At 59.6% G+C, this 55762-nt stretch carries 54 protein-coding genes and 1 pseudogene (2 of these 55 running past the window's edge); 29 read left to right on the plus strand and 26 right to left on the minus strand.

Features of this window, described 5'->3' with window-relative positions; genetic code table 11:
- The 3 genes in view from FFS64_RS01345 to FFS64_RS01355 are tightly spaced (at most 16 nt apart) and all read left to right on the plus strand, a layout consistent with a single transcriptional unit that may run on beyond the window.
- Positions 1 to 154: the final stretch of an ABC transporter permease gene (locus FFS64_RS01345; RefSeq protein WP_137803914.1), read on the plus strand. 755 nt of this gene lie to the left of the window's left edge; 154 of the gene's 909 nt are visible here — the last part of the coding sequence; its start codon lies beyond the left edge, outside the window; it ends in the stop codon at positions 152 to 154.
- Positions 151 to 999, plus strand: a complete 849-nt coding sequence (locus FFS64_RS01350; RefSeq protein ID WP_137803915.1) for an ABC transporter permease — start codon at positions 151 to 153, stop codon at positions 997 to 999. Before FFS64_RS01345 ends, FFS64_RS01350 begins: the two co-directional genes overlap by 4 nt.
- Positions 1000 to 1015: 16 nt before the next feature.
- Positions 1016 to 2071: an ABC transporter ATP-binding protein gene (locus FFS64_RS01355; RefSeq protein WP_137803916.1), complete on the plus strand. Its 1056-nt coding sequence runs from the start codon at positions 1016 to 1018 to the stop codon at positions 2069 to 2071.
- A 125-nt stretch (positions 2072 to 2196) separates the two neighbouring features.
- Here FFS64_RS01355 and FFS64_RS01360 read toward each other — a convergent pair whose 3' ends face one another.
- Positions 2197 to 3129, minus strand: a complete 933-nt coding sequence (locus FFS64_RS01360) for an AraC family transcriptional regulator (RefSeq protein ID WP_137803917.1) — start codon at positions 3127 to 3129, stop codon at positions 2197 to 2199.
- A 336-nt stretch (positions 3130 to 3465) separates the two neighbouring features.
- Between FFS64_RS01360 and FFS64_RS01365 the strand changes: the two genes are divergently transcribed.
- Both FFS64_RS01365 and FFS64_RS01370 read left to right on the plus strand, forming a co-directional pair.
- Complete coding sequence (locus FFS64_RS01365) at positions 3466 to 3819, plus strand: putative quinol monooxygenase (RefSeq protein WP_095193128.1); 354 nt, start codon at positions 3466 to 3468, stop codon at positions 3817 to 3819.
- Between the two features lie 41 nt (positions 3820 to 3860).
- On the plus strand, positions 3861 to 4091 hold the full coding sequence (locus FFS64_RS01370) for a hypothetical protein (protein WP_095193129.1): 231 nt from the start codon (positions 3861 to 3863) through the stop codon (positions 4089 to 4091).
- Here the strand turns inward: FFS64_RS01370 and FFS64_RS01375 are convergent, their stop codons facing one another.
- The 6 genes from FFS64_RS01375 to FFS64_RS01400 form a co-directional block, all read right to left on the minus strand.
- Complete coding sequence (locus FFS64_RS01375) at positions 4092 to 4721, minus strand: flavin reductase family protein (protein ID WP_137803918.1); 630 nt, start codon at positions 4719 to 4721, stop codon at positions 4092 to 4094. It lies immediately after the preceding gene.
- Positions 4722 to 4879: 158 nt separating this feature from the next.
- The gene (locus FFS64_RS01380) at positions 4880 to 5134 is read right to left on the minus strand and encodes a hypothetical protein (protein WP_137803919.1); all 255 of its coding nucleotides are present in this window, start codon (positions 5132 to 5134) and stop codon (positions 4880 to 4882) included.
- Between the two features lie 310 nt (positions 5135 to 5444).
- Positions 5445 to 6764, minus strand: a complete 1320-nt coding sequence (locus FFS64_RS01385) for an MFS transporter (RefSeq protein WP_137803920.1) — start codon at positions 6762 to 6764, stop codon at positions 5445 to 5447.
- A gap of 307 nt (positions 6765 to 7071) precedes the next feature.
- Complete coding sequence (locus FFS64_RS01390; protein ID WP_137803921.1) at positions 7072 to 8397, minus strand: sigma-54 dependent transcriptional regulator; 1326 nt, start codon at positions 8395 to 8397, stop codon at positions 7072 to 7074.
- Positions 8382 to 10157 carry an ATP-binding protein gene (locus FFS64_RS01395; protein WP_137803922.1) on the minus strand — a complete coding sequence of 592 codons (1776 nt, stop codon included), beginning with the start codon at positions 10155 to 10157 and terminating at the stop codon, positions 8382 to 8384. The genes FFS64_RS01390 and FFS64_RS01395 overlap by 16 nt, the downstream gene beginning before the upstream one ends.
- Before the next feature lie 155 nt (positions 10158 to 10312).
- Entirely contained in the window at positions 10313 to 11836 is a 1524-nt protein-coding gene (locus tag FFS64_RS01400) for a fumarate hydratase (RefSeq protein WP_095193134.1), read from the minus strand.
- A 315-nt stretch (positions 11837 to 12151) separates the two neighbouring features.
- On the opposite strand from FFS64_RS01400, the gene FFS64_RS01410 reads away from it, so the two are divergent.
- From FFS64_RS01410 to FFS64_RS01420, 3 genes are read left to right on the plus strand one after another with little or no spacing between them, the layout of a single operon-like run.
- The gene (locus tag FFS64_RS01410) at positions 12152 to 13258 is read left to right on the plus strand and encodes a diguanylate cyclase (RefSeq protein ID WP_137803923.1); all 1107 of its coding nucleotides are present in this window, start codon (positions 12152 to 12154) and stop codon (positions 13256 to 13258) included.
- A complete protein-coding gene (locus tag FFS64_RS01415; RefSeq protein WP_137803924.1) occupies positions 13251 to 14186 on the plus strand; it encodes an iron-sulfur-binding ferredoxin reductase in 936 nt (311 codons plus the stop codon). Before FFS64_RS01410 ends, FFS64_RS01415 begins: the two co-directional genes overlap by 8 nt.
- A gap of 28 nt (positions 14187 to 14214) precedes the next feature.
- Entirely contained in the window at positions 14215 to 14964 is a 750-nt protein-coding gene (locus FFS64_RS01420; RefSeq protein ID WP_137803925.1) for an enoyl-CoA hydratase, read from the plus strand.
- Positions 14965 to 15129: 165 nt separating this feature from the next.
- Here FFS64_RS01420 and pyk read toward each other — a convergent pair whose 3' ends face one another.
- Positions 15130 to 16581 (minus strand): pyruvate kinase, encoded by a 1452-nt coding sequence (gene pyk, locus FFS64_RS01425; protein WP_095193138.1) that lies wholly within the window; start codon positions 16579 to 16581, stop codon positions 15130 to 15132.
- A gap of 189 nt (positions 16582 to 16770) precedes the next feature.
- Between pyk and FFS64_RS01430 the strand changes: the two genes are divergently transcribed.
- Positions 16771 to 17148 (plus strand): tol-pal system YbgF family protein, encoded by a 378-nt coding sequence (locus tag FFS64_RS01430; RefSeq protein WP_137803926.1) that lies wholly within the window; start codon positions 16771 to 16773, stop codon positions 17146 to 17148.
- A gap of 242 nt (positions 17149 to 17390) precedes the next feature.
- Complete coding sequence (locus tag FFS64_RS01435; protein WP_137803927.1) at positions 17391 to 17750, plus strand: PilZ domain-containing protein; 360 nt, start codon at positions 17391 to 17393, stop codon at positions 17748 to 17750.
- A 138-nt stretch (positions 17751 to 17888) separates the two neighbouring features.
- Here the strand turns inward: FFS64_RS01435 and FFS64_RS01440 are convergent, their stop codons facing one another.
- From FFS64_RS01440 to FFS64_RS01465, 6 genes are read right to left on the minus strand one after another with little or no spacing between them, the layout of a single operon-like run.
- Entirely contained in the window at positions 17889 to 19220 is a 1332-nt protein-coding gene (locus tag FFS64_RS01440) for a DUF58 domain-containing protein (RefSeq protein WP_137803928.1), read from the minus strand.
- A complete protein-coding gene (locus tag FFS64_RS01445) occupies positions 19217 to 20218 on the minus strand; it encodes a MoxR family ATPase (RefSeq protein WP_137803929.1) in 1002 nt (333 codons plus the stop codon). Before FFS64_RS01445 ends, FFS64_RS01440 begins: the two co-directional genes overlap by 4 nt.
- Positions 20215 to 21369: a DUF4350 domain-containing protein gene (locus FFS64_RS01450; RefSeq protein ID WP_372242156.1), complete on the minus strand. Its 1155-nt coding sequence runs from the start codon at positions 21367 to 21369 to the stop codon at positions 20215 to 20217. The genes FFS64_RS01445 and FFS64_RS01450 overlap by 4 nt, the downstream gene beginning before the upstream one ends.
- A gap of 20 nt (positions 21370 to 21389) precedes the next feature.
- Entirely contained in the window at positions 21390 to 22934 is a 1545-nt protein-coding gene (locus tag FFS64_RS01455) for a DUF4129 domain-containing protein (RefSeq protein WP_137803931.1), read from the minus strand.
- Positions 22921 to 23898: a stage II sporulation protein M gene (locus tag FFS64_RS01460; protein ID WP_137803932.1), complete on the minus strand. Its 978-nt coding sequence runs from the start codon at positions 23896 to 23898 to the stop codon at positions 22921 to 22923. The genes FFS64_RS01455 and FFS64_RS01460 overlap by 14 nt, the downstream gene beginning before the upstream one ends.
- Positions 23895 to 24620: an RDD family protein gene (locus tag FFS64_RS01465; RefSeq protein WP_137803933.1), complete on the minus strand. Its 726-nt coding sequence runs from the start codon at positions 24618 to 24620 to the stop codon at positions 23895 to 23897. The genes FFS64_RS01460 and FFS64_RS01465 overlap by 4 nt, the downstream gene beginning before the upstream one ends.
- 185 nt (positions 24621 to 24805) lie before the next feature.
- Between FFS64_RS01465 and sbcB the strand changes: the two genes are divergently transcribed.
- The gene (gene sbcB, locus FFS64_RS01470; protein ID WP_137803934.1) at positions 24806 to 26236 is read left to right on the plus strand and encodes an exodeoxyribonuclease I; all 1431 of its coding nucleotides are present in this window, start codon (positions 24806 to 24808) and stop codon (positions 26234 to 26236) included.
- A 100-nt stretch (positions 26237 to 26336) separates the two neighbouring features.
- Here sbcB and mvaT read toward each other — a convergent pair whose 3' ends face one another.
- Complete coding sequence (gene mvaT / locus FFS64_RS01475; RefSeq protein WP_007945872.1) at positions 26337 to 26714, minus strand: histone-like nucleoid-structuring protein MvaT; 378 nt, start codon at positions 26712 to 26714, stop codon at positions 26337 to 26339.
- 338 nt (positions 26715 to 27052) lie between these two features.
- Here mvaT and purU point away from each other — a divergent pair, with 338 nt between their 5' ends.
- Positions 27053 to 27901 (plus strand): formyltetrahydrofolate deformylase, encoded by an 849-nt coding sequence (purU, locus tag FFS64_RS01480; RefSeq protein WP_095193148.1) that lies wholly within the window; start codon positions 27053 to 27055, stop codon positions 27899 to 27901.
- Between the two features lie 100 nt (positions 27902 to 28001).
- Positions 28002 to 28178: a hypothetical protein gene (locus FFS64_RS31220; protein WP_171017039.1), complete on the plus strand. Its 177-nt coding sequence runs from the start codon at positions 28002 to 28004 to the stop codon at positions 28176 to 28178.
- Here the strand turns inward: FFS64_RS31220 and FFS64_RS01485 are convergent.
- The 5 genes and pseudogenes from FFS64_RS01485 to FFS64_RS32080 all read right to left on the minus strand — a co-directional run.
- Positions 28165 to 29160 carry a lysylphosphatidylglycerol synthase transmembrane domain-containing protein gene (locus tag FFS64_RS01485; protein ID WP_137803935.1) on the minus strand — a complete coding sequence of 332 codons (996 nt, stop codon included), beginning with the start codon at positions 29158 to 29160 and terminating at the stop codon, positions 28165 to 28167. The genes FFS64_RS31220 and FFS64_RS01485 overlap by 14 nt on opposite strands.
- The gene (locus FFS64_RS01490; RefSeq protein ID WP_137803936.1) at positions 29157 to 29933 is read right to left on the minus strand and encodes a DUF2334 domain-containing protein; all 777 of its coding nucleotides are present in this window, start codon (positions 29931 to 29933) and stop codon (positions 29157 to 29159) included. The genes FFS64_RS01485 and FFS64_RS01490 overlap by 4 nt, the downstream gene beginning before the upstream one ends.
- Positions 29926 to 31047: a glycosyltransferase family 1 protein gene (locus tag FFS64_RS01495; RefSeq protein ID WP_171017040.1), complete on the minus strand. Its 1122-nt coding sequence runs from the start codon at positions 31045 to 31047 to the stop codon at positions 29926 to 29928. Before FFS64_RS01495 ends, FFS64_RS01490 begins: the two co-directional genes overlap by 8 nt.
- Positions 31048 to 31192: 145 nt before the next feature.
- The gene (locus tag FFS64_RS32075; protein WP_371917510.1) at positions 31193 to 31957 is read right to left on the minus strand and encodes a methyl-accepting chemotaxis protein; all 765 of its coding nucleotides are present in this window, start codon (positions 31955 to 31957) and stop codon (positions 31193 to 31195) included.
- Positions 31958 to 32050: 93 nt separating this feature from the next.
- Positions 32051 to 33115, minus strand: a pseudogene (locus FFS64_RS32080) (cache domain-containing protein); the annotation flags it as partial.
- Between the two features lie 156 nt (positions 33116 to 33271).
- On the opposite strand from FFS64_RS32080, the gene FFS64_RS01505 reads away from it, so the two are divergent.
- A complete protein-coding gene (locus FFS64_RS01505) occupies positions 33272 to 34759 on the plus strand; it encodes a helicase HerA-like domain-containing protein (RefSeq protein WP_137803938.1) in 1488 nt (495 codons plus the stop codon).
- Positions 34760 to 34816: 57 nt separating this feature from the next.
- On the opposite strand, the gene FFS64_RS01510 is transcribed toward FFS64_RS01505, so the two are convergent.
- Positions 34817 to 35272 (minus strand): DUF721 domain-containing protein, encoded by a 456-nt coding sequence (locus FFS64_RS01510; protein ID WP_095193154.1) that lies wholly within the window; start codon positions 35270 to 35272, stop codon positions 34817 to 34819.
- A gap of 307 nt (positions 35273 to 35579) precedes the next feature.
- On the opposite strand from FFS64_RS01510, the gene secA reads away from it, so the two are divergent.
- The 4 genes from secA to FFS64_RS01530 all read left to right on the plus strand — a co-directional run bounded on the left by secA (position 35580) and on the right by FFS64_RS01530 (position 41374).
- Positions 35580 to 38315 carry a preprotein translocase subunit SecA gene (gene secA / locus FFS64_RS01515; protein WP_137803939.1) on the plus strand — a complete coding sequence of 912 codons (2736 nt, stop codon included), beginning with the start codon at positions 35580 to 35582 and terminating at the stop codon, positions 38313 to 38315.
- A 130-nt stretch (positions 38316 to 38445) separates the two neighbouring features.
- Positions 38446 to 39663, plus strand: a complete 1218-nt coding sequence (argJ, locus tag FFS64_RS01520; protein WP_137803940.1) for a bifunctional glutamate N-acetyltransferase/amino-acid acetyltransferase ArgJ — start codon at positions 38446 to 38448, stop codon at positions 39661 to 39663.
- A gap of 137 nt (positions 39664 to 39800) precedes the next feature.
- Positions 39801 to 40433: a glutathione S-transferase family protein gene (locus FFS64_RS01525; protein ID WP_137803941.1), complete on the plus strand. Its 633-nt coding sequence runs from the start codon at positions 39801 to 39803 to the stop codon at positions 40431 to 40433.
- A complete protein-coding gene (locus FFS64_RS01530; protein WP_137803942.1) occupies positions 40430 to 41374 on the plus strand; it encodes a Nudix family hydrolase in 945 nt (314 codons plus the stop codon). The genes FFS64_RS01525 and FFS64_RS01530 overlap by 4 nt, the downstream gene beginning before the upstream one ends.
- A gap of 134 nt (positions 41375 to 41508) precedes the next feature.
- Here the strand turns inward: FFS64_RS01530 and FFS64_RS01535 are convergent, their stop codons facing one another.
- The 3 genes from FFS64_RS01535 to FFS64_RS01545 are packed head-to-tail and all read right to left on the minus strand — an operon-like array spanning position 41509 to position 45093.
- Positions 41509 to 42090: a cob(I)yrinic acid a,c-diamide adenosyltransferase gene (locus FFS64_RS01535; protein WP_137803943.1), complete on the minus strand. Its 582-nt coding sequence runs from the start codon at positions 42088 to 42090 to the stop codon at positions 41509 to 41511.
- 3 nt (positions 42091 to 42093) lie between these two features.
- Positions 42094 to 44130 carry a PAS domain-containing sensor histidine kinase gene (locus FFS64_RS01540; protein ID WP_095193159.1) on the minus strand — a complete coding sequence of 679 codons (2037 nt, stop codon included), beginning with the start codon at positions 44128 to 44130 and terminating at the stop codon, positions 42094 to 42096.
- A 45-nt stretch (positions 44131 to 44175) separates the two neighbouring features.
- Positions 44176 to 45093 (minus strand): putative 2-dehydropantoate 2-reductase, encoded by a 918-nt coding sequence (locus FFS64_RS01545; RefSeq protein ID WP_137803944.1) that lies wholly within the window; start codon positions 45091 to 45093, stop codon positions 44176 to 44178.
- A 133-nt stretch (positions 45094 to 45226) separates the two neighbouring features.
- On the opposite strand from FFS64_RS01545, the gene FFS64_RS01550 reads away from it, so the two are divergent.
- A complete protein-coding gene (locus tag FFS64_RS01550; RefSeq protein ID WP_095193161.1) occupies positions 45227 to 45712 on the plus strand; it encodes a YajQ family cyclic di-GMP-binding protein in 486 nt (161 codons plus the stop codon).
- Positions 45713 to 45850: 138 nt separating this feature from the next.
- On the plus strand, positions 45851 to 46693 hold the full coding sequence (locus FFS64_RS01555) for a mechanosensitive ion channel family protein (RefSeq protein ID WP_137803945.1): 843 nt from the start codon (positions 45851 to 45853) through the stop codon (positions 46691 to 46693).
- 209 nt (positions 46694 to 46902) lie between these two features.
- On the opposite strand, the gene FFS64_RS01560 is transcribed toward FFS64_RS01555, so the two are convergent.
- Positions 46903 to 48225, minus strand: coding sequence for an OprD family porin (locus FFS64_RS01560; RefSeq protein ID WP_137803946.1), 1323 nt, complete (start codon positions 48223 to 48225; stop codon positions 46903 to 46905).
- A gap of 918 nt (positions 48226 to 49143) precedes the next feature.
- On the opposite strand from FFS64_RS01560, the gene FFS64_RS01565 reads away from it, so the two are divergent.
- Together FFS64_RS01565 and FFS64_RS01570 are read left to right on the plus strand one after the other, a co-directional pair.
- A complete protein-coding gene (locus tag FFS64_RS01565; RefSeq protein WP_137803947.1) occupies positions 49144 to 49569 on the plus strand; it encodes an HIT domain-containing protein in 426 nt (141 codons plus the stop codon).
- A gap of 3 nt (positions 49570 to 49572) precedes the next feature.
- Positions 49573 to 49779, plus strand: coding sequence for a SlyX family protein (locus FFS64_RS01570; RefSeq protein ID WP_137803948.1), 207 nt, complete (start codon positions 49573 to 49575; stop codon positions 49777 to 49779).
- Between the two features lie 61 nt (positions 49780 to 49840).
- Here FFS64_RS01570 and FFS64_RS31985 read toward each other — a convergent pair whose 3' ends face one another.
- Positions 49841 to 50443, minus strand: coding sequence for a cold-shock protein (locus FFS64_RS31985; protein WP_095193166.1), 603 nt, complete (start codon positions 50441 to 50443; stop codon positions 49841 to 49843).
- 310 nt (positions 50444 to 50753) lie between these two features.
- On the opposite strand from FFS64_RS31985, the gene FFS64_RS01580 reads away from it, so the two are divergent.
- The 7 genes from FFS64_RS01580 to ruvA all read left to right on the plus strand — a co-directional run.
- The gene (locus FFS64_RS01580) at positions 50754 to 51224 is read left to right on the plus strand and encodes a Dps family protein (RefSeq protein ID WP_095193167.1); all 471 of its coding nucleotides are present in this window, start codon (positions 50754 to 50756) and stop codon (positions 51222 to 51224) included.
- A gap of 263 nt (positions 51225 to 51487) precedes the next feature.
- The gene (locus FFS64_RS01585) at positions 51488 to 51838 is read left to right on the plus strand and encodes a ribbon-helix-helix domain-containing protein (protein WP_137803949.1); all 351 of its coding nucleotides are present in this window, start codon (positions 51488 to 51490) and stop codon (positions 51836 to 51838) included.
- A gap of 122 nt (positions 51839 to 51960) precedes the next feature.
- Positions 51961 to 52182 carry an FmdB family zinc ribbon protein gene (locus FFS64_RS01590; protein ID WP_007977333.1) on the plus strand — a complete coding sequence of 74 codons (222 nt, stop codon included), beginning with the start codon at positions 51961 to 51963 and terminating at the stop codon, positions 52180 to 52182.
- A gap of 120 nt (positions 52183 to 52302) precedes the next feature.
- Positions 52303 to 54078: an aspartate--tRNA ligase gene (aspS, locus tag FFS64_RS01595; protein ID WP_095193169.1), complete on the plus strand. Its 1776-nt coding sequence runs from the start codon at positions 52303 to 52305 to the stop codon at positions 54076 to 54078.
- Between the two features lie 124 nt (positions 54079 to 54202).
- Positions 54203 to 54949, plus strand: a complete 747-nt coding sequence (locus FFS64_RS01600; protein ID WP_095193170.1) for a YebC/PmpR family DNA-binding transcriptional regulator — start codon at positions 54203 to 54205, stop codon at positions 54947 to 54949.
- A gap of 124 nt (positions 54950 to 55073) precedes the next feature.
- Positions 55074 to 55598, plus strand: coding sequence for a crossover junction endodeoxyribonuclease RuvC (gene ruvC / locus FFS64_RS01605; protein WP_095193171.1), 525 nt, complete (start codon positions 55074 to 55076; stop codon positions 55596 to 55598).
- Positions 55599 to 55712: 114 nt separating this feature from the next.
- Positions 55713 to 55762: the beginning of a Holliday junction branch migration protein RuvA gene (gene ruvA / locus FFS64_RS01610; RefSeq protein ID WP_137803950.1), read on the plus strand. 559 nt of this gene lie beyond the right edge of the window; 50 of the gene's 609 nt are visible here — the first part of the coding sequence; its start codon is at positions 55713 to 55715; its stop codon lies off the right edge, out of view.

Raw genomic sequence — 55762 nt, forward strand, 5'->3', positions numbered from 1 at the left:
GGCGGTGATGGTGCATGACCAGATCGCCCCGCTGATGAACTGGCCCGCCGCCTCCGCAGCCGGTGTGGTGTTGATCGTGACCACGCTGGCCATCATGACTTTGTCCGAATACATCACAGGCCGTCGTCGGCGCATGCTGGAGGCTTCGCAATGAGTTCCCTGACCAAGAAGCGCCACTCGCTGTTGCCGGGTGACACCGGCAAGTTCGCCGGGATCCTCTCTGGTTTTATCCTGCTGCTGGCGGTGTTGCCGATCCTGACCATGATCGTCATGTCTTTCAGCGGCGCGTCGAACCTCGACTTCCCGCCAAGCAGCTACAGCCTGCAATGGTACAAGGCCGCCTGGCACACCTTTGTCTCGCCCGATTCCAGTGACGTGCTGAGTCTCGGCCAGGCCATGACCACCAGCCTGATGGTGGCGTGCCTGACCATGATCTTCGCCACGCTGATCGCGGTGCCGGCGGCCTATGCGCTGACCCGTTGCGAGTTCCGCGGCAAGGCCGTGGCACTGCAATTGATGTCATTGCCCCTGGTGTTTCCGATGGTGGTGTTGGGCCTGGCATTGCTGCTGGTGTTCGACAGCCTGCCGTTCCACATGACCACCTCGCGGCTGGTGATTGCCCACGTGATCCTTGCCCTGCCATTCGTGGTGAAGAACTGCACCGCGGCCATGCTTTCCATCGGCAGCGAAGTCGAAGAAGCCGCGCAAATGCTCGGTGCCTCGCCATTGCGGGCGATTGTCGACGTGGTGGTGCCGTTGATGAAGTCGGGGATTCTGGCGGGCATGCTGCTGGCGTTCATCGTCTCGTTCAACGAATTCACCGTGACCTATTTCCTCTACACCATCGACGTGATGACCGTGCCGATCTGGATGTACAGCCGCACTGTGTCTTCGCTCGACCCCACCGTATTTTCGTTTGCCGTGCTGATCGTGCTGATCGACTTCGTCCTGATCTGGGCGCTGGAAAAACTGGTTGGCGAAGGCGGCGTTTCGTTCTGATTTCTTGAGGTGATTTATGTCTGGTCTGATTCTGGAAAACGTCGAGAAACATTACGGCTCGGCCTGTGCGGTAAAGGATGTGAACCTGCATTTGCCCGAGGGCAAACTGGTGTGTTTCCTCGGCCCTTCGGGGTGCGGCAAAACCACCTTGCTGCGGATGATCGCGGGGCTGGAAACGCTGACCGGCGGCGAGATTCGCCTGGACGGCGAGGACATTGGCCATACCCCGGCGCACCAGCGTAATTTCGGCATGGTGTTTCAATCCCTGGCACTGTTCCCGCACATGACGGTAGGAGAGAACATCGCCTATCCGCTGAAACTGCGCGGGGTCAGCAAGGCTGACCAGCAGGCGCGGGTGGTGGAGTTGCTGGAACTGATCCAGCTGCAACCGATGATCAATCGCCCGGTGGCCAAACTGTCCGGGGGCCAGCGCCAGCGCGTGGCGATCGCCCGGGCGATTGCCAACCACCCGAAAATCCTTCTGCTGGACGAACCGCTGTCGGCGCTGGACGCCAAGCTGCGCGAGTCGATGCAGGTGGAAATCCGCCAGTTGCAACAGCGCCTGAACATCACCACCATCATGGTCACCCACGACCAGCGTGAGGCCATGACCATGGCCGATATCGTCGTCGTATTGGGTGAACATCGGGTGCAGCAGGTGGGTACGCCGATCGAGATCTACCGCCATCCGGCCAACGAATTCGTCGCGGACTTCATCGGTTCCGGCAACATCTTCCCGGCCACCGCACTGGGCAACGGCAAGGTCAGCCTGCCAGGCGGCGATGCGCTGGAAGTGCCGATCTGCAGCAGCATTGTGGTGGGGGAGAAGGTGAAGATGCTGATTCGCCCTGAAGACCTGCAGCTGTCGGCACCGCAGGCGACGGCGGGCAACCGCTTGCTGGGCAAGGTGACGTTTGTGCGGGACATTGGCGCGACCATCGAGACGACGGTGGAGTGTTCCGGGGTGTCGTTTACGGCGCTGAGTACGCCGTGTCAGGGGATCGGCTTGAGCATCGGGCATCCGGTGTCGGTGACGTTGCCGGCGCAGGCGTGTCGCGTCTTGGGTGCCTGATCCGGAATTGATGCTGGCCTTGCTGGCCTCATCGCTGGCAAGCCAGCTCCCACAACGGTGTACACCAAACCCTGTGGGAGCTGGCTTGTCAGCGATGAGGCCAGTACAAACAACACAAAATTCAGTCAGACCGACAACCGCAACCGCGCCAAATCCCTCAACGGCGGCGCCCCGAACAACCGGCTGTACTCCCGGCTGAATTGCGAAGGGCTTTCATAGCCGACCCGATACCCCGCCGCCGAAGCCTCCAGCCCCTCGGCCAACATCAAGCGCCGCGCCTCCTGCAGGCGCAGTTGCTTCTGATACTGCAATGGGCTCATCGCCGTCATCGCCTTGAAGCGGTGATGCAGCGTCGACACGCTCAGGTTCACTTCCTTCGCCAAGTCATCGATACGCAACGGTTGCTCAAAGTTGCCGTTGAGCCATTTGATCGCCTGGCTGATGCGATGGCTCTGGCTATTGGCAATGGCGATTTCATAAAGACGATGGCCCTGCTGGCTGCGCAGCAACCGATAGAGAATTTCCCGCCGAATCAGCGGTGCGAGCATCGCAATATCTTTCGGTGTGTCGAGCAATCGCGCCAGGCGCAGCACCGCATCGAGCATCGCCGTGTCCAGGCGTTCCACATACAGCCCGCGCCCGGTCGGTCGGGTCGGTACGCCGATGGGGCCGGCGTCGGCGATCAGCGCGGTGATTTCCGCCGGGTCGATGTCCAGCCGCACGGCCAGGATCGGCTCTTCAGCCGAGACGTTCACCACTCGACCGCTCAGTGGCATCGAAACCGAGACCACCAGGTAATTCAGCGGGTCGTAATTGAAGTACTCGTCGGCCAGGCGAACTTCCTTGCGACCCTGCGCCATGATGCACAACGCCGGTTGCGCGAGTACCGGAGCGAACTCGTGGTTCTGGCTGTGGCGCGACATGAACAGTGATTCGACGGCGGTGGCATAACTGCCATCTTCGGCGGTGTTGCGCCGAATGATCGCCGCCAGTTCCGCGCGCTGCTTTTCCATCTCGGCATCCAGCGGGGCTTGTGAAAAGTGATCGAGCGACGACATGCAAGGCATCCTCGTAAAAGCATGAGCAATGGACCGAGCTTAAGTTTGTGCAAGCAACAGTGGTAGACACATCCTGCCTGATGCTTGCCTGATTCTGCACGGGCTTGTTTTTTCACCCTGACAAGACAGAGCGCAGGCGGGAAAACTTGCTTGAAACTCGTGCGGCAGAACCGTGACAGCGTTTTACACATTGTTACAGGCTACCCGCACAGTCTCGCAGGATCGTGCAACGCAGCGGCAGGAATCGACTAACGACCCATGCACATCGACCCTTAACCTTTGATCCTGTCGCAGCCCGTCCCCTGGCTGCCACGCGACTCCCCGGGAGGGTTGAACATGTCAAAGCAGATCCCCGTCAGTCATATGGCCTTTGTCCGGGCGCGCGCCGGACGTTCGCAAGAGCTGGGTGTGCGCCTCAGCGCACTGATCGAACCATCCCGCGCAGCGCCAGGTTGCCTGAACTTTGCCTTGCAGCATTCGCAATGCGACCCCGAGTTGTGGCTGGTGTCCGGTTTCTGGGTCAATCAACAGGCGATGACCGCCTACTTCAGCACCCCGGCCATGGAGGTTTTTGCCGAGCTGGTGCAGGAACTGGTGGTCAACAGCCTGGATTTTCACACCTTCAAGGATGTGTCGGCGGCGCAAGCCCTGGGTCAGTCCGGGGCGGCGGTACACAAACTGGCCGGTTGAGGGTTTAATGGCAGCATTCTCAACTAGCCAGGATGCGCGACATGGCACGCAAAGCCTTTGAAACCTTCGAAGCAGTATCGGCCGTAGTCCCCCGTGAAGGCGGGTATTACGCGGCAATCGCCACCAAAGCCATCGGTGGTGCGGGAGCGCCTCGCTTCAACAAGCTGCTGGAAGAGCAGACCTTCAAGACCGCTAAAGAAGCGGATGAAGCCGCCGCCTTGCAATTGACCCACCTCAAAGGTGTCGGCGAAGACGGCGAGCTGATCTGGTAACTATTTCACCGCCCCCGGGCGGTACATCTTGAACAACGCCTCAGGCCCCAGCTGGAAATAATCCGCCGGCCCGCCGCCGCGCAGAATCGGTTCTGCCGCGGCGGTGTCGTACACCCCATCCTTCAACAGCCACTTGGCGATATGCACGGCGACCACTTCGCCGAGAATCAGCCAGCTTGGCACCACATTCCCGTCCGCTCGCTGCAACTGAATGATCTGCGTGACCTTGCACTCGAAGGACACCGGGCTTTCGGCGACCCGTGGTACCGCAATGACTTTCGAGGCGACAGTACTCAGCCCGGCCAATTCGAATTCATTGACCTGCGGGCCTACGTTGGCGCAGCTCTGGTTCATTTGTTCGGCCAGTGGGCGGGTGGCAAGGTTCCAGGCGAACTCGCCGGTCTGTTCGATGTTGTTCAGGCTATTTTTGCGCCCGATGCTGCAAAATCCAATGATTGGCGGAATGTAGTTGAAGGCGTTGAAGAAGCTGTAGGGCGCCAGGTTTAAATGGCCGTTGGCATCCTGTGAAGAAATCCAGCCAATAGGGCGCGGGCCGACGATCGCGTTGAACGGATCGTGGGGAAGGCCGTGGCCGTTGGCGGGTTCGTAGTAGTGGATGTCGTCGGGCATGGACCAGTGTTCCTGAAGGCTTCAATCGGAGGAGAGCCATAGTGCAAGGGAGCGCCGCTGATTTCCAGCCACAGGGTTCCATGTGGGCTCTAAAATTTTTCGTACTCCAGAAATGACTAAGCCCGGCCGAAGCCGGGCTGTGGTGTCGAGGTTGTGGATCAGCTGATGGAAGCCGACCCCGTGCGATCGTAGCCGTCAGCCGCGATAGTGGCCGAGCCGGTACGGTCGTAGCCATCAGCTGCGACAGTGGCGGAGCCAGTGCGGTCATAGCCATCTGCTGCGACAGTGGCGGAGCCAGTGCGGTCATAGCCATCTGCTGCGACAGAGGAGCCTGTGCGGTCGTAACCGTCGGCGGCGAAGGTGTTGGCAGCCAGTACGGACAGGGCCAGGGCGAGGAACAGTTTGGTTTTCATCTTCATTTCTCCAGGTTCTTTGGCGGTTTGTGTCTTGGGCATGGGTTTCATGCTACGCCAATTAAACTGATTAAAAAGCGCAAAATAATGCTTAAAACAATCGATTAAATAGATGTTAACAGCGTCGGCCATTTTGGCGTTCAGCGCTCAGTGATCGCATCGCAGTTAATTGTTTTGGCAGGGTCAGAATGGGGGACGCGCATTAACTCGTGATTAATCCACCTATCACGGGGATGAAGGATTTTTCATACGCAAACGAAAAAGGGGCAGACCCCGACGGACTGCCCCTTTTGGTGTAACTCGGTCGGATTTAGTCGGTGACGATCCGCGAGTGCTTACGGGTGTCTTTCATGGTGATGTACACCAGCAACGACACAGCGATACACGCGGTGACATACCAGTAGTAACCGGTTTCCATGCCGATGCTCTTGAACCACAGCGCGATGTATTCAGCGGTGCCGCCAAAGATCGACACGGTCAGCGCGTACGGTAGGCCAACGCCCAGGGCGCGGATCTCGGTCGGGAACAATTCGGCTTTGACCACCGCGTTGATCGAGGTGTAGCCGCTGACGATGATCAGCGCCGCCATGATCAGGAAGAACGCGCCCCACCAGGTCGTGATGGTGTGCAGGGTGGTGAGGATCGGCACGGTGAAAATCGTGCCCAGTACGCCGAAGGCGATCAGGATCGGTCGGCGACCGATCTTGTCCGACAGGCCGCCGATGATCGGTTGCAGGCACATGAACAGGAACAGCGTGGCGGCGGAAATGGTGGTGGAGTCGGAGATGCTCATGCCGACGGTGTTCACCAGGTATTTCTGCATGTAGGTGGTGTAGGTATAGAACGCCAGCGTACCGCCCATGGTCAGGCCGACCACGGTCAGCAGTTCCTTGGGATGACGCATCAAGGTGCGCATGGCGCTTTCCTTGGCCTTTTCCTTCTTGGTGAACGACTCGGTTTCTTCCATGCCACGACGCAGGTACAGCGCGACCACGGCACACAGTGCACCGATGGCGAACGGGATGCGCCAGCCCCAGGCATACAGCTCTTCGGTGGTCAGCACTTGTTGCAGCACGATCAGGACACCCAGCGCGATGAGCTGGCCGGAGATCAGGGTCACGTACTGGAAGCTGGAGAAGAAGCCGCGACGTTCCTTGGTCGCCATCTCACTGAGGTATGTGGCGGAGGTGCCGTATTCGCCACCCACCGACAGGCCCTGCAGCAGACGGGCGAACACCAGCAGGATCGGCGCACCGATGCCGATGGTTTCGTAGCTCGGGCTGAGGGCGATCAGCAGCGAGCCGAAGCACATCAGGTACACCGAGGCCATCAGGGCCTTTTTGCGCCCGACCTTGTCGGCGTACAGGCCCATCAGCCAGCCGCCGATCGGGCGCATCAGGAAGCCCACGGCGAAGATCGCTGCAGTGTTCAGCAGTTGGGCGGTTGTGTCGCCCTTGGGGAAGAAGGTCTTGGCGAAGTACAGGGAGAAGGCGGCATAGACGTACCAGTCATACCATTCGACCATGTTGCCTACGGAGCCGCTGAAGATCGATTTGATGCGGCTGGAGGTAGTTCTTGGTTTGGCTGTCGCGGCAGCCGACCCAAGGGGCAGGGTATTTGAGTTATCCATTGAAGGATCCTTCGTTTAATTGTTTTTGTGGAGCGCGATTAAACGCGGCCTGCGGGGGCTATAGCAGGAGCTGTGCCAAGAGGGAGAGGGCCGGTCTAGAGGGGTTTTCAGATTGTGATGAGCGGAAATCCGCTTATATAGAAGTATGCGTGGGCGGAAAAGCGCTCATTTTCTGCGAGGGTTGATGTGTCAGTACCGGCCTCTTCGCGGGCAAGCCCGCTCCCACAAAGGGCTTTGTGTACACAGCATTTGCGTTCGACAAATAACCTGTGGGAGTGGGCTTGCCCGCGATGGGGCCCGACAAACACTACAAAAACATCTCTCTTGTGAGCCCATGCCGCTGCATCTTTTCATTGAAGGTGCGACGCGGCAGTTGCAGTTCTTCCAGCACGGCTTTCACATCACCCTTGTGCCGGGTCAGCGCCGCACGCAGGCACTGTGCTTCAAAGGCTTCCTGCTGCGCAGCCAGAGATTGTCCGGGTTCGATGCCCGCCGGCACAGGCTCGCCAAGCCCCAGCACCTGACGCTCGGCCACGTTTGCCAGTTCGCGCACGTTGCCCGGCCAGTCGTGGCTCAGCAGATGGCTCAACTGCGGCCCGCTCAATGGCGAAAAGGAACGACCCAGGCGCTCGGCGGCATGGCGGGCGAAGGATTCGTACAACAATGGAATGTCTTCGCGGCGGTCGCGCAGCGGTGGCAGACGCAACTCGGCGACGTTCAAGCGGTAAGCCAGATCCTCGCGAAAACGTCCGGCCCGCGCTTCATCGAGCAGGTCCGGTTTGGTCGCGGCGATGATGCGCAAATCCACGCGAATGCTCTGATTCGAACCCAGGCGTTCCAGCTTCTGCTCCTGCAGCACCCGTAGCAATTTCACCTGTTGTGCCAAGGGCATGCTTTCGATTTCATCGAGAAACAACGTGCCGCCATCGGCGTATTCCAGCTTGCCGATGCGCTTGCCTTGGGCGCCGGTGAAGGCGCCGCTTTCGTGGCCGAACAGCTCGGCTTCGAACAGTTGCTCGGGGATGGCTGCGCAGTTCAATGCAACAAAAGGTTTGTCGGCACGCGGTCCGAAGTCGTGCAGGCAACGGGCAACCAGCTCCTTGCCGCTGCCGGTTTCGCCACGGATCAGCACATTGACCGGCAGCGCCGCCAGGTCCAGCACTTGCCCGCGCAAAACCTGCAAGCCTCGGGATACACCGAGCAGCGTGGCATCGAGCTTGGCGCGGTTGTCTGCCTGTTCGTGCAGGGCGCGGTTTTCAAGGACCAGTCGGCGCTTGTCCAAAGCACGGCGCAGGCTGCCGAGCAGGGTTTCGGGGCTGAAGGGTTTTTCCAGAAAATCGTAGGCGCCATCGCGCATCGCATCGACGGCCATGGGGACGTCACCGTGGCCTGTCAGCAGGATCACCGGCAGGTCGGCATCACGGCGCTGGACCTCGGCCAACAGTTCCAGGCCGGTCATGCCGGGCATTCGCACATCGCTGAGAATCACCCCGGCAAAATGCTTCGGCAACTGCGCCAGGCACTCGTCGGCACGGCTGAACAACTGCACTTCGAAACCCGACAGGCTCAGCCATTGTTCGACGGCGCTGCGGATGCTGCTTTCGTCGTCCACTACCATCACTGAGTTGAGCATGAGCCATGGGCCTCCAGATCGATGGGTAGGGTCAGGGTGAAGACCGCGCCATTGGCATGATTGTCGGCCGTGAGGGAGCCGCCCGATTCGTGAACGATAGCGAAAGAAACCGCCAGGCCGATACCCAGGCCATCGCCCACCGGTTTGGTGGTGAAAAACGGATCAAACACCTTGGGCAGATTTTCTTGTGCGATGCCGCTGCCGTTGTCGATAACGCTCAAGTGCCACACTTGTTCTTCGGCTTCGAGGCGGATTTCCAGGCGCTTGCAGGGTTTGTCCTGCATCGCATCCAGCGCATTGCGCAGCAGGTTGATCAGCACCTGCTCCAGGCGTATCGCGTCGCCTCGGACCCAGGCCGGGCGTGTCAGGTGCAGCACCGTGCTGACTTGCTCGTCGCGTAATCGGGTGTCGAGCAGCTGCAACGACTGGTCGACCACCGCCGCCAGGTCCAGGCGTTCGCGCAAGCCGCTGGGGCTTTTGCGGGCGAAGGTTTTCAGGTGACCGGTGAGGGCTGCCATGCGCGTCAGCATCTCGTCTACCGGCTTGAGTGCCTTGTACGCTTCGTCGACCCGTCCGTGATCAAGCAGCAGCCTCAGTGTCGCAAGCTGCATGCGCTGGGCCGTCAGCGGCTGATTGATCTCATGGGCCAAGGCGGCCGACATCTGCCCGAGAGCGGCGAGCTTGGCCGATTGCACCAGGCCGTCCTGGGCGGTGCGCAGGTCGCGGGTACGTTCTTCGACCAGTTGTTCGAGCTCTTCGCGACTGCGCTGACGCAGTTTGGCCAAACGCCAGCGCTGGTTGAGAAATAGCAGCAGGAACACCAGGGTCAGCCACAATCCGGCCGCAGCGAGTGCGGCGTTGCGGCTGTCTTCGAAGGCAACCTGGGGACGGCGCAACAAGTGCAGGGTCCAGCCCTCGGCGGCGAGCGGCAAGGATTCCCACAGGTAGTCGGCATCACCGTTCGGACCCTTCACCCGTACCAGTTCACTGTTGTCGTCGAAGCGGCGCATTGATTGGTATTCAAGCGGCGTCAATGGTTGCTTGTTGTATTGGCGGGTGGCCTTGAGTTCGGCGTGATCGCTGTCGCTCAGCGGTTTCAAGTGACGGTAGCGCCAGCCTGGCTGATTGGCGATGAAGATGATCCCGCGAGCGTCGCTGACCAGCAGCGTGTCGTTGCCCTGGCGCCATTCGCGCTCCAGCTCGGGAAACTCGAGTTTGACCACCATGGCGCCGAGAAACTGCCCGTCGTCGTTGGTCACGGCGCTGGACAGGAAGTACCCCGGAATACCGCTGGTTACCCCCACCGCATAAAAGCGTCCGGTGCCCTGGGTACGGGTCTGGTTGAAGTAGGGACGAAACCCGTAGTTGTGGCCGACGTAACTGCTGGGCAAGCGCCAGTTGCTCGCCGCCACGGCCAGGCCGGTGCGGTCGAGCAATTCCAGGGTCGAGGAATCGGCGGCACCGTTGATTTTTTCCAGTTTGCGGTTCAGCACGTCCTGTTGCTCGGGGCTGACCGGTCCTTTGAGCGCGTCGCGCAATTGCGGGTCCAGCGCCAGTACCGAGGGCAGGGCGCGGTAGCGTTCGATCAAGGTATGCAGCGAGGTGGCGTAAAGCGCCAGTTGCTGATTGGCACGGGCCGCGTCTTCGACCAGGGATTGGCGCACGGTGTGGCGCATGGCCAGGGTGGCAACAATGGCGGCACCGGCGATGATCACCAAGGTATAGAGCGTCAGGCGCAAAGGGCGAGATAACTCGAACATGCTGGGCATTACACACGGGTACGGAGGGGGCGCACCATAACATGAGCGGCCTCACCTTGTGGGAGCGAGCAGGCTCGCTCCCACAAAAGCGGGTGCTGGCAATAAAAAAGGCGACAGGGATAGCCCTGTCGCCTTTTTCGGGTCAGTCCAAGTGCTTACTGCACTTCAACCGCCAGGCTTTCACTGATCTTTTGCTGCCAGATGGCAGGACCGGTGATGTGTACCGACTCGCCTTTGCTGTCGACCGCAACGGTCACCGGCATGTCTTTGACGTCGAACTCGTAGATCGCTTCCATCCCCAGTTCGGCGAACGCCACAACGCGGGATTTCTTGATCGCTTGCGCCACCAGGTAAGCCGCGCCGCCCACTGCCATCAGGTAAACGGCTTTGTGGTCCTTGATCGCGTCGATGGCGGTCGGACCGCGCTCGGATTTGCCGATCATGCCCAGCAGGCCGGTTTGCTCGAGGATCTGACGGGTGAACTTGTCCATCCGCGTCGCGGTGGTCGGACCAGCAGGGCCCACCACTTCTTCGCGCACCGGATCGACCGGGCCGACGTAATAGATGAAGCGACCTTTGAGGTCCACCGGCAGGGTTTCGCCCTTGTTCAGCATCTCGACCATGCGCTTGTGCGCGGCGTCGCGACCGGTGAGCATTTTGCCGTTGAGCAGGACGGTTTCGCCCGGCTTCCAGCTCTGCACTTCTTCCGGGGTCAGGGTGTCGAGGTTGACGCGACGGGCCGACGGGCCGGCTTCCCAGACGATTTCCGGGTAGGCGTCCAAAGGTGGCGCTTCCAGCGAGGCCGGACCGGAACCGTCGAGCACGAAGTGCGCGTGACGGGTAGCGGCGCAGTTCGGGATCATGCACACCGGCAACGAAGCGGCGTGGGTCGGGTAGTCCATGATCTTCACGTCGAGCACGGTGGTCAGGCCACCCAGGCCCTGGGCGCCGATGCCCAGCTGGTTGACCTTCTCGAACAGCTCCAGACGCATTTCTTCGATACGGTTTTGCGGGCCGCGGGCCTTCAGTTCGTGGATGTCGATGGATTCCATCAACACTTCCTTGGCCATCACCGCGGCTTTCTCGGCGGTGCCGCCGATGCCGATGCCGAGCATGCCCGGTGGGCACCAGCCGGCGCCCATGGTCGGAACGGTCTTCAGAACCCAGTCAACGATCGAGTCGGACGGGTTGAGCATGGCCATTTTCGACTTGTTCTCGGAACCGCCGCCCTTGGCTGCCACGTCCACTTCCACGGTGTTACCCGGAACGATGGAGTAGTGGATAACGGCCGGGGTGTTGTCCTTGGTGTTCTTGCGAGCGCCCGCCGGGTCGGCGAGGATCGAAGCGCGCAGGACGTTTTCCGGCAGGTTGTAGGCGCGACGAACGCCTTCGTTGATCATGTCGTCCAGGCTCATGGTCGCGCCATCCCAGCGCACGTCCATGCCCACGCGGACAAACACGGTCACGATGCCGGTGTCCTGGCAGATCGGACGGTGGCCGGTGGCGCACATGCGCGAGTTGATCAGGATCTGCGCCATGGAATCACGGGCTGCCGGCGATTCTTCGCGCAGGTAGGCCTCGTGCATCGCCTGGATGAAATCCACGGGGTGGTAGTAGGAAATGAACTGCAGGGCGTCGGCAACGCTCTGTATCAGGTCGTCTTGCTTGATCACGGTCATGAGTCGCGCTCCTCTAAAAGACGGGAACATTCAATAAGGTGCTTGCAGCTTGGGTGCATCGGTCGGTTGCAAGCACCTTTCAAGGCACGCCGGGCATGCTGGCGCGACGCTAAAAAGGCGCGGCAGTATAGCGCGCCTCGCTCAAGGGCACACCCGCCGGTAGTCAATCGTTGGTCGCATATCGGACAGTGGACTTGACGGCGGGTGTTCGCCCCTGAAAATTGAATAGTCATTTATCGGTCACGCCACTAAAGTGACATCCAGTCTGTAGAGTAGGACGCTCTATCAGTCTTCTTTCATTCGGTGAGTCAACGATTGACCCATAACGCCATCCAGCGATTGCTAATAAAACGTTTTGCCCTCGCGGCCGGCACCTACGCCCTGGCATTGCTGTTGGTGTGGCTGGCGTTTTTTTCCGGTCACTACCAGGACTCGCTGGCGGGTATGGCCATGGGCAGCGCGCTGGTGGTGATCAGCCAGGCGGCCTTGTTCGCGTTGTTCTACTCTGGCTGCAATCTGCGTTTCACCGACCCAAGCCTGACTGAAGCTCAAGTATTGCTGGGGCTGGGTTGGCAGACCTGGCTGATTGCCCATCTGGACGATGCGCGCGGGGCGTTCCTGGTTTTTTACGTATTGATCCTGCTGTTCGGCCTGTTCCATTTGTCCCGTCGTTCATTCCTGCGCTGCGCCTTGCTGGTGTTCTTCAGTTTCAGCGCGATCACGCTATGGGAAGGCTACCACTTTCAGCTGCCCAACCCGGCCCTGGCGGCATTGCAGGTGTGTGTGCTGCTGATCGTACTGGTCTGGCTGGTGCTCTATGCCGGTTATGTCCAGGCCTCGCGCCACCGCATGCGTCAGCGGCGTTTTGCCTTGCAGGCGCACCAGGACACGTTGCGCGGAATGATGCGCCAGCTCGAAGACCTGGTTGCCACCGACGAACTGACCGGCTTGTTCAATCGCCGGCATTTCCTGCGTCTGGCCTCCCGTGAACTCAATGCCATGGAAACCGGCGTCGTGCATGGCCTGGCGCTTATCGACCTTGACCATTTCAAACGCATCAATGATCTGCACGGTCATGCCGCTGGCGATCAGGTGCTGCAAGCCTTTGCGGGCGTGGCCACTGCTTGCCTGCGCGAAGGTGACGTCCTGGCCCGCTACGGCGGCGAAGAGTTCGTGGTGTTGCTACCCGATTGCGATGCCGACAGTTTGACGTTGTGTTGCGAACGGCTGCGCATCGCGTTCACCGATGTCGAATTGATCGGGCTCAACGTGCGCAATCTCAGCCTGTCCGCCGGCATGACCCTGCTCGAGCAAGGGGATGATCTCGACGATGCCTTGCAGCAGGCCGATCAGGCGCTGTATCGCGCCAAGCGTGACGGGCGCAACCGTTGCGCGGCGGCGTGGGAAAACGTCGATGCCTGAGTTGCGCGTCGGCGACCGCCAGTGGTCGGTGGCGGCGGGCAGCAATCTGCTCGATGCCCTGAATCAGAACGGCGTGGCGGTGCCTTACAGCTGTCGCGCCGGCAGTTGCCATGCGTGCCTGGTGCAGTGTGTGCAAGGACTGCCGAGCGACAGCCGCCCCGACGCCTTGAGCGCGCAGCAGCGTCAGCAAGGCTGGCGCCTGGCCTGTCAGTGCCAGGTGATCGAGGACTTGCAGGTGCACACCTTCGACCCGCAACAGGACGGCCGCCCGGCCGAGGTGGCGGCCGTCGATTGGTTGAGCGACAGCGTGCTGCGCTTGCGCCTGACCCCGCAGCGGCCGTTGCGATACAGCGCCGGCCAGCATCTGGTGTTGTGGGCGGGCAACGTTGCGCGGCCGTATTCCCTCGCCAGCCTGCCGGAAGACGACCGCTTCCTGGAGTTTCACCTCGATTGTCGCCTGCCAGGGGAATTCAGTGACGCGGCGCGTCAGCTAAAGATCGGCGATCCGATCCGCCTGGGCGAGTTGCGCGGCGGGGCCTTGCACTACGACCCTGACTGGCACGACCGACCCCTGTGGCTGATGGCTGCCGGCACCGGTCTGGGGCCGTTGTTCGGCGTGCTGCGTGAAGCGATGCGCCAGGATCACCAAGGCGCGATCCGTGTCATTCACCTGGCTCATGATGCCAGTGAGCATTATCTGGCCAAGCCACTGCAAGCCATGGCGGCCAGCCGTCCGAACCTGAGTATTGAACTGTGGACTGCGGCCGAGTTGCCAGCGGCTTTGGCGCAACTGCGGCTTGTTTCCCGGCAAACCCTGGCCTTACTCTGCGGAGCCCCCGACAGCGTCGACGCCTTTGCCCGGCGCCTGTATCTGGCGGGACTGCCGCGCAATCAACTGCTGGCCGATGTGTTCCTGCCCCGTGGTTGAGCGCTGATTTCCAGACGCGAGACCGACCATGACCGATGCCATCCAGATCGAACGCGAACACGGCCTGCTGACGCTGCGCCTCAATCGCCCCGAGAAGAAAAACGCCCTGACCCGCGCCATGTACAGTCATTTGGCCGAAGCGCTGAAACAGGCCGATAGCGACCCTGAAATCAACGCGGTACTGATCACCGGCTCCAGCGAGTGCTTCACCGCCGGTAACGACATCGCCGACTTCATCCAGCAACCACCTGGCAATCTCGACAGCCCGGTATTCCAGTTCATGCTCAACCTGCTCGAATGCCGCAAACCGGTGATCGCCGCCGTGGCGGGCACTGCCGTGGGCATTGGCACGACGCTGTTGCTGCACTGTGATCTGGTATACGTCAGCCGCGACGCACGCTTGCGCATGCCGTTCGTCAACCTTGGCCTGTGCCCCGAGTTCGGCTCAAGCCTGATCCTGCCGCGACTGCTCGGGCAGGCCAAAGCGGCAGAACTGTTACTGCTCGGCGAAGGATTCAACGGTGAGCAAGCGGCCGCATGGGGCATTGCGTCCGAAGCCTTGGGCAGTGGCGAAGAAGCTCTGGCCAGGGCGCGGGAAATGGCGTTGCGCTTTGAGTCGCTGCCACCGGAGGCGGTTCGTATCAGCAAGCAATTGATGAAAGCCCCGGATCGAGAGTTGTTGCGCAAGGTAATTGAAGAGGAGGGTGCGTTGTTCACCCAGCGGTTGCGCTCACCGGAGGCGATGGCGGCGTTGGTGGGGTTTATCAACCGGCATTAAGCATTGTGGTGACTGGGCTCCCACAATGGTACGGCGTACACCGATCCAATGTGGGAGCGATCCTGCTCGCGAAGGCGTCAGACCAGGCAACACATCTTCAGGATCAGAAACCAAAAAGCCCCGCCATTCGCATGGCAGGGCTTTTGTCTTTCAGCAACCGGTCACTCAGACCATTGGGTCGCCAACGTGCAGGATTTTCATGCCGTTGGTGCCGCCGGTGGTGTGGTAGCTGTCGCCCTTGGTCAGGATGACCCAGTCGCCTTTCTCCACCACGCCGCGCTTGACCAGCTCGTCGATGGCTTTCTGGCTGACTTCGTTAGGCGCCAGGGAGGCCGGGTCGAACGGAACGGTGTACACGCCACGGAACATCGCCGCGCGGGCCTGGGCTTCGCGGTGTGGAGTGAACGCGTAGATCGGCACCGAGGAGCGAATACGCGACATGATCAGCGGGGTGTAGCCGCTTTCGGTCAGGGCGATGATTGCCTTTACACCGGGGAAGTGGTTGGCCGTGTACATGGTGGCCAACGCGATACTTTCGTCGCAGCGCTGGAATTCCTTGCCGATACGGTGGCTGGAGGTCTTGCTGGTCGGGTGCTTTTCAGCGCCGACGCAGATACGCGCCATTGCTTGCACGGCTTCCAGCGGGTACAGACCGGCAGCACTTTCGGCCGAAAGCATCACGGCGTCGGTGTAGTCGAGAACGGCGTTGGCTACGTCGGACACTTCGGCGCGGGTCGGCATCGGGTTCTGGATCATCGACTCCATCATCTGGGTCGCCACGATCACAGCCTTGTTGTGGCGGCGTGCATGCAGAATGATTTTCTTCTGGATGCCCACCAGTTCGGCGTCGCCGATTTCTACGCCCAGGTCACCACGGGCCACCATCACTGCGTCGGACGCGTTGATCAGGCCATCGAGTGTTTCGTCGTCGGCCACGGCTTCGGCGCGTTCGATCTTTGCCACCAGCCAGGCAGTACCGCCGGCTTCGTCGCGCAGTTTACGGGCGTATTCCATGTCGGCGGCGTCACGCGGGAAGGACACGGCGAGGTAGTCGACCTGCATTTCCGCGGCGAGCTTGATGTCGGCCTTGTCTTTCTCGGTCAGGGCCGGTGCGGTCAGGCCACCACCGCGACGGTTGATGCCTTTGTGGTCCGACAGTGGGCCGCCGATGGTCACGGTGCAGTTCAGTTCGGTGGCGGTAGCGGTGTCGACGCGCATCACCACGCGACCGTCGTCGAGCAGCAGCTCGTCGCCCACGCCGCAGTCCTTGACCAGATCCGGGTAGTCGATGCCGACCACTTGCTGGTTGCCTTCGGTCAGCGGATGGCTGGTGGAGAAGGTGAATTGATCACCGATCTTCAGCTCGATGCGCTTGTTGGCGAATTTGGCGATACGGATTTTCGGGCCTTGCAGGTCACCCAGCAGGGCGACGAAGCGACCGTGCTTGGCGGCCAGGTCACGCACCAGCTGCGCGCGAGCCTTGTGCTCGTCGGGGGTGCCGTGGGAGAAGTTCAGGCGGGCGACGTCCAGGCCAGCCAGAATCAGCTGTTCGAGAACTTCCGGCGAGTTACTGGCCGGGCCAAGGGTAGCGACGATTTTGGTACGACGGACGGACATGCAAAGACTCCTGAGTTCAAGCGCTGAGTGAGGCTACTATGGTCCGGATGTGTAGTCATTGTTCGTTTGCACTACTTTTTCTGAAGAACTTAGTTAATGCCTTCTTTATTGAACGCGGCAACTTTGCGTCGGACAGCCTGAAGATTTCCGCCCACGGGTCGATACAGCCTTCAAGACAGGAGATCCCTCATGCGATTCATGCTCATTGCCGCCCTTGCCCTCATCAGTGTCACGGGCTGTACCCGTTTTTCCATGAACCATCATTTGAACCTCGCCTACAGTGCCTATGAGCGGGGCAACTGCGAGCAGGTGATGCTCGAGTTATCCAAGGTCGAGCGCGCCAGCCGGGCGCGGCCTTATGTCTGGCCGGAAGTATCGATGATGCGCGGCCAGTGCCTGGAACGGCAGAAAATGTTCATTGATGCCGCCCAGACTTATCAGTTCATCATTGCCTCGTATCCGCAGAGCGAATACGCCTACCGCGCCCGTGCCCGACTGGAGACCCTGCAGAGCCTGGGTCACTATCCGACCCGCAGTGCCGCAGCGGTGCGCCCGACGCAGTTCTGATGCAGGTTGTTATTCAACAGCTGGCCGACCGGCGGCAGTGAGCTATAGTCGAATAGTCGGTTTAGAGCCTTGACTCTGAACCGAGGCAACACCTGTGATCGGCAGGAGTAAGCGGCAGCGATTGACGGACTGTCGCACCAGGATCGGGGAGAGCGGGCCGCTTATGCCTGGGTAGCTACCGGCAGGCCTGTTCCGAAGCATTAGTGCGGCCCTGCTTAAGGGCCTTGCGTAGCGAATTCAGCATGTTCACTGACCGCCGGATCGAGCGGCATCAACTGCCGTATTTTCTGAAAGTGTTCAACAGCATCACCGACAAACCCATCGGCTATCTGGGCAATGTCTCCGCAGACGGGCTGATGCTTATCAGTCAGTTGCCGATGATGATCGGCGCGGACTTCGACTTGCGCCTGAAGATTCCCGCCAGTGATGGCTGCCAACAGGTCATCGACCTCCAGGCATGCTGTTTGTGGTGCCACGAAGACGCAACCCCTCACCACTATGACGCCGGGTTCAGCCTGCAACGGGCACCGCCGGAGTATGGGCAACTGGTGGAGGCGTTGAAGCAATACTTCAGTTTTCAAACGTTGCCGGCATCGGCATGAAGCTTTAGAAGCTTCGTCGGAACGCCGCCCGGAGCCGGCTCGCCCCCACAATTGATCTGCGTGATTCACAAGATCCCCTGTGGGAGCGAGCCTGCTCGCGAAGGCGTCATTGCAGACGATGAGAATCCGAAAGGCAAATCAAACACTGCCGCTACGCTTCCAGCTCAAGTACCGCGTCACCAGTTGCGTACCAAGTTCCCCGGGTCGCGTATCCAGCACCGGAACCCCATGCGCACTTAACCGCTCATGAAGTTCTGCCCGTGCATTCAAGTAACCCACCGTACCGCAATAGGCCAGAGCCTCGGACAAAGTCTGCACCGGCGTTTCACGCAGGTGGTCGAGTACGTCTTCACGCAAACTGGCGACCAGCACCACATGCTGCGTACTCAAGCGTTTGACCGCCGTGAGCAGTTCTTCATCGTCCTCATCCCGCAGGTTGGTCATCAGTATGATCAGCGCCCGGCGTTTCTGTCGGGTGAGCAGTTCAGTGACAGCGGCTTGATAGTCGGCGCTGCGTTGACTGCTGTTCAGGTCGTAGACCGCATTAAGCAGGACATTGAGTTGCCCGCTGCCCTTCACCGGGGTGAGGTGGCGTGGTTGTTCGCTGGCGAACGTACTCAGCCCCACCGCATCGCCCTGGCGCAACGCGACGTAACTCAACAACAGGCAGGCATTGAGCGCATGATCGAAATGCGCCAGCTCACCGTCCTGGCTGCGCATGCGGCGACCGCAGTCGAGCAGGAAAATGATCTGCTGGTCGCGCTCGTCCTGATATTCCCGGGCAATCGGTGTGCGTTGGCGGGCGGTGGCTTTCCAGTCGATCTGCCGCAGGCTGTCGCCCTCGCGAAACTCGCGCAGCTGATGAAACTCCAGCCCCTGGCCGCGGCGTTGGCGCTGGCGTACGCCGAGCTGGCTGAGCCAGTTATCCACAGCCAGCAGTTGGCCGCCATAGAGGTGGGCGAAGTCGGGATACACACGGGTGTGATCGGTCACGTTCAGCAAGCGTTTGTCGGACCACAGGCCTAACGGACCGGGCAGGTTGACCTCGCAGTGTGTGAAGCTGAAGTGACCGCGCTTGAGCGGGCGCAGGCGATAACCCATCCGGCAGCGCTGGCCGGGCAGCACTGGCACCGACAGCGGCAGGTTGTCGAAACTCAGGCTGTCGGGCACATGGTCGAAGAGTTCCAGGTCCAGAGGTTGAGTAAAATCATGTTCAACCTCCAGCGCTATTTCACTCCAGCGACCCAAGGCCAGACTGCCGGGCAGGTGCCGTTGCACACGGGGAGAGGGCAGGCGTTTGAGGCGGATAGCATCGAGAAACGCCAGGGCCAGTAGCGCCAACAGCAGACTCCAGTTGATTCGCAACAGGTACGCAGGCAACACGAAACCCAACGCCTGCAAGGCGCCCAGCATGATGCTGATGACCAGCAGCACCGCGAGCCAGAGCAGGAGCAGGCGAGTGGGTTTCACAGGCGCGGCGCCGGCACTTGATCGAGCAGTTGCCGCAGCACCTGATCGACCTCAAGTCCCTCGATGTCCAGCTCCGGCGCAATGCGCACCCGATGACGCAGCACGGCCAGTGCGCAGCCTTTTATGTCATCCGGAATCACGAACTCGCCACCACGCAACAAGGCCCGCGCCCTTGCGCAACGTACCAACGCAATCGAGGCCCGAGGGCCGGCACCCAGGGTCAGCCCTGGCCAGCTGCGGGTGGTGCGGGCCAGGCGCACGGCGTAATCGAGTACCTGATCATCCAGTGGCAGGTCACTGGCAATGCGCTGCAGGGCCAGCACATCCTTGGCCTGCAGCACCGTGCGCAGCGGCTGCACGTCGAGCATGTCGGCGCGGGTCGAGCGACTGACCTGGCGCACCATGCTCAACTCCTGCTCTGCGTCGGGGTAATCCATGCGCACCTTGAGCATGAAGCGATCCAGCTCGGCTTCCGGCAGCGGGTAAGTGCCTTCCTGTTCGATGGGGTTTTGCGTGGCCAGCACCATGAACGGTTGCGGGATGGGCAGGGCGCGGCCTTCAAGGGTGACCTGGCGTTCCTGCATGGCTTCGAGCAGTGCAGCCTGGGTTTTTGCCGGAGCGCGGTTGATCTCGTCGGCCAGCAACAGGTGGGTGAACAGCGGACCTTTGCGCAGTTTGAATTGCTCGGTCTGCAAGTCGTACACCGCGTGGCCGGTGACATCGCTGGGCATCAAATCCGGAGTGAACTGAATGCGCGCGAATTCACCACCGAAGCATCGCGCCAGCGCCCGCACCAGCAAGGTCTTGCCCAGCCCTGGCACACCTTCGAGCAGCACGTGGCCGCCGGCAATCAAAGCCGTGAGTACGTCATCGATCACGCTGTTCTGGCCGATCACGGCCTTTTGCAGTTCGCCACGTATGGCTTGTGCCAACTGACTGGCGCGTTGTCGTTGTTGAGCGGCATGACTGCGGGCGTCGGGCTCGATCGATTCACTCATAAGGCGTTCCTTAAGGTTTGCAGATGGGCGACCTGACGGCTGAATTCAGCGCTGGACAGTCGCTGCTTCGGCCTTGGGCCCATGGCCTGACTGATAGCGAGTATGGGTTGGCCGGTCAGGTGTGCAAGCACCAGCCATTGTTCGGCGACACCGAGTTGGTCATAACCAGGGTGACGACGGCGGACACGGCGCAGAATGTCTTGTTGCAACCCTTGCAGCAGGTTGTACTGACCGTTGCGACGCCACATGAAGTCTGCACTGGCGCGCAGGTGCTCCTGCAGTTGCCGACGCGCTTTCGAAGCGGGTGCCTGTATCGGTCCGTGACGCACACCGACATGCCGGAAACCCAGGCCGATCAGGGCGATCAAGGCGACCAGCGCCTGGGGGAAATAGCGCAGCAGCAACGTCCACAGACTGTCGTGTTCGGTGTCGTACAACAAAGTCACGCGGGTGTCCGCCGTCAGATACCAGAGCAACCAGGCGTTGTCGTACTGCTCGATGGCCGGGGCTTTCCACAGGTCGGCGTCGGTCACCACGATGATTGAACCGAGCCCATGGCTGAGCTGCATCATGTGCGTGGCCTTGCCGCTGTTGGCCCAGGCCTGGGCGATATTTTTCGGGTCTTCGAGATGGAACGCGGTGTCAAAGGTCGCGTAGGCTGGTGCGTCCTCGTTTTCCAGATATAGCTTGGTCAGTTTCGGGTAGGGGTCATCGCCGTTGCCGTTTTGATTGTCGGGTGGCGGGTCCTTGAGGTCTTTGCTCAAGGATTGGTGCAGTTGCACCCGGTCGAGCAACCGGTCATTACTCTGCCCGGTCTTTTCATCCCACAACGACTGGGCGACGAACAACAGTCGTCCACCGGCCCTGGCCCAATTCATCACTTGATCTATTTGCCGGGGCGTCATGTTGTAGCGGTCCCCCAGCAACAACAGGCTGTGCTGATGCGGTTCCAGGCTGGGCAGGATGTCGAGACTGTTGGCGTGGCTGACGGTCAGGCCCTGTTTGCGCAGGAAGTGTTCAGCGGCCAGGTAGGGATTGGCCTGGGCTTCCGGCGATGGACCGTGATCGATTTCCACCGGGTAGGGCGTGGCCTTGAGATATAGCCAGGCGCACAGCGTCGTCAGCAGCACGGCGATCAAGGCGCCAAGCATCGAAGGCCAGGCGCGCCGGTTCAACGGTTTGCTCCCGGGCCGAACAAGGCACGCCAGCCGTCACACAGTTCCCGTTGTGAATGCGTGGGGGGCAGGCGATGCCCATAGGCCATGTTCTGCCAGTGTCGGGTCAGGTTTTGGCTGAACGCCAGCAAGGCCGGTTGTTGCAATTGCTCGACGCGCTCCAGCACCTGGCCTTCGGTGTCGGCGGCTTTCAGCGCGATGCCGAAGTCGTGCAGCAAATGGCTGAGCAGGGCGCGATAGAGCAATCCGAGCGCTTCCCGAGGGTGGCTCTGCCAGAGACTTTCGACGCAGGCAGCGATGTCGGCGGGCATGGTCTCACGGTCAAGGTCCAGGCCGAACACCTGCTTCGGTATCGGTCGTGCGGCTTTTTTGCCAGGGTTTGGGCGACGACTGACGAAAGCTTGTAACCAGTCGCGGTAATGCCAGATCAACAGGCCGACGGCGGCGATCACGGTACCCCACAGCAAGGCCTCGATCAGCGCGGCCACGGCGCCGAAGCGCTGACTGTCGAACAGCTCAAACAGCGTCTTGAGCCATTGCGGGGTTTTGCTGTCGTCCGGGTTTTCGGTGGTGGTTTTGTCATCGCCGAATCGATAGCGGGTGATCGTTTCCTTGTTCTTGAACGGGGGCTGATCGAGGATCGCCTTGATGCTGTCCCGGGACGCCTGGCTGGTCAGTGGCTGTTCCAGCAGGCGCGGACTGTCGGGTGTCACGGTTGGTTCTGCGGCCCAGACACTTTGCCCGGTGGGCATCAGCAAAATCACCGCCAGCAGCAATGCGACAGCAGAGTGGCTCAAGCGTTGGCGCAGCCGCCGAAACACCAGTTCGATGTCCCAGGCTTCCAGCACGGTGCGCCGGTTCAGATAAAAGCTGAAGCCGCAGGCTACGTAGATCGGCTCCCATACCACCAGCACCAGGGCGTAAAACGCGTTGGTCAAGTGCTCCAGCCAGCGCCAGTCCTGGGTGGCGGCGGTCATTAGCGTTTGCCAGCTCCAGTCGAGTGCCACGTGTTGCGGCAGGAGCAGATAGAACAGCACCATCAGACCGATCCACAGCGCGGTTTCCAGGTGTACGCCTATCAACGTCAGCCATCGCGCCGCGCTGGCGTCGCGCTGCAACAACACCTGCAAACGCTGCTGTCTTGCCTCACCCGCCAGGCCTTCGAGCTGAATTACCGGCAGCAGAAAGCTGCGACTCAGGCTCAGTCGCCGCCAGGTCAGACTGGCCAGCAGTTGTGGCTTGAGCAGTCGTGGCCATTGATAAAGGGCCTGTTTCAGCGTGGGCGTTTCATCGAACAGGGACTTGGACAGGATGTACAGTGGCAGGCGTTCGAAGGCCGGCTTCAGCCACCAGAAGATGAATACGGCCAGGGAGGGCGACGCCCACAGCAGCCAGGTCAGCAGCGCAAAAACCGGCAAGGTCACCATGGCCCAGCTGGTCATCAGCAGGCGCCGGTGGCGCTGGCTCAACAGCACGCCGAGGTCCATGGCTTCCCAGGTGGGGCGTGGGCGGATCACTACACTGGCATCACTCAGGCGCATGGCGGGTCCGTCCGGCAAACAGCAGATATGCCGCGACCAGCAGCCAGAGTGCCGCCCCGACCAGGTACTTGGTCAGGGTCGTCGGTGCCGTCATCGACGACCAATAGGCTTCGATAAATGCCGCAATCAGCAGAAACAGCATGACCCCACAGATCAGCAGCACACTCTTGCGTGCCGCCAGACGCAAGGCCTCGGCACGGGCCAGGCGGCCCGGTGCAATCAAGGCCCAGCCCAATTGCAGGCCGGCGGCTCCGGCCAGGGCAATGGCGCTCAGTTCGAAGGCGCCATGGCCGATCACGAAAGACCAGAAGGTCTGTCCGTAGCCGATCTGCGTCAGATGCCCGGCAACCGCGCCGATCATCAAGCCGTTGAAGAAAAGGAAAAACGCGCTGCCCAGGCCAAACAGCAAACCGCTGGCGAAGGTCTGAAAGGCGATCCCGATGTTGTGCATGACGTAGTAGCCGAACATCACCCAGTCTTCGCTGGCCGCCCGCTCCGCCGAGCGTCCCAGGTGACCGGCCTCGGGGTCGTACATGCTCTGTATTTCGCTGACCTGCTCGGCCGGAATCAGGTTGTAGACCAGGTCCGGAAACAGATAAACCAGCAATGCGATGCCGATCAGGCTGCCGAAAAACATCAGGCTGGCGGCGAGTACGAAACGCCACTGATCGCGTACCAGACGGGGGAAGTCCCCAAGAATGAACGCCAGCACATTGGCGCCCATTCGGCTGCGATGGCGATACAGTTGCTGATGCCCGCGCAGGACCTGTTGCTGCAACGAATCGATGAGAAAACTGCTGTAACCGCGTTCCCGAGCCAGCGCAAGGTGTTGGCAGATGCGCCGATAATCGCCGGGAAAACTGTCGCCCCCGGTGGCGTTCCTGTCCCGCTCCAGCCGTTCCAGCAAGCCGTCGAATTGCTCCCATTCGGCCATGTGCCGATGTTCGAAAAGACTTTGCTTCATGTCGGACCCAACAGGCCACGGGCGATGCCGTTCAGTTCGGCAACGGCTTGTGGCGCTGGTACCTGCAACGGCTTCGCCAGGATCAATGCCAGTTCATTGACCCTGGCATCGGACAGTTCCGCCTGACGCTCGGCGAAACCGAGGATGGCCCGTTGCTCGATCAATGTCAGGGTAAAAACCGGGCGACGTGGCTGGGCGGGCGGAAGTTGCGGTCGGGTGAGCGGTTGTTCACGGTAGATCACCAGCGTACCGGCGGCGATATCGCCCAGACGCTTGAAGCTGGGATGTTGCAGGCAACTGATCGCCCCAAGGAAGTAACCGAATGGCAGCAGGTCAACAAAGCGCAGCAGGTTGCGCAGCAGTGACGCGGACCAGCCAATGGGGGTGCCATCGTCCTGCACGACTCGCAGGCCCATCCACTGCTTGCCCGGTGAACGGCCCTGATTGAGGACTTCAAACAGCACCATGTACCACCAGTTCACGCCGAAGATCAGCAGCGAGCCGAGTCCCGCACCGAGTTTCCCCAGCATTGCCAGGGCAATGAACAGCGCGCCGAGGATCAAGCCGCGCAATGCCAGATCAATGGAGAACGCCAGCGCACGAACCATCAGTCCGGCCGGGCGCAGTGGCAGATCGATGCCTTCCGGCGTCTCGACCTGGTACCGCGTATCCAGTGGCGGGAACAGCGTCGCTTTCCTTGGCAGTGCCGCGGTCTCGAGCATGGGCAACCTGATGATGTGGTCTGATCGGGATTGTCTCGTCACCCGATGCTAGCAGCCTCGCCGGGAGAAACGACATAACTATGTATTGCACGGTAATAAGGCAGAGGTGATTGAATGACAAGATTGCTGGCCGGAGCGGGACGTGAACGCCTAGACTTCGCCGATCTACAGTTCAGGATTAGCCCGTGACCTCCATCTTCTGGTACGACTATGAAACGACGGGCATCAACCCCCGTTGCGATCGCCCCTTGCAAATGGCGGGGCTGCGTACGGACTTCGATCTCAATGAAATAGACGAACCGGTCAACCTCTATTGCCAGCCCAGTGACGACATCCTGCCGCACCCGGCGGCTTGTGCGATCACCGGTATTGCGCCCGACCGATTGTCCGGACAAGGTCTGAGTGAAGCCGATTTCATGACCCGGGTGCATGCCCAACTGGCCGCTCCTGGTACTTGCGGAGCGGGGTACAACACCCTGCGTTTCGACGACGAGATGACCCGCTACAGCCTGTACCGCAACTTTTTCGACCCTTACGCGCGGGAATGGCAGGGCGGCAACAGTCGCTGGGATTTGATCGATGTGGTGCGTGCCGCGTATGCGTTGCGTCCTGACGGGATTGTTTGGCCGACGGACGACGAGGGGCGGGTGACGCTCAAGCTGGAGCGCCTGACTGCCGCCAACGGGATCGATCACGGTAATGCCCACGAAGCTCTGTCGGATGTTCGCGCCACCATCGCCCTGGCGCGTTTGATTCGGGATAAGCAGCCGAAACTGTATGACTGGCTGTTTCAGTTGCGCAGCAAACAAAAGGTGCTGGATCAGATCCGCCTGCTGCAACCGATGGTGCATGTGTCCGGGCGGTTTTCCGCGGCGCGAAACTACATCGGCGTAGTGCTGCCTTTGGCATGGCACCCGCGCAACAAGAACGCATTGATTGTCTGCGACCTGCACCTCGATCCGCAGGGCTTGCTGGATCTGGATGCCGAAAACCTGCGCCAGCGCTTGTACACCCGCCGTGATGATCTGGCCGAAGGTGAGTTGCCGGTACCGCTCAAGCTCATTCACATCAATAAATGCCCGGTGGTGGCGCCGTTGGCGGTGCTTCGCCCGGAAGATCAGCAGCGTCTGGGGCTGGACATGGCGCTGTATCGGCAGCGCGCGCTGCGGCTAAATGACGCGGTAAAAGTTTGGCAGGATAAAGTTTCAGGGATTTATGCCCGTGAGGAGTTTTCCTCCAGCCAGGATCCAGAACAACAGTTGTACGACGGTTTTATCGGTGACCGCGATCGGCGGCTATGCGAACAAGTCCGTACGGCCGATCCGGCGCAATTAGCGCAGCCCCTGTGGCCTTTCGATGATGAACGTTTGCCTGAGTTATTGTTTCGATATCGCGCACGTAACTTTCCCGATACGTTGAGTTTCGAAGAGCAAGAGCGCTGGCGAATATTCTGTCAGAAACGTTTGTCAGACCCTGAGTGGGGGGCGCCCAATACCTTGGAAAGTTTCATAGAGGCTGCAGCCCAATTGGCCCTTACAGCGACACCGTTTCAGCAAATGGTACTCGATCAATGGCACGAGTATGTTCAGGACTTGCGCAAACGTTTGAATCTTTGAAAACGAAAACGAGCGGGGTGGAACTCCGGGCATAAAAAAACGCCAGCGTTATGCTGGCGTTATTTTTTGTCGCATATCTATCTGCGACAGGCTCTGCGGCTTAGCCCAGCAGGGTAGCCCAGCCTTCAACCACGTCACCGCCCCACTTGGCTTTCCACTCTTTCAGAGTCTTGTGGTTGCCACCTTTGGTTTCGATGACTTCGCCGTTGTGCGGGTTTTTGTATTGTTTAACTTTGCGAGCACGCTTGGTGCCGGTAGTTTTTACTGCGCCGCCGCGTGGTGCCTTGCTTTTGGATTCTGGATCCAGCAACGCGATGATGTCACGCAGGGACTTGGAGTATTCGCCCATCAGGGTGCGCAGTTTACCTTCAAATTCCAGCTCGGTTTGCAGTTTGTCGTCTTGGGACAGATTCTTCAAACGGGCTTGCAGCTCTTTGATTGCTTCTTCGGTGGCGCGATATTCGTTGATCAAGGACATGATTACTACCTTATGTAGGAAGCGGGATGGCAGGGGACAGTGCGGCAATAATAGTCAGGCTGTTTCATCAAGTAAACATTAAACCGAAGTTTATTTAATTTAGTTTCGGTGAGTTCGGTCCACATTGGATCAGCAGTTAAATAGTTCGAAGCAGCCGCTACAGATATTCACAATTGAATGCCGATAGATGGCAAACAATACTGCCAGGGTGCGGCCCTCAAGCACTGGTAGCGCCTTCGTCGCTGACCATCCGGCAAGGCGGCGGGTGATCAATACTGCAGTTTTTCCGCGCAATCGCTAGAATGGCGGCCTTTGCGAAGTTCTGGAGTTACCCCCTCATGCGCACCTTTCGGTTGGTGATTTCTTGCCCGGACCGCGTCGGTATCGTTGCTAAAGTCAGTAACTTTCTGGCGTCACATAACGGCTGGATCACTGAAGCGAGCCATCACTCGGACAATCTCAGCGGCTGGTTCTTCATGCGTCACGAAATTCGTGCCGACTCGCTGCCATTCGGTATCGAAGCCTTGCGCGAAGCCTTTGCGCCGATTGCCGAAGAGTTCTCGATGGACTGGCGCATCACCGATACCGCTCAGAAAAAGCGCGTTGTGCTGATGGCCAGTCGCGAATCCCACTGTCTGGCCGACTTGCTGCATCGCTGGCACAGCGATGAACTGGACTGTGAGATCGCCTGCGTGATTTCCAACCATGACGACCTGCGCAGCATGGTCGAATGGCACGGCATTCCGTACTACCACGTGCCGGTCAATCCGCAGGACAAGGAGCCGGCGTTCGCCGAAGTCTCGCGGCTGGTGAAACAGCACGATGCCGAAGTTGTGGTGCTGGCCCGCTACATGCAGATCCTGCCGCCTGAGCTGTGCAGCGAATATGCACATAAGGTCATCAACATTCACCACAGCTTCCTGCCGTCGTTCGTCGGTGCCAAGCCGTACCACCAGGCGTCCATGCGCGGTGTGAAGCTGATCGGTGCGACTTGCCACTATGTGACCGAAGAGCTGGACGCCGGTCCGATCATCGAACAGGACGTGGTGCGGGTCAGCCACAGCGACAGCATCGAAGACATGGTGCGTTTCGGTCGCGACGTCGAGAAGATGGTGCTGGCCCGAGGGCTGCGTTATCACCTGGAAGACCGGGTGCTGGTGCACGGCAACAAAACCGTGGTGTTCTGATCACAGCACAATACGGTTGAAATTCGAAGGGCCTGGGCGTTCAATCGCTGCAGGCCCTTCGCCGTTTCTGCGCAGCCGTTTCTGAATAGGGGACATGATCATGGCCGATCCACTGGATAAAGCCACTTCCAAGGCGCCCGCCACGTTGGGCGAGGGCTGTTTGAGCCGGTATGACCCCGATGACATGAGTCCGGAAGATGGCACGGAGTTTCCGGGAGCAGCCGAGTTGTGGGAACAGATGCAGCAAGAACCCGAAGATCCCCCTAAGCCTGCTTGAGCTTTATCAGCTTTTTGAGCAGGGGGCGTCCGAGCATCAAGAGAAACACCGGCCCGCCCACCAGCAGATAAAAGTAATAGGTCACCGCCCGCCAGATCAGGATCGCTGCGGCCGCCGTGGATTTTCCCACCATGGGTGCCAACAGCGCCGCCGACGTCAATTCCGCCGCCCCGGCTCCCCCCGGCAACAGGCTGAACTGTCCCGCACTCAGTGACAGCATCTGGATCAGAAAGCACCAGGCCCACTGTAAATCCGCGCCCAGCCCTCGCAGCGCCAGGTACAGCACGCTGTAGCGCAAAATCCAATGCAGGCAGGTCAAGACAAACACCTTGATCAATGTCTGAAACGGTAATTTGAGGGTGTCGGTAAACGCCGCCAGAAAGTGCAGGAGTTTACGTGCCCAGCGCATACGCGTGGTGGATTGGACGTTGAGACGAATGAGCAATCGGCCACTCAGCCGAATCAGCAAGCGGTGATAGCGGGCCACCACCACGCAACAGACCAGGCCACCGAACATCGAGATGGCACTGACGATCAGCAGCCACTCCATGCGCTGGCTCAGGTGCTGGAACAGCGCATAAATCAGGATCCCGCTCAAGGCGCAGAGGAAAAACAACAGGTCGCTCAACTGATCCATGGCGAACACGGCACTGCCCCTGGCCGGACGCACGCCATTACGCGCCAGCAACGCCATGATGGTCAGTGGCCCGCCGCTACCGCCCGGGGTGGCGCAATAGGCAAATTCGGCGGCCATCACCACGCCGAGGCTTTTGACCGGGCTTACCTTTTCGCGCTGATCCCCCAGCAACAGGCGCAGGCGCAGGGTGTTGACCACCCAGCACAGCAGGATCATGCCGAACATCACCAGCAGCCAATTCAGAGGAAAGGTGTTCAGTCGCGACCATGTATCGCTGCCACCCAACAGCCAGGGAATCAGCACCGCGGCGAGCAGGGCAATCAGCAACAGAATCCCGCGGCTCATGCAGCGCGCCCCATGCGGTCATTTTGCAGTGCCAGCCAGCACGCCTTTGTCATAGGCACGCGACCCTCAGTTAGCAGACGCTTGAGGGTTTGCAACCAGTAGGTGCGAGAGAACTCATGTCGCATATCCACCGGGTGCAGACCCAGGCGAATCACCGACGCTTGCCGCCAACGTTGTTCGAGTTGATCGCTGACGAGCTTCGACAAACCCCGGCGCCACGCACTGCGTGCGCTCCAGACCAGTCCGGGTGCATCCACGGCTGTGAAGTCGGGCAGGCGATAGAGGTGCTGCGCATCGCTGGTATAGGTCAAGGGGAGTTGGCGCAAGGCCTGCCGCGTGCCTTCGCTCATCAGCCAGGCGGGAGCGACGAAGCCCTGCAATGGCCACTGATATTGGTGGAACATTTCGATGCCGGCGCGCAAACGGGCAAAAGCGGCCTCTCGGGACAGACCGTAAAACTCACCTTCGTGGGTATAGATCCGGCGCATGAACCAGTCCCGGGGATTGTTCGCCATCGCTCCGTCATCGCAATGGAAGTAGCCGTGCAGTGCCAGTTCATCGCCCTTGTCGATACGCGCCGATAGCTGGTTGCGAAACCCCGGATGGGCTTGCAGGTCGTTGTGCTTGTGGAAGTCCGGTACCACCAGCCAGGTCATCGGTACATCGCCGAGCGTGTCGACGGCGTCGACAAATGGCTGGTAATCGGCCCAGGTTTGCGGCGCCACATCGTGCAGCACCAGTAGCAGACTGGGCGCAGTTATAGGCTCAACCATTGGCCGCCCGCGGCCATTGGCTGCCGAGTACGGCGTAATAGTGACCGAGCAGGCTGTTGACCACGGAATCCCAGGCGTAATGCCGCTCGACATGGCGTCGCGCCTGTTGACCGATGGCTGCGCTATCCCGGCTGAACAGTTCGCGCACGGCGTTGGCCATGGCCAAGGAATCGTTGGGGGCACACAACAGGCCACATTGTTCGGTGATGATTTCCTCAAAGGCGCCAGCCGCCACGGCCACTACCGGGATACCGCAGGCCATGGCTTCGAGGGTCACCAGGCCAAAGGTTTCCTGGTCGCCGGCATGTACGAGTGCATCGGCACTGGCCATCAGGCGGGCGACTTGCGCGGCCGGGCAGAATTCATCGATGACGGTGACATTGTCCGGCACGGCGGCCGGCATCGACGAGCCCACCAGCAGCAAGTGATAGCGTCGGCCCAGGCGCACCATGCAGTCGAGCAGCACCGGCAGGTTTTTTTCCTTGGACCCGCGCCCGGCGAAGATCAGCAGATGAGTATTCTCCTCCAGACCCAGTTCGGTCCGCAGGTTGGGATCGTGCGCGTCGGGATGAAATATTTGTAAATCGACGCCCAGGGGTTGCACGAATACATTCCTCACCCCCAGACCGGTCAGCTTGTCAGCCATGACCCGGCTCGGCGCCAGCACGCGGTCGAAGTTGCCGTAGAGTTTGCTGACATAGGCCTCGACGTTGGGAGTGACCCAGTTGCCCATGCGATTACTGGCAAGCAGTGGCAGGTCCGAGTGATAAAAGCCAATCACCGGCACATCCAGTTGCCGCCGCGCATCCAGGGCCGCCCAGGCGGTGAGGTAAGGGTCGCCGACCTCGATCAGGTCAGGTTGCAGATCGTGGAGGACATTGCGCCAGGGCGCCAGACGAAGGGGGAAGCGATAGCCTTTGCCGAAGGGCAGAGCGGGAGCCGGAACGGTATAGATGCCATCCTGTTCACCGAAGGATGACCCGGGAATCAGCAAACTGTGGCGAATGCCCGACCTTGTGCACAGGCGATGATGTTTGGCATCCAGATAAGTACGCACGCCACCGCTGGCGGGGGCGTAGAACATGGTTATGTCCGCGATATGCACGATAAACATCCCTCCGGTCCGTTGATCTCCTTGGTTGACCTTACTGAAGAATAGATGTTCGGTTGGGGTTTTGTGGGTGGGGAGGCTGCGGGGTTTTTGCGGTGTATGTCAGGCCACCTTCGCGAGCCTGCTCGCGAAGGTGCCGGTTCTGGCACTAAATTCGGAAACTGCCCACCAACTGCTTCAATCGCGCCGCCTGCTGCTCAAGATCAGCACAGGCCCGCAGCGTTGACTGCAGGTTTTCCACGCCTTCCTGATTCAACGTATTGATTTCGGTAATGTCGACATTGATCGACTCCACCACGGCCGTCTGTTCCTCGGTCGCCGTGGCCACCGACTGGTTCATGCCGTCGATTTCACCGATGCGCCGGGTCACGCTGCTCAGGCGCTCGCCAGCCTGATTGGCGATTTCCACGCTGTCCTGACTGTGGCGCTGGCTGTCGCTCATGGTGCTGACGGATTCGCGGGCGCCGACTTGCAGCTCTTCGATCATGGTCTGCACCTGTTGCGCCGATTCCTGGGTACGGTGTGCCAGGTTACGCACTTCATCGGCCACCACCGCAAACCCGCGTCCGGCTTCACCTGCCCGCGCCGCTTCGATGGCGGCGTTAAGCGCCAGCAGGTTGGTTTGCTGGGAGATGCTGGTGATCACTTCGAGGATCTGCCCGATGTTCACGGTCTTGCTGTTGAGCGACTCGATGTTGCTACTGGAGGCGCTGAGCATGCTCGACAGCTGATTCATCGCGACAATGCTGCGATCCACCACTTGCTGGCCATCTTCGGCCAGGCTGCGGGCATCGCTGGCCTGATTCGAGGCTTGCGCTGCGTTGCGGGCGATTTCCTGGGCGGCGGCGCCGAGCTGGTTGATCGCCGCGGCGACGCTGCTGGTGCGCGAGGCCTGTTGATCGGAGTTGAACATCGACGAGTTCGAAGCCGCCACCACCCGCAACGCCACTTCGTTGACCTGGCCGGTTGCCGAACTCACTTCACGGATCGAGCCGTGGATACGCTCGACGAAACGGTTGAACGCGGTGCCGAGGGTGCCGAACTCGTCATTGTTGACGATGGTCAGGCGTTTGGTCAGGTCGCCTTCACCGTCGGCAATGTCGGCCATGGCGCGGGTCATGACATGCAGCGGTTGGATCAGGATGCGGATCAGCATGCTCAGCAAGGCAATGATGATCACAACGGAAATGACCGTCGCAACGACCGCCGAAGCGCGGAATTCGCTGAGCATCGAGAAGGCTTTTTCCTTGTCGATCGACAGACCGATGTACCAGTTGACCGATGACAGGCCCTTGATTGGCGTGAAAGTCACGATGCGGGTTTTGCCGTCGACCCCCACTTCACTGAAGTCGCGGCTGATGCGCGGGGTGTTTTGCGGGTACGCCTCGCTCAGGGACTTCATCACCAGGGCTTTGTCCGGGTGGACCAGAATCTTGCCGTCGGCGTTGATCAGGAAGGCATAGCCCATGCCGTCGAAGTCACGTGCACTGAGGGTGTCGATCAGGGTTTGCAGGCTCAGGTCACCACCGACCACACCGACGCTTTGTCCGGATTTTTTCGAAGCGGTGGCCATGGAAATGATCGTTTGACCGGTCGCCGCATCGATATAGGGTTCGGTGAGGGTCGGGGTGCTGCTGTTTTCCGCCCCCTTGTACCAGGGGCGGACCCGTGGGTCGAAGCCGTCGGGCATCTTCGCGTCCGGACGGATGGTGAAGTGCCCGGTGGCATCACCCAGGTAGGACGCCATGAAGGTCGACGTCAGCGCTTTCTGCTCAAGCAGCGCGGCAACATGGGTTTGTTCCGGGTTGATGGCAATGTTCTGCGCGAGGTTCTCGATCAGCAGAATTCGGCCTGTCAGCCAGGTCTGGATATTGTTGGCGGTGACGTCGCCCATCTCGTTGAGATAGTTGTCCAGGTCTTCGCGGATGGCGTTGCGCTGTAAATAGTCGTTGTACAGGGTGAACGAGGCGAACGTGGCCATGACGATGAGGGCGGCGGCAAGCAGGATTTTATGGCTGAAGCGTAGATTTTTGTTCATGGCTTGGGGTTCCGCTAAGGTCTTAATGCCCATCGCGTGCTTTTATAAAGGAACGCAAAATGGGCAAGGTTGAAAGCAAGTGATATTTCCATCGCTCCTTAAGGGAAATTTCCGAACAGATTGTGTCTGTTTGCTTTGTTGTACTTCCTATCGGCCGTGTAGGACCAAAGATTAACCATGGGTGACCAAATGCCTGACTCATTGCAACTCGTAATCGGCGCCGATCTTTCGGGGCAGCCGATCGCCCAGGCCATGCGCCTGGCCAACCGCCACGGTTTGATCGCGGGTGCGACCGGGACCGGCAAGACCGTCACCTTGCAACGCATGGCCGAAGCCTTCAGCGATGCCGGCGTGGCGGTGTTCGCCGCTGACATCAAAGGCGACCTGTGTGGCCTGGGCGCCGCGGGCAACCCCCAGGGCAAGATCGCCGAGCGGATCGCCGGGATGCCCTGGCTGAACCACAAGCCGGCGGCCTATCCGGTGACCTTGTGGGACATACACGGTCAGTCCGGTCATCCGTTGCGCACGACCTTGAGCGAAATGGGGCCTTTGTTGCTGGGCAGCCTGCTGGAACTGACCGATAGCCAGCAGTCGGCGCTGTACGCCGCCTTCAAGGTCGCGGACCGCGAAGGCCTGTTGCTGCTGGACCTAAAGGACTTGAAGGCACTGCTTACTCACCTCAAGGACAACCCGGAGCTGTTGGGTGACGACGCGGCGCTGATGACCACCGGTTCCAGCCAGGCCCTGTTGCGACGTCTGGCAACTCTTGAGCAGCAAGGTGCCGAGGCGCTGTTCGGCGAGCCGGCGTTGCAACTCGAAAATATTCTGCAACCGACGACAGAGGGTCGCGGGCGCATTCATCTACTCGACGCCAGTCGTCTGGTGCATGAAGCACCGAAGGTTTACGCGACCTTCCTGCTGTGGCTGCTGGCCGAACTGTTCGAGCAATTGCCGGAGCGCGGCGACGCGGACAAACCGCTGCTTGCGCTGTTTTTCGACGAAGCACATCTGTTGTTCACCGGCACCCCCAAGGCTTTGCAGGATCGTCTGGAGCAGGTGGTGCGGCTGATCCGCTCGAAAGGCGTGGGTGTGTATTTCGTCACCCAATCGCCGGGCGATTTGCCGGATGACGTACTGGCGCAGCTTGGTCTGCGCATCCAGCATGGTTTGCGCGCGTTCACTGCCAAAGAGCAGAAATCCCTGCGGGCCGTGGCCGACGGCTTCCGGCCTAACCCGGCGTTCGATGCGTTGTCGGTACTCACGGAACTCGGCATCGGCGAAGCCTTGGTCGGCACCTTGCAGGAGAAGGGCACGCCGGAGATGGTCCGGCGGGTGTTGGTGGCCCCGCCGCAATCGCGGATCGGGCCATTGACCGAGACTGAGCGCACAGCGTTGATCGCCGGTTCACCATTCAAGGGGCGTTATGACAAACCGATCGATCGCGAGTCGGCCTATGAAGTGCTGATGGGACGCAAGGGGCTGGCGCCGGAACCCGACGCGGCGCCGGGTAAACCGGCGGCTGAAGAACCGAGCTTCACTGAACAGGCTGGAGAATTCCTCGGCACGGCAGCGGGGCAGGCGTTGAAATCAGCGATGCGCCAGGCGGCGAATCAATTGGGGCGACAGTTGGTACGGGGGTTGATGGGGTCGTTGCTAGGTGGCAGTAAACGCCGATAGCGAGTGGGTATAAATAAATGTGGGAGCGGGCTTGCTCGCTCCCACATCAGATAAGTGTCAGGCCTTGGGCCTGGCATGCGCCGCCAACCGTTCCAGCGCGGCGCGCAGATTCGGATCGCTGATGCCATCGGCCGTTGCCTGAATCGTCGCCGCCGCATCGTTGGACAAATCCATGGTATGCCCGGCCGCACCGTGCTGCACGGTGGGCGGCTGCACCTTGAACAGGATTCGCGTGAGGCTGGCGAACTCGTCGAACATCTGCAGTTGCCGTTGCAGGCGCTTTTGCTGGTAGCGCAATCGGGTGGCCCAATGGCCATCGGTGACAATCAGCAACAAACTGCCTTCGCGCCACGACGCCACATGGCAGTGCTCGCGAGCGGCGGGCTGCAGTTGGCTCTCCAGCAGACGTTGCAGATGGCCCAGGCGTTGGGCGTGGCCGAGTATGGCTTTGAGCGGCTTGGCTTCGCGAAGCAGGACGGCGGGTGCTCTGGCCGTAAGAGGGCGAAATGCCATGATCAGACACCTGAAGTAACAGAGCCGCCATGGTAGCAGAAAGCACTGGATGCACCCGACCCATTGCATTACGCGCGCTTTACCCATTAAATCAACGAGTAACTTCTGCGTTGTATGGCTTGAAGTTCAGCCATTTGCCCCTATTTTAAGTGAGCCCCGTCAAAGCGCTGTGCCAGCATCGTGGAATAACGCCACTTTCCTCACCATCGTTTCCGGGTAGAATGCTCGTTCGCATGCGGCCATGAGGGCTGCTCGGGCGACTCACGGGGCCGCCCTCCATCCCTTTAGTGTGGAAGATCCTGCCGATATGTTTGCGCCTTTGTTAAAGAAACTTTTTGGAAGCAAGAACGAGCGTGAAGTCAAGCGCATGCTCAAGACGGTGCAACTCGTCAATGCCTTCGAAGAGCAAATGGTGGCCCTTTCGGACGATCAATTGCGTGCCAAGACAGATGAGTTCAAGGCCCGCTTCGCCAAAGGGGAAACCCTCGACAAGCTGTTGCCGGAAGCTTTTGCGGTCGCTCGCGAAGCCGGTAAGCGCGTCATGGGTATGCGCCACTTCGATGTCCAGCTGATCGGTGGCATGACCTTGCATGAAGGCAAGATCGCCGAAATGCGCACCGGTGAAGGCAAGACCCTGGTGGCGACGCTGGGCGTTTACCTCAACGCATTGTCCGGCAAGGGCGTGCACGTTGTGACGGTGAACGACTACCTGGCCCGTCGTGACGCCAACTGGATGCGTCCGCTCTATGAATTCCTCGGCCTGACGGTCGGCGTGGTCACGCCGTTCCAGCCGCCGGAAGAGAAGCGCGCAGCCTACGCCGCCGATATCACCTACGGTACCAACAACGAATTCGGTTTCGATTACCTGCGCGACAACATGGCGTTCAGCCTGGAAGAAAAATTCCAGCGTGAACTCAATTTTGCCGTGATCGACGAAGTCGACTCCATCCTCATCGACGAAGCCCGTACTCCGCTGATCATTTCCGGTCAGGCCGAGGACAGCTCCAAGCTGTACATCGAGATCAACAAACTGATCCCGCAGCTGGAATTGCACGTCGAAGAAGTCGAAGGCGAAGTCACCAAGGCCGGCCATTACACCGTCGATGAGAAGTCCCGTCAGGTCGAACTCAACGAAGCCGGTCACCAGTTCGTCGAAGACTCGCTGACCCGTCTCGGCCTGCTCGCTGAAGGCGAGAGCCTGTACTCGGCGCACAACCTGGCCCTGCTGACTCACGTTTATGCCGGCCTGCGTGCGCACAAGCTGTTCCATCGCAACGTCGAATACATCGTACAGGACGGTCAGGTCGTGCTGGTCGACGAGCACACCGGTCGTACCATGCCCGGTCGTCGCCTGTCCGAAGGCCTGCACCAGGCCATCGAAGCCAAGGAACACCTGAACATCCAGGCCGAAAGCCAGACCCTGGCATCGACCACGTTCCAGAACTACTTCCGTCTGTACAACAAGCTATCCGGCATGACCGGTACGGCGGACACCGAAGCGTTCGAGTTCCATCAGATCTATGGCCTGCAGGTCATCGTCATCCCGACGAACAAGCCGCTGGCCCGTAAAGACTACAACGACCTGGTGTTCCTGACCGCCGACGAGAAATACGCGGCGATCGTCAATGACATCAAGGAAAGCATGGCTGCCGGCCGTCCGGTGCTGGTGGGTACTGCAACCATCGAAACTTCCGAGCACATGTCCAGCCTGCTCGTGAAAGAAGGCATCGAACACAAGGTTCTGAACGCCAAGTTCCACGAAAAAGAAGCCGAGATCATCGCCCAGGCCGGTCGCCCGGGTGCGCTGACCATCGCCACCAACATGGCTGGTCGTGGTACCGACATCCTGTTGGGCGGCAACTGGGAAGTGGAAGTGGCCTCACTGGAAAACCCGACCCCAGAGCAGATTGCCCAGATCAAGGCCGACTGGCAGAAACGTCACCAGCAAGTGCTGGAGTCGGGCGGTTTGCAGGTGATCGCTTCCGAGCGTCACGAATCGCGCCGTATCGACAACCAGCTGCGTGGTCGTGCCGGTCGTCAGGGCGATGCCGGTTCCAGCCGTTTCTACCTGTCGCTGGAAGACAGCCTGATGCGCATCTTTGCCTCTGACCGGGTGAAGAACTTCATGAAAGCCCTGGGCATGCAGCCTGGCGAAGCGATCGAGCACCGCATGGTGACCAACGCCATCGAAAAGGCTCAGCGCAAGGTTGAAGGCCGCAACTTCGACATTCGTAAACAACTGCTTGAGTTCGACGACGTCAACAACGAACAGCGTAAAGTGATCTATCACATGCGTAACACGTTGCTGGCCGCCGACAACATCGGTGAAACCATCGCCGATTTCCGTCAGGACGTACTCAACGCCACCGTCAGTGCCCACATTCCGCCGCAGTCGCTGCCTGAGCAGTGGGACGTGGCGGGTCTGGAAGCTGCGCTGCAAAGCGACTTCGGCGTGGCACTGCCGATCCAGAAATGGCTCGACGAAGACGATCACCTGTACGAAGAAACCCTGCGCGAGAAGCTGATGCAGGAACTCATGGCAGCGTACAACGAGAAAGAAGACCAGGCCGGCGCCGAAGCGCTGCGCACCTTCGAGAAGCAAATCGTTCTGCGCGTTCTGGACGACCTGTGGAAAGACCACCTGTCGACCATGGATCACCTGCGCCACGGCATCCACCTGCGTGGTTATGCCCAGAAGAATCCGAAGCAGGAATACAAGCGCGAGTCGTTCACGCTGTTCTCCGAGCTGCTGGACTCGATCAAGCGCGACTCGATCCGTGTGCTGTCGCACGTTCAGGTTCGCCGCGAAGACCCGATCGAAGAAGAAGCACGCCTGCGTCAGGAAGCCGAAGCGCTGGCCGCGCGCATGCAGTTCCACCACGAAGAGGCGCCTGGCCTTGAGCATGTGGAGCCGATCGGGGAAGAGGTCGATGTAGCCCTTGCCGCTGCGCCGGTACGCAATGAGCAGAAGCTGGGCCGTAACGAACTGTGCTACTGCGGTTCGGGCAAGAAATTCAAGCATTGCCACGGGCAGATCCAGTAAAACCCGTTTCATACGCTGATATACCCGCGCCGCGACCGGCTCATGCCGTCGCGGCGTTTTGCCATTTAAACCACCGCCTTCTTGAAAAAAAGAGCATAGCGGTGCTGACATCATTGTAAGGAGCTCACTCATGGCTGTTGGTCTTGGTCCTTTGCCAACGTTGCACCCGGTTGCCGGTTTTGAACTCGGTATCGCCTCGGCCGGTATCAAGCGCCCGGGGCGCAAGGATGTCGTGGTCATGCGCTGTGCCGAAGGTTCCACAGTCGCTGGCGTGTTTACCCTGAACGCCTTTTGCGCCGCTCCGGTGATCCTGGCCAAGCAGCGTGTGCAAGGTCCGGTACGTTACCTGCTGACCAACACCGGCAATGCCAACGCCGGTACCGGCGAGCCAGGCCTGGCCGCCGCCGAACGCACCTGCGCCAAACTGGCTGAACTGACTGGCGTGGATGCCAGCCAGGTGCTGCCGTACTCCACCGGTGTGATCGGCGAGCCGCTGCCGGTCGAGAAAATCGAAGGCGCGTTGCAAGCGGCCCTCGACGACCTGTCGGTCAACAACTGGGAAGCGGCCGCTACCGGCATCATGACCACCGACACGCTGCCCAAGGGTGCCAGCCGCCAGTTCCAGCACGACGGTGTGACCATTACCGTCACCGGTATCAGCAAAGGCGCGGGCATGATTCGCCCGAACATGGCGACCATGCTCGGCTACATCGCCACCGACGCTAAAGTTTCCCGCGATGTGCTGCAAAACCTGATGCTGGACGGCGCCAATAAGTCGTTCAACCGCATCACCATCGACGGCGACACCTCGACCAACGACTGCTGCATGCTGATCGCTACCGGCCAGGCCGCACTGCCGGAAATCACCCGCGCCGAGGGCGAGCTGTTCACCAAGCTCAAGCAAGCGGTGTTCGAAGTATGCATGGACGTGGCCCAGGCCATCGTTCGCGATGGCGAAGGCGCGACCAAGTTTGTGACAGTTGAAGTCAACGGCGGCGGCAATCACCAGGAGTGCCTGGACGTCGGCTACACCGTGGCTCACTCGCCGTTGATCAAGACCGCGCTGTTTGCTTCCGATCCGAACTGGGGCCGCATCCTGGCCGCTGTCGGTCGTGCCGGCGTACCGAACCTGGACGTGAGCAAGATCGACGTGTTCCTCGGCGAAGTGTGCATCGCCAGTCGTGGCGCCCGCGCCGCGACTTACACCGAAGCCCAGGGTTCGGCGGTGATGCAGCGGGAAGAGATCACCATCCGTATCGAGCTGGGTCGTGGCGATTGCAGCGAAACCATCTGGACCACCGACCTGTCCCACGAGTACGTGAAAATCAACGCCGAGTACCGTACGTAAGACCGAGTCGCCCCCATCGCGGGCAAGCCTCGCTCCTACAGGTGCGAAGGTGCTTCTGTAGGAGCGAAGCTTGCTCGCGAAGACGGCCGACCAGACACTAAAGATGCTGGCCTGTCCCCTATCAAAAGGTCCCGAACATGAGCCTCCACCTGATCATCGGCGACAAACTGCTTTCCTCCTGGTCCCTGCGCGGCGCCCTGGCTCTCGATCTGGCCGGCGCTACCCACACCGAAGAACTGATCAAACTGAATCAGCCGGACACCCGTGAGCGTCTGCTCAAGCACTCGCCGACCGGCAAAGTTCCGTTGTTGAAGACCGAACACGGCACCATCGCCGACTCCCTGGCGATTGCCGAGTACCTGGCGGAACAGTTCCCCGAAGCGGGCTTGTGGCCTGAAGACATCGCCGCCCGTGCCCAGGCGCGTTCGGCCTGTGCGCAGATGCATAGCGGCTTTTTCGCCATGCGCGGCAACATGCCATTCGACCTGAGCCATGACGCGCCGCTGTCGCCAAACCCGGCCGACGTCCAGGCCGATATCGAGCGTATGTCGGCGTTGTGGGCCGAGTGCCGAGCCGCTGCCGCAGAATCCGGTCCCTACCTGTTTGGCCGCGTAACCCTGGCTGATGCCTTCTTCGCCCCCATCGCCGTGCGCCTGCGCACCTACCGGGTCAAGCTGTCGGCAGCCGACGAAGCCTATGTTGAAACCATCTACCAATGGCCAGCCTTCAAGGCCTGGCAGAAGGCCGGACTGGAGGAGATCGCGCGGTGAAACGAGTACACGTAGCGGCTGCCGTTATCCGTGACGGCAGCGGCAAAATCCTCATTGCCCGTCGTGCCGACACTCAGCACCAGGGCGGCCTCTGGGAGTTTCCCGGTGGCAAGGTGGAGGCCGATGAGTCGGTCGAAACCGCACTGGCCCGTGAACTGCACGAAGAGCTGGGTATCGTTGTCAGCGCGGCGCGCCCGCTGATCAAGGTCCGCCACGATTACCCGGACAAGCAGGTGTTGCTGGATGTCTGGGAAGTCTCGGCGTTTACTGGAGAGCCTCACGGCGCCGAAGGTCAGCCGTTGGCCTGGGTCACAGCGCGTGAATTTTCGGGTTACGAGTTCCCCGAGGCCAACCGTCCAATCGTCGCCGCGGCTCGGTTGCCCGAACAGTACCTGATCACCCCGGAGGACCTGGAAACCCCGGCCTTGCTGCGGGGGATTCAGAAAGCAATCGCGGGCGGTATCAGGTTGATCCAGCTACGCGCGCCGAATGGTTACGACCCCAAGTACCGTGATCTGGCAGTGGATGCGGTTGGACTGTGCGCCGGCAAGGCGCAGCTGATGATCAAGGGACCGTTCGAGTGGCTGGGGGATTTTCCGTCCGCCGGCTGGCACATCACCTCGGCACAATTGCGCAAGTACGCGGCTGCCGGTCGGCCATTGCCCGCATCGCGCTGGTTGGCAGCGTCTTGTCATAACGCCGAAGAATTGGCGCTGGCCGAAGAGATGGGCGTGGACTTCGTGACGTTGTCGCCGGTGCAGCCAACCCTGACGCATCCTGGCGCTCAGCCGCTGGGCTGGGAACAGGCCTCGACCTTGATCGAGGGCTTCAGCAAGCCGGTGTTTTTGCTCGGGGGCGTAGGCCCGGCAGAGGTTCAGAAAGCCTGGGCGGCGGGTGCCCAGGGTGTGGCGGGGATTCGGGCGTTTTGGCCTGAGGTTTGATTCTACGGTGATGCGTCTGGCCCCATCGCGGGCAAGCCCGCTCCCACAAGTATTGATGGTGCTCACAAAATCTGTGAGTACCCCCAACCCTGTGGGAGCGGGCTTGCCCGCGATGAGTGCCTGACAGGCGCCGACTAAACCTCCGGCTTCGCAGCAGGTTGCCACAAAATCTCCGCCACCCCCTGCCTCCTTGCAATCAACCTCGCCGCCACAAACAAAAAATCCGAAAGCCGATTGATATACGCCAAGCCCACCCCGGCCAGCGGCTCCAGCGCATTCAGGTGCTGACACCGGCGCTCGGCGCTGCGTGCCAGACTGCGGCAGACGTGAGCCTGGGCAATCAGCTGCGAACCGCCCGGCAAAATGAAGTTCTCCAGTGGCCCCAGTTCTTCATTCCACACATCGATCGCCGCTTCCAGGCGTTCGATTTCTGCGGCGTTCAATGCCTGATATTCCGGCATCGCCAGTTCGCCGCCAAAGTCGAACAATCGGTGCTGACAGGGGGCCAATACCTCGATCACTTCCTTTAGCCCTGGAAACCGGGTGCTCTCCGCCGTCAGCCCTGCCAGCAACACCCCCACCTGACTGTTCAACGTATCGACCTCGCCAATGGCCTCGATCCGCGGGTGATCCTTGGGCACACGGCGACCATCGCCCAGTCCGGTTTCGCCTTTGTCGCCGGTGCGGGTGTAAATCTTCGACAAGCGAAAGCCCATGGGTTACCTCGATAACTGATTGAGTTCTTGAGAGACGAGCGGGGTACCCGCCAGGGGCAGGCGCAGGGTGAAGCAGGTGCCTTGGCCCAGGGTCGATTGCACCTCCATCTGTCCCTTGTGGTTGTTGGTGATAATGAAATACGAAACCGACAGTCCCAGGCCTGTGCCCTGGCCAATTTCCTTGGTGGTGAAGAAGGGTTCGAAGGTACGTTTGCGCACGTTTTCACTCATGCCGATGCCGTTGTCCTCTACCTGGATTTCTGCCCAGGGTGGATTGAGCCGGGTGCGCAGAATGATCCGCCCCGGCTCGCGGTCGTCTTCACGCTGATGAATGGCCTGGGCGGCGTTTTTCAACAGGTTGAGCAGCACCTGTTCCAGTTCGTTGGCCGTGCCGGGCACCGGACCCAGTGCCGGGTCGAACTGGCGAATGATGGCCTGGCCCTTGAAGTCGAAACCGATCGCCAGGTCAAAGTCGTTGCCGGCGATTTCTACCGCCTGATCGATCAGCGCCGGCAGGTCGCACGGGGCCATTTGCCGGGTGCTGCGGCGACTGAAGCTGAGCATGTGGGTGACGATTTTCGCCGCGCGGGCACCGGCCTGTTGAATGCCATCAAGCAGCTGCGGCACTTCCCGCGCTTGCAGGTATTCGTTGACCGTCGACAGCTCGACGCCGACCTGTTCGGCCTGTTCGAGGTTCTTCGGCAATTCGGGAGACAGCCGGCGACGGATGTTCTGCACGTTATGCAGGATTGCGCCCAGCGGGTTGTTGATCTCGTGGGCCATGCCGGCAGCGAGACCGCCGACGGAGAGCATTTTCTCCGACTGCACCATCATTTCTTCCAGTGACAGGCGCTGGGTAATGTCGTCGATCCGGATCACCACGCCACGCCCTGCACCGCCCATCAGTGGATAGAAGGTCAAGGCGTAATGCCGTGCGTCATCGTCCTTGACCCAGGTGACGCGCTCGATCTTGGCCACCGTGTGTTGTTCGACGGTTTGCTTGAGCTGCGGAAGAAACGGCTTGAGCGGCTCGAAAGCAAGGAAGATCGGCTGGTTCAGGGCTTCGTCCAGGCGGGTGCCGGAGAGGGCGCTGGCTTCCTGGTTCCACTGCGTTACGTAGAGCTGTTCATCGAGGGCGATCAGCGCCGATGGCATGGAGTCGATGATGCTGTTGAGGTAGTTCTGGAATCCGGTGAGTTTCTTCTCGATCTTGCTGCGCACCTGGACTTCGAGTTCCAGTTTGCGATTGGTGTGCCGGGTTTCTTCGGCCAGGCCCTGAGCCTGGTCATAGGCGGCCTGTGAGTCGTCCCGCGCCCGTTTCAGTTGCTGTTCCCGCGCCTCGATGCGCGAAAGCATGGTGTTGAAGGCTTCGGCGAGGCTGCCGATTTCATCGTGGTTGCCCCGAGAGGCACGCAGGGCGTAGTTCTCTTCTCGGGTCACTTGCCGTGACAGCTCTTCGAGTTGATGGATAGGGCGAGTAATCAGGCGTTTGATCTGCCGTGCGATCACCAGCCATAGCAGGACACTGAAGATCAGGATGCCGAGGCTGGCGGTCAGGGTTCCGGTATAGAACGCCATCGGCAGTTCGCTGCTGGCCACCAACAGCAAATGCCCGGGAGCGGTGCCCGGACGGGGCAGGGTGATTACCTGATTGCTGCGAAATTCGGTGGCTTGCCAGGATTCGATGTGCCGGTAACGCTCTGGCAGCTTTAGATGGTCGCCATGTTGCAGCTGCGCCAGGCGTTCGCCCTTGCCGTCATACAGGGCGGCGGCACGCAGCGGTGAATAGCTGTTGAGTTCATCGAGCAGGCGTTGTGCGCTTTGTGGTGATGCCAGCGCTTCGGAGATCAGGCTCGGATTGGACACCAGTCGGCCGATGGTTTGCAGGGCCTGGGGCGCCATGCTTTCCTGGGAAATGTAATACGCGGCGCTGATAAAGGTCAGGTTGGCGACCAGCAGGACAGTGGTCAACAGCACCAACAGGGCGGCCAGCAGTTTCTGGCCGACAGGAAGGTTTTCGAGGCGCTGGCGCAATGGCATCAGGTTTATCGCTACAAAGGAACAAGTGGCCAGCGTAGCCGCTGCTCAGTCGCTGGGCAATCCAAGGCTGTGCAGGTGAGCGATCAACCTTGACTCCAGCTGATTGAGGTGCGGCAGGTTCAATTGGTGCCGGGAGGCGACTTTGCAGGCATGACCGAGCAGGTAGCTGATTTCGGTGCGACGCCGGTTACTGACGTCCTGGTACATCGACGAGTAGTTGGCGGCAGTGGCATGGATGACCCGTTCGACTTCCAGTTGCAGGTTCTCGGCAGCGGCAGGCTGGCCGCAACGCTCAAGCAGTTCGGTCAGTTCGCCGCAAAGGGTGGCGACTTCGCAGTGATGCTCCTGCAAACCGCCATTGCGGCAGTCGTGCAGCACCGTCAGCGGGTTGATCGCACAGTTGAGCGCCAGTTTGCGCCACAGCCGGGTCAGGATTTCGGTACTCCACTCATGAGGAATACTGGCGGCGTCCAGGTCGTCCAGCCAGATCGGAGCGACGGGATGACCGGCGTCTCCCAGCCAGGTGAACCCATGGCCGGCGAAGACCACGCGCCAGTCGCCATCGCGGAAGGCGCCTTCGGTGCTGGAGGCATAAATGCAGCGCGCCTGCGGAACCTGCGCTGCGACGGCATCCTGACTGCCCAATCCGTTCTGCAACAGAATCAGCTCGGCGCCGGGGGCCAAGCGTGGCGCCAATTGGGCGACGGCGTGTTCAGCGTCGTAGGCTTTGCAGGCAACCAGCAGACGCTGGATGGGTGCCTGGTTGTCGGGCGTTTCGGCCGGCACCGGGTAGCATTGTGCTTCGCCGTGTTCGACCAGTGTCAGCCCGCCAGCCGCCTCATAAGCCTGCAAGCGCGTGGCATCGCGCACGATCAGCCGCACCGGCACCCCGGCCCGGGCCAGGCGCGTGGCCCACAACGTGCCGAGACTGCCGGCGCCCAGGACATGCCAGGTGGTGGCCATCAGCTTTTTGCTCTGTTTGACGCGTGCATGGACGGCTCGCAGTGAATGATGGGAAAGACCCGTTATAATCAGCGCGGATTTTTACCGCAAGCCAGGCGTGCTCCATTGGTGCGCCTTTTATTGGAGAGATTACATGCCGTCGTTCGACGTGGTATCCGAACTGGACAAACACGAAGTCACCAACGCGGTCGAGAACGCCGTGAAGGAACTCGATCGTCGCTATGACCTGAAAGGCAAAGGCAGCTTCGAGTTCAAGGAAAAGGACCTGACCGTCAACCTGACCGCTGAAGCGGATTTCCAGCTCGAAGCGATGATCGAGATCCTCAAGCTGTGCCTGGTCAAGCGCAAGATCGATGTGCAGTGCCTTGAGGTCAAGGACGCGTTTGCTTCGGGCAAGCTGATGAAACAGGAAGCCGTGCTCAAGGAAGGCATCGACAAGGAGCTGGCGAAGAAGATCGTCGCTCACGTCAAAGACGCCAAGCTCAAGGTCCAGGCCGCCATTCAGGGCGAGCAGGTGCGCATCACCGGCAAGAAGCGTGACGATCTGCAGGAAGCCATTGCAGTGCTGCGTGCCAAGGAATTCGGCATGCCGCTGCAGTTCAACAACTTCCGCGACTGACGCACATAGCGGGAACCTCTCGGCGTTTTCGGCGTCCGAGGCCCAAGCAACGGCAGAAACGATTGACTCCACAAGGGGTCGGTCTTTTCTGCCGCTATTTTTTCGCGTGCCGGATCGCCGCAAATCAGGAGAACGTAGATGGATTTGAATGCTGAAGTAGATAACCTGGTCAAGGTATCCCAAACCTGGATCCCGATGATCATGGAATACGGCAGCCGTGTGTTGCTGGCCATCATTACCCTCGCCATCGGCTGGTGGTTGATCAACAAGGTCACACAGAAGCTCGGCGGCCTGATCGCCCTGCGTAACGCCGATCTGGCGTTGCAAGGTTTCATCAGCAGCCTGGCGAACATCATTCTGAAGATTCTGCTGATTGTCAGCGTAGCGTCGATGATCGGCGTGGAAACCACATCGTTCGTGGCAGCCATCGGTGCGGCGGGTCTGGCCATCGGCCTGGCCTTGCAGGGCAGCCTGGCGAACTTCGCCGGCGGCGTGTTGATTCTGCTGTTCCGTCCTTTCCGTATCGGTGACTGGATCGAAGCCCAGGGTGTTGCCGGCACGGTCGACAGTATCCAGATCTTCCACACCGTGCTGCGCACTGGCGATAACAAAACCATCATCGTGCCAAACGGTAACCTGTCGAACGGCATCATCACTAACACCAACCGTCAGCCAACCCGCAAGGTGGTGTTTGATGTGGGTGTCGATTACGAAGCGGACTTGCAAAAGGCCCGTCATGTATTACTGGACCTGGCCAAGGATCCGCGTGTTCTGGCCGACCCTGAGCCGCAAGCAGTCATTTCGACGCTGGGTGACAGTTCGATTACTGTTTCGCTGCGTGTCTGGGTAAAAACAGCGGATTACTGGGATGTGCTGTTCATGTTTAACGAGCAATCCCGTGATCGATTGAAAACTGCCGGTATTGACATTCCATTTCCACAGCGGGTTGTTCGCGTGGTTCAGGAAGCATCGGTACAGTAAGCGTACTTTTGTTAGTTATTGCATGAGCCCGAGGGATTAATAGTCTCTCGGGCTTTTTTGTGACTATTGATCAGTTCATTGCAAAAAGTACTAATGTTATTCATGGAAGTTGTTTGCTGCTGCGTTAGGTATGTGGCAGGCATAAAAAAACGCCCATCTGAAGAGGTGGGCGTTTTTTGATCTACAGTACTTCCGGTCTTACACCCTGATTACAGGATGTTCAGCGGGTACTCGATGATCAGACGGGTGTCGTAGTTGTCACGCGAGTAGTTGGCGTACGCACCGTTTGCACGGTAGTTGGCGAAACGAGCACGGAAAGACAAGTCTTTGGCCGGGCCTTCCTGCACAACGTACTTGGACTCCAGGTTCCACTCGTTTTCCTTACCTTCACCCAGACCGTTGGTCTCGATGTTGTTACCCATTACGTAACGGGTCATGAAGCTCAGGCCCGGCACGCCGTAGGTAGCCATGTTCAGGTCATAGCGAGCTTGATAGGATTTCTCCTCGCGGCCCACGAAGTCGGAGATCTGGATGGAGTTGGAAACGAAGATGGTGCTGTTGCCGTCAACGCCGTAGTAGTAAGCGTTGTCGCCGCTGGACTGCTGGTAAGCCAGGGTGAACTTGTGGGCGCCGATGCTGTAAGCAGCAGCCAGGGACCACAGGTTGTTGTCCACGCCCAGGGTGCCGTCGCCGATAGCGTCAACCAGGTCACCGCGGTCGTCGCCCTTGGTTTTGTAACCGTTGAGGTCGAAGTTCAGGGACTGCTCGTCGTTGATCGGCAGGGTGTAGTTCAGGTTGACGTAGTACTTCTTGAAGTACTCTTCAGCATCCGACGCAGCTATGGCACCGGTGAAGTTGTCGGTGAAAGCGTAGCTGGCACCGAAGATGTTGATGCCACCGCTTATGCCTTCGCCGTGGTTTCCATTTTCATCTGCAATACCACCAACGGTGTCATGACCCATGCCGGTTTGGGCGCTCAGCGCGGTGAAGCGACCAGCGCTCAGTTCCAAGCCTTTGATTTCCTTGCTGGTCAGCAAGGTACCTTCAGCGACTTCTGGCAGCAGGCGGCTGTCATCGGTAGCAAATACCGGGCTGGCAACGAATTGACGGCCGTATTTCAGAACGGTGTCGGACAGACGCAGTTTGACTGCACCACCAACCTTGCCCTGGGATTTTTCCGGATTGTTATCGCTGTCTACAGCAAACAGGCCGTTACCACGGTGACCTGTACCGCCGTCGAGTTTGACCGAGCCCATGGCCATGGCGTCGAGACCGAAACCTACGATGCCTTGAGTGAAGCCCGACTCGTAAGTCAGCAGTTGGCTGAGACCGGAGTCCTGACGATAGCCGGAGGTTGCGTTGTTGCTTGCACCGTTTTTGAAATCGCGGTTCATGTATTCAAAACGGGTTTTGAGTTTCAGGCTCGAATCTTCGAGGAAACCCTTGGACTCGTCCTGGGAGGACGCCATTGCGAACTGCGAGGTGCCTGCTGCAACAGCCAGTGCGATCATGCTCCACTTCATCACGCGCATCGTGATTTGCTCCTTTGGTTTTTTAGAAGAGTACTGCCGCTCCACCTGTTTTATTATCTGGGCGGCTCTTTCTTTTTGTGTCGGCGCAAACTTATATCACGCCGACAATGTTGGCGATACTTGCGCATCTAACCTTTCAGCATCTTTACGACCCTGTCGCAAACAGCTTGCTAGATGTCGCAAATTTACAGCCCCGATGCAACCGGACTGACAACTTTAGTGCTGTTTTTCTAGGCTGGTGCATCGGTAAAAAGAGTCCCTGGTGAAACGTTTGAATCTCCATCGGGCTACCCTGCCACTGTTTTATTTAGTCTCAAGGCTTCCACTTCCAGCGGTGCCTTATAGACGATGTGGGTCTGAATGCAACAAGCGTGCACAAATCAGAAAATCGATGATGTTTTTTTCTGAAAGCCTGCATGGTGCCGTAAAAACCTCATAAAACCGGGGGGTTCATCTTGTTGGTGATTGGGCTTGACGCCATTCTTTGCATCGTGTTGACCATGCTGTTACCGCCCCGTGACAACCGAAAACGTTACCGGTTCACCCCGCCAGTGAGTAAAAGGCGGATGTTCGAACGACTCAGCGTAGACGCACTGTGCGGTTTTGGTGCAAAAAATCTCAATCGCTGTACTGAATTCATACAGTTCGACGTTTTCCGACACTTGGATGAATCGTTACCTGTCAGTCATTTCAGCGTTTTTTGCGGTCAACGCTGGTTCCGTATTGGTGCGTTTTGGCGTTTGGTGTTACATCCCGGGGCGAGTTGAGGGAGCGCTTGTCATTCCTTGAGTGGGTTTGGGCCGTGGTTCGTCGTGAAGGCGGCTGCGTTCGCAGGTATGCTGCCGTCCAGTCGCTTGATGCGCGATCTCTCGGGAGGGGCGCTAAGCTGAAAATGATGACCCGATGGGAGTGCGCACCGTGTTCGCTTTAGATTCACGACTTCAACAAGACACCTTGCCGATCGGTGATTTCCCGCTGTGTCGGTTGCTATTGTCCAACGACTCGAACTATCCCTGGTTCATCCTGGTACCTCGTCGCGACGATATCAGCGAGATATTTCAGTTGGATGTCGCCGATCAGCAGCAGCTATGGCAGGAGACCACGGCATTGGCAGAAACGCTCAAGGATTCATTCGACGCGGACAAGTTGAATGTCGCGGCCCTGGGCAATGTGGTCAGCCAGTTGCACATGCATGTGATCGTGCGCAAACGGGAAGACGCCGCCTGGCCGGCTCCGGTCTGGGGCAAGCACCCCGCAAAACCGTACAGTGCCGAACAGGTCGCCGCGATTCGCGAGCGGTTGCGTCTGGTGTTGACCGATGATTTCACGTTTTTGGAGGGTTGAATCATGAGCCTGGAAGAACGCGTTACCGATCTGGAAAGCCAGTTGGCGTTTCAGGATGACACCATCCAGGCATTGAATGATGTGCTGGCGGCGCAGCAGCGGGCCGTTGAACGCCTGCAGTTGCAAATGGCTGCGTTGCTCAAGCGCCAGGAAGAAATGGCTGGCCAGTTCGAGTCTTTCGAGGAAGAAGCGCCACCGCCGCATTATTGAAATGCAGGCATTAAAAAACCGCGAACAGTCAGGCTGTTCGCGGTTTTTTTATGGCTTCGAATCAGCGTCGCGGCAGGGCGGCGATCACATCTTCGGCTTGCAGGCCTTTGTCACGATTCATGACGGAGAACTCCACACGCTGGCCTTCGACCAGGACGCGGTGACCTTCGCCGCGAATGGCCCGGAAGTGCACGAAAATATCGTCGCCGGAGTCGCGGGAAATAAAGCCGAAGCCTTTGGAGGTGTTGAACCACTTGACGGTGCCGGTATCGCGGTTGCTCATGTCATAGCTTGGCGCGGCGGCAGCCGGTGACGATTTGTAGAAGCTGATGGCCAGGTGCAGAACAACGGCGACCAGGGCTGCAACCAGGCTGAACAGAACGGCAGGTTGACCGGCAATGACGGGCATTGGCGCAAGCAGTGTCAGGGTTTGCACAACGACAGCCAGAACCAGCAGTGCGCTGACCAGGTTCTGCAGTTGATGGCGCGGGCCTTTGTTCCAGTTGGGGATGACTGGAGCGAGGGTGAGGTTAAGCAGGCCGAACAAGGCCAGGTACAGCGCATCGGGTTGTTGCAGGTAAGGTACGGCTTCGGTTCGCAGGCTAGGGATGAAGGACAACAGCAAGGCTGCTGCGCCCATTAGCAGGTGGACGATTTTCAACATTTTGATTAACTCACGTTCAGACGGATCACAAGGAAGAGCTGACGAGGCACGGTTCGCTTCAGAACAATAAGAGGCGTTGAGCACGTACCTGTTTATCAGCCTATGCGCAGCGCCCGGAAAATAAGGGCGCCAGCGACACACCGCCTATTTAACAGCAAAGCTTGTGGCTACTCAAATCAAGGAGTCCAGCGGTGCATTGGGGGCGATTTGTCGCAGGTCGAGATGGCATCCAGGGCTGCAGCGTGGCAGGAGGCTTGCTAGAGTTGTCCTGCGCCTGTCGGATGAAATCCATCACCTTTAGGGGAAAAGCATGGCAATCGATATCGGTATCAGTGAAGAGGACCGCAAGTCCATCGTCGACGGACTCTCGCGCCTGCTGTCGGACACTTACGTCCTTTATTTGAAGACCCATAACTTCCATTGGAACGTCACCGGTCCCATGTTTCGGACCCTGCACTTGATGTTCGAGGAGCAATACAACGAACTGGCCCTGGCGGTCGATTCGATTGCCGAGCGAATTCGCGCGCTCGGATTCCCGGCTCCCGGTGCCTATTCTGTTTATGCGCGCCTGTCCTCAATAAAAGAGGAAGAGGGCGTACCGGCTGCCGAAGACATGATCAGGCAATTGGTAGAGGGGCAGGAGGCTGTGACGCGTACGGCTCGCGGAATTTTCCCTCTGCTCGAAAAAGTCAGTGACGAGCCGACGGCGGACTTACTGACCCAGCGTATGCAAGTTCACGAAAAAACCGCATGGATGCTCCGTGCCCTGCTGGACCAGTAAAAACTGGCGCGTGAATAACGCCTTATGGGGTGCTATTCGCGCGTTGCCTATGTTTGAGCGAAAAACACCTGCCTATTGAGTGAAATTTCGCCAGATAGAGCAGGAAAAGCTCGGGCGTAGGACGCTCTCCATGATCTGCCTTTAGTTGTTGGCTTCTCCTACGCGGATGGTCAAAAAGTCATCTGGATATAACTTTGCCCTCGCGGTTCTATAAGTGGACAGACTCTTATGGAAACCAGGGATGGCAAAGGAGTGTCAACGCAATGGTTGATGAAGACAGGCGCAAGGAAGGAAGGATCGGTCTGCTCAAGGACATAAGGATTGATCCGTTTGTCAGTGAATTCGATATGGGGCTTGCCCAGCCCTTGTCCCGCTCGGTGCGGTTGAATGGCTTCGCCACCTGCTTGCGGCTTGAGCAGGTTTACTGGGATATCCTGGCTGAAATGGCCAAGATCAATTGCTGCTCGGTCAGTGCATTGTTGTCTCACGTGGATCGCGAAGTGCATTTGCGTCATGGCGGGGTGAGGAATTTCACCGGGCTGGTGCGGGTTGTCTGTGTTGTGCATAGCTTGAAGGAAGGAGGTTGTGTGGCCGTTGCTCCGTCTGCGCGGTGAAAGGCTGCATGTCGATCCGTGCAGTCTTACGGCTGCACAGGCTGCATTTAATGGATATAATCCCGCTCTTTGCCGCAAAACCCAGCGTGCGCGGTAGCAATCTGATCGCCGAGACAACCCCCATGCCGATGTACGATTACCAATGTGCTTCCTGTGGTCATCAGTTGGAAGCCATTCAAAAGATCAGCGATGCACCGCTGGTCGACTGCCCTGCGTGCCAGGCACCAGAGCTCAAGAAGATGCTGTCCATGCCGGGTTTTCGCCTCAGCGGTACCGGCTGGTACGAGACCGATTTCAAGACCGGTTCCAAGAAGAATCTGGCCGGCGGCGACAAAGCTGACTAGGGCCATGCTCTGAACCGAGTGCTCTGAACGAACCAAACACGTGAGCGCTTGCCATGTCGGTCAACCGGCGTACGCAAGGTCTCCAACCGAATGTCGAATTACAGAAGTGAATCCACGACCATGATGCGCAGCCATTATTGCGGCCAACTGAACGAAAGCCTGGAAGGCCAGGAAATTACCCTTTGCGGATGGGTCCACCGTCGCCGTGACCACGGTGGGGTGATTTTCCTCGATATCCGTGATCGTGACGGTCTGGCCCAGGTGGTGTTCGACCCGGATCGCGCTGAAACCTTCGCCGTTGCCGATCGTGTGCGCAGTGAATACGTGGTCAAGGTCACCGGCAAGGTGCGCCTGCGTCCGGCCGGTGCCACCAACGCCAACATGGCGTCGGGCATGATCGAAGTGCTGGGCTATGAACTGGAAGTGCTGAACGAAGCGGAAACCCCGCCGTTCCCGCTCAACGATTACTCGGACGTCGGCGAAGAAACCCGTCTGCGCTATCGCTTCCTGGACCTGCGTCGCCCGGAAATGGCCGAGAAGCTGCGTCTGCGTTCGCGCATGACCACCAGCATCCGTCGCTATCTGGACGAGAACGGCTTCCTCGACGTCGAGACGCCGATCCTGACCCGTGCTACCCCGGAAGGCGCCCGCGACTACCTGGTGCCAAGCCGTACCCACGCCGGTTCGTTCTTTGCCTTGCCGCAATCGCCACAACTGTTCAAGCAGCTGCTGATGGTGGCCGGTTTCGATCGTTACTACCAGATCGCCAAGTGCTTCCGTGACGAAGACCTGCGTGCCGACCGTCAGCCGGAATTCACCCAGATCGACATCGAAACCAGCTTCCTCAATGAAGAAGACATCATCGGCCTGACCGAAGGCATGATCCGCAACCTGTTCAAGGAAGTGCTGGGTCTGGAATTCGGCGAGTTCCCGCACATGACCTTCGAAGAGGCCATGCGTCGTTACGGTTCGGATAAGCCGGACCTGCGTAACCCGCTGGAACTGGTTGACGTTGCCGACCAGCTCAAGGACGTTGAATTCAAAGTGTTCAGCGGCCCGGCCAACGACCCGAAAAGCCGCGTTGCCGCACTGCGCGTACCAGGCGGTGCGAGCATGCCGCGCAGCAAGATCGACGACTACACCAAGTTCGTCGGCATCTACGGTGCCAAGGGCCTGGCGTACATCAAGGTCAACGAGCGCGCCAAAGGTGTCGAAGGCCTACAGTCGCCAATCGTCAAGAACATCCCTGAAGCAGCCCTGAACGTGATCCTCGATCGCGTGGGTGCGGTCGATGGCGACATCGTGTTCTTCGGTGCCGACAAAGCCAAGATCGTCAGCGAAGCCCTGGGCGCGCTGCGGATCAAGGTCGGTCATGACTTCAATCTGCTGACCTGCGAGTGGGCGCCGATGTGGGTTGTCGACTTCCCGATGTTCGAAGAGAACGACGACGGCAGCTTCACCGCCTTGCACCACCCGTTCACCGCTCCGAAGTGCACGCCGCAAGAGCTGGAAGCCAACCCGGCTACCGCGCTGTCCCGTGCCTATGACATGGTATTGAACGGTACCGAGCTGGGTGGCGGTTCGATCCGTATCCACCGTAAAGAGATGCAGCAGACAGTATTCCGTCTGCTGGGTATCGACGAAGCGGAACAGGAAGAGAAATTCGGCTTCCTGCTCGATGCACTGAAATACGGTGCGCCACCGCACGGTGGTCTGGCCTTCGGTCTGGATCGTCTGGTTATGCTGATGACCGGCGCCCAGTCGATCCGTGAAGTGATCGCCTTCCCGAAAACCCAGAGCGCGGCGGACGTCATGACTCAGGCGCCGGGCCAGGTGGATGCCAAGGCATTGCGCGAACTGCACATTCGTCTGCGTGAAACGCCTAAGGCCGAGTAAGGCTGACCTGAAGGGCGCATCTTCGGATGCGCCTTTCGTTTTTTGACAGGGTCGATTTTTTTGTTTGCCGGCCGGCGCTATCCAGCGTGGCGGGCGATGTTTCAAAGAGAATTCGGAGCGAGTTATGGCAGGTCATTCCAAGTGGGCGAACATCAAGCACCGCAAAGAACGTCAGGATGCCAAGAGAGGCAAGATTTTCACCAAGTGGATTCGTGAGCTGACCGTCGCTGCCCGTCAGGGTGGTGGCGATCCAGGCTCCAACCCGCGTCTGCGCCTGGCCCTGGACAAGGCGCTGGGTGCGAACATGAGCCGCGACATCATTGATCGTGCCATCGCCCGTGGCACCGGTGCTGCCGATACCGACGACGTGGTCGAACTGACCTACGAAGGTTACGGCCCTGGCGGCGTGGCGGTGATGGTCGAGTGCATGACCGACAACCGCAACCGCACCGCAGCAGCAGTGCGCCATGCGTTCAGCAAGTGCGGCGGCAACCTCGGTACCGACGGTTCGGTTGCGTATCTGTTCGAGCGCAAGGGGCAGATTTCCTTCGCACCCGGCGTCGATGAAGATGCGTTGATGGAAGCGGCCATGGAAGCCGATGCCGATGACGTGGTGACCAACGAAGACGGGTCCATCGACGTATTCACTTCGTTTGCCGGGTTCTATTCCGTGCGTAACGCGCTGGAAGCTGCGGGTTTCAAGGGCAATGACGCGGAAATCGTCATGCTGCCGACCACCAGCGCCGAGCTGGATCTGGAGGGCGCGGAAAAAGTCCTGAAGCTGATCGACATGCTCGAAGATCTGGATGACGTGCAGAACGTCTATTCCAACGCGGATATTCCGGAGTCGGTGGCTGCACAGCTCGGTTGACACGTCCCCTGTAGGAGCGAGCTCTGCTCGCGATAAAACCGAGAGCGGCGCGCTCATACAGGTGCTACGCATTATCGTTAACGACCATCGCGAGCAAGCTCGCTCCTACAAACCCGCAGGCGTTATGACTTTAATTCTTGGTATCGACCCCGGTTCGCGCATCACCGGTTATGGCGTGGTACGCGATACCGGACGTGGCTGCGAGTATGTGGCGTCGGGTTGCATCCGCACCGGGGCCGGCGAACTGCATGAGCGCCTGCAGATTGTCTATCGCGGGGTGCGGGAGATCATTCAGACCTACCGGCCAGTGACCATGGGCATCGAAAAAGTGTTCATGGCGCGCAACGCCGATTCTGCCCTGAAACTGGGGCAAGCCCGTGGTGCTGCCATTGTGGCGGGTGCGGAGGAAAGCCTGGAGATTGCCGAGTACACCGCGACCCAGGTCAAGCAGGCAGTGGTCGGCACCGGTGCCGCCAACAAGGAGCAGGTGCAAATGATGGTCATGCACATGCTGAAGCTGACCAGTAAACCGCAAATCGATGCTTCGGACGCCCTGGCCATTGCCATTTGTCATGCTCACACCCGTTCCAGCCTGTTGCCCCATGGCCTGGGGACGGCGCGCAGTCGTGGCGGGCGCCTGCGTCTCTGATAGCATCTGCAGTCAATTTTAGGGAATGAGGTGTTTGCGCCTGGGTAGTCGGCGCGAAATCCTCGTTCTGTCAGTCGCTGGCCTCGTGCTGGCCAACGCTCAAGGATCTGTAACGTGATTGGACGCTTGCGCGGCACACTGGCTGAGAAACAGCCGCCGCATCT

Origin of the sequence: Pseudomonas sp. G(2018) (genome assembly GCF_005502415.1) — a bacterium.
GTDB lineage: Bacteria > Pseudomonadota > Gammaproteobacteria > Pseudomonadales > Pseudomonadaceae > Aquipseudomonas.

What these genes read in the sequence shown, in the direction of transcription:
- FFS64_RS01430 (WP_137803926.1), top strand. Translation starts at nt 16,771, where the DNA reads ATGCGATTCATGCTCATTGCCGCCCTTGCCCTCATCAGTGTCACGGGC.
- FFS64_RS01360 (WP_137803917.1), bottom strand. Translation starts at nt 3,129, where the DNA reads ATGTCGTCGCTCGATCACTTTTCACAAGCCCCGCTGGATGCCGAGATG.
- FFS64_RS01590 (WP_007977333.1), top strand. Translation starts at nt 51,961, where the DNA reads ATGCCGATGTACGATTACCAATGTGCTTCCTGTGGTCATCAGTTGGAA.
- FFS64_RS01420 (WP_137803925.1), top strand. Translation starts at nt 14,215, where the DNA reads ATGACCGATGCCATCCAGATCGAACGCGAACACGGCCTGCTGACGCTG.
- aspS (WP_095193169.1), top strand. Translation starts at nt 52,303, where the DNA reads ATGATGCGCAGCCATTATTGCGGCCAACTGAACGAAAGCCTGGAAGGC.
- FFS64_RS01490 (WP_137803936.1), bottom strand. Translation starts at nt 29,933, where the DNA reads ATGGTTGAGCCTATAACTGCGCCCAGTCTGCTACTGGTGCTGCACGAT.
- FFS64_RS32075 (WP_371917510.1), bottom strand. Translation starts at nt 31,957, where the DNA reads ATGTTCAACTCCGATCAACAGGCCTCGCGCACCAGCAGCGTCGCCGCG.
- FFS64_RS01375 (WP_137803918.1), bottom strand. Translation starts at nt 4,721, where the DNA reads ATGCCCGACGACATCCACTACTACGAACCCGCCAACGGCCACGGCCTT.
- FFS64_RS01400 (WP_095193134.1), bottom strand. Translation starts at nt 11,836, where the DNA reads ATGACCGTGATCAAGCAAGACGACCTGATACAGAGCGTTGCCGACGCC.
- FFS64_RS01365 (WP_095193128.1), top strand. Translation starts at nt 3,466, where the DNA reads ATGTCAAAGCAGATCCCCGTCAGTCATATGGCCTTTGTCCGGGCGCGC.
- FFS64_RS01505 (WP_137803938.1), top strand. Translation starts at nt 33,272, where the DNA reads ATGCCTGACTCATTGCAACTCGTAATCGGCGCCGATCTTTCGGGGCAG.
- secA (WP_137803939.1), top strand. Translation starts at nt 35,580, where the DNA reads ATGTTTGCGCCTTTGTTAAAGAAACTTTTTGGAAGCAAGAACGAGCGT.
- FFS64_RS01560 (WP_137803946.1), bottom strand. Translation starts at nt 48,225, where the DNA reads ATGCGCGTGATGAAGTGGAGCATGATCGCACTGGCTGTTGCAGCAGGC.
- FFS64_RS01415 (WP_137803924.1), top strand. Translation starts at nt 13,251, where the DNA reads ATGCCTGAGTTGCGCGTCGGCGACCGCCAGTGGTCGGTGGCGGCGGGC.
- FFS64_RS01585 (WP_137803949.1), top strand. Translation starts at nt 51,488, where the DNA reads ATGGTTGATGAAGACAGGCGCAAGGAAGGAAGGATCGGTCTGCTCAAG.
- FFS64_RS01495 (WP_171017040.1), bottom strand. Translation starts at nt 31,047, where the DNA reads ATGTTTATCGTGCATATCGCGGACATAACCATGTTCTACGCCCCCGCC.
- FFS64_RS01525 (WP_137803941.1), top strand. Translation starts at nt 39,801, where the DNA reads ATGAGCCTCCACCTGATCATCGGCGACAAACTGCTTTCCTCCTGGTCC.
- FFS64_RS01350 (WP_137803915.1), top strand. Translation starts at nt 151, where the DNA reads ATGAGTTCCCTGACCAAGAAGCGCCACTCGCTGTTGCCGGGTGACACC.
- argJ (WP_137803940.1), top strand. Translation starts at nt 38,446, where the DNA reads ATGGCTGTTGGTCTTGGTCCTTTGCCAACGTTGCACCCGGTTGCCGGT.
- FFS64_RS01385 (WP_137803920.1), bottom strand. Translation starts at nt 6,764, where the DNA reads ATGGATAACTCAAATACCCTGCCCCTTGGGTCGGCTGCCGCGACAGCC.
- FFS64_RS01550 (WP_095193161.1), top strand. Translation starts at nt 45,227, where the DNA reads ATGCCGTCGTTCGACGTGGTATCCGAACTGGACAAACACGAAGTCACC.
- FFS64_RS01355 (WP_137803916.1), top strand. Translation starts at nt 1,016, where the DNA reads ATGTCTGGTCTGATTCTGGAAAACGTCGAGAAACATTACGGCTCGGCC.
- FFS64_RS01540 (WP_095193159.1), bottom strand. Translation starts at nt 44,130, where the DNA reads ATGCCATTGCGCCAGCGCCTCGAAAACCTTCCTGTCGGCCAGAAACTG.
- ruvC (WP_095193171.1), top strand. Translation starts at nt 55,074, where the DNA reads ATGACTTTAATTCTTGGTATCGACCCCGGTTCGCGCATCACCGGTTAT.
- FFS64_RS01465 (WP_137803933.1), bottom strand. Translation starts at nt 24,620, where the DNA reads ATGCTCGAGACCGCGGCACTGCCAAGGAAAGCGACGCTGTTCCCGCCA.
- FFS64_RS01390 (WP_137803921.1), bottom strand. Translation starts at nt 8,397, where the DNA reads ATGCTCAACTCAGTGATGGTAGTGGACGACGAAAGCAGCATCCGCAGC.
- FFS64_RS01370 (WP_095193129.1), top strand. Translation starts at nt 3,861, where the DNA reads ATGGCACGCAAAGCCTTTGAAACCTTCGAAGCAGTATCGGCCGTAGTC.
- FFS64_RS31220 (WP_171017039.1), top strand. Translation starts at nt 28,002, where the DNA reads ATGGCCGATCCACTGGATAAAGCCACTTCCAAGGCGCCCGCCACGTTG.
- FFS64_RS01450 (WP_372242156.1), bottom strand. Translation starts at nt 21,369, where the DNA reads ATGCTTGGCGCCTTGATCGCCGTGCTGCTGACGACGCTGTGCGCCTGG.
- FFS64_RS01570 (WP_137803948.1), top strand. Translation starts at nt 49,573, where the DNA reads ATGAGCCTGGAAGAACGCGTTACCGATCTGGAAAGCCAGTTGGCGTTT.
- pyk (WP_095193138.1), bottom strand. Translation starts at nt 16,581, where the DNA reads ATGTCCGTCCGTCGTACCAAAATCGTCGCTACCCTTGGCCCGGCCAGT.
- mvaT (WP_007945872.1), bottom strand. Translation starts at nt 26,714, where the DNA reads ATGTCCTTGATCAACGAATATCGCGCCACCGAAGAAGCAATCAAAGAG.
- FFS64_RS01380 (WP_137803919.1), bottom strand. Translation starts at nt 5,134, where the DNA reads ATGAAAACCAAACTGTTCCTCGCCCTGGCCCTGTCCGTACTGGCTGCC.
- FFS64_RS01445 (WP_137803929.1), bottom strand. Translation starts at nt 20,218, where the DNA reads ATGAGTGAATCGATCGAGCCCGACGCCCGCAGTCATGCCGCTCAACAA.
- FFS64_RS01580 (WP_095193167.1), top strand. Translation starts at nt 50,754, where the DNA reads ATGGCAATCGATATCGGTATCAGTGAAGAGGACCGCAAGTCCATCGTC.
- FFS64_RS01600 (WP_095193170.1), top strand. Translation starts at nt 54,203, where the DNA reads ATGGCAGGTCATTCCAAGTGGGCGAACATCAAGCACCGCAAAGAACGT.
- purU (WP_095193148.1), top strand. Translation starts at nt 27,053, where the DNA reads ATGCGCACCTTTCGGTTGGTGATTTCTTGCCCGGACCGCGTCGGTATC.
- FFS64_RS01485 (WP_137803935.1), bottom strand. Translation starts at nt 29,160, where the DNA reads ATGAGCCGCGGGATTCTGTTGCTGATTGCCCTGCTCGCCGCGGTGCTG.
- FFS64_RS01395 (WP_137803922.1), bottom strand. Translation starts at nt 10,157, where the DNA reads ATGTTCGAGTTATCTCGCCCTTTGCGCCTGACGCTCTATACCTTGGTG.
- FFS64_RS01455 (WP_137803931.1), bottom strand. Translation starts at nt 22,934, where the DNA reads ATGCGCCTGAGTGATGCCAGTGTAGTGATCCGCCCACGCCCCACCTGG.
- FFS64_RS31985 (WP_095193166.1), bottom strand. Translation starts at nt 50,443, where the DNA reads ATGTTGAAAATCGTCCACCTGCTAATGGGCGCAGCAGCCTTGCTGTTG.
- FFS64_RS01535 (WP_137803943.1), bottom strand. Translation starts at nt 42,090, where the DNA reads ATGGGCTTTCGCTTGTCGAAGATTTACACCCGCACCGGCGACAAAGGC.
- FFS64_RS01555 (WP_137803945.1), top strand. Translation starts at nt 45,851, where the DNA reads ATGGATTTGAATGCTGAAGTAGATAACCTGGTCAAGGTATCCCAAACC.
- FFS64_RS01510 (WP_095193154.1), bottom strand. Translation starts at nt 35,272, where the DNA reads ATGGCATTTCGCCCTCTTACGGCCAGAGCACCCGCCGTCCTGCTTCGC.
- FFS64_RS01435 (WP_137803927.1), top strand. Translation starts at nt 17,391, where the DNA reads ATGTTCACTGACCGCCGGATCGAGCGGCATCAACTGCCGTATTTTCTG.
- FFS64_RS01460 (WP_137803932.1), bottom strand. Translation starts at nt 23,898, where the DNA reads ATGAAGCAAAGTCTTTTCGAACATCGGCACATGGCCGAATGGGAGCAA.
- FFS64_RS01545 (WP_137803944.1), bottom strand. Translation starts at nt 45,093, where the DNA reads ATGGCCACCACCTGGCATGTCCTGGGCGCCGGCAGTCTCGGCACGTTG.